The sequence below is a fragment of the Pseudomonas sp. PvP028 genome (assembly GCF_017832255.1).
Classification (GTDB): Bacteria; Pseudomonadota; Gammaproteobacteria; order Pseudomonadales; family Pseudomonadaceae; genus Aquipseudomonas; species Aquipseudomonas syringae.
This window is the reverse complement of record NZ_JAFIBL010000001.1, coordinates 1,988,412-2,030,000: the sequence shown is the minus strand read 5'-3', so window position 1 is coordinate 2,030,000 and position 41,589 is coordinate 1,988,412. Positions and strand designations below refer to the sequence as shown.

Sequence of the window (41,589 nt, the reverse complement as noted above, 5' to 3'; positions counted from 1 at the left end):
GTCTCAACCGAGGCGCGCATTCTACAGCGTCCTCTGTATCTGTCAAGCGGTTATTTTAAGAAGCTTTCAAAGTTTCCTTTGCAACTTCAACCACTTGCGCTGCGATCAACTCTTGAGTTGCTCATCAGCGGGAGGCGAATTCTACAGCGTTACAACCGCGTGTCAAACTCTTTTTTCTCACCGCTGTCGATCAATCCAGACCCGACCTCCTTCCTCGCTGACTCTTCACTCTAAAACCTTGCAAACTATTGATCTACAAGGCTTTTTCGTTTCCGTCTGCGCCGGAAGTGGGGCGAATTATAGACACCTGACAGAGGGCGTCAACCGTTAATTTGAACTTTCTTCGGAAACCAGCGTAACGCGCCCAAAAGCCTTCTTGCCAGCCTGGCAAACATGGGTGGCACCCAGCTTGAATACAAAGCCGCGATCCACGACCTCACCATCTATACGCACACCGCCCGAAGCCAGTAGATCACGAGCGACTGCTGCGTTCTTTACCAGGCCTGCTTTATTAAGGACCGCAGAGATCGGCATGTCCTCGGCAGCAGCCACCGATATCTCCGGCAGATCATCCGGCAGCTCGCCTTCCTTCATACGGTTACCCGCAGAACGATGCGCATTGGCCGCAGCCTCCTCACCATGGAAACGAGCGACCAGCTCTTCGGCCAGCTTGATCTTGATGTCGCGAGGATTGGCACCCGCTTCGCAGTCAGCCTTCAGGCCGTCGATCTCTTCCATCGAGCGGAAGCTCAATAGCTCGAAGTAACGCCACATCAGGGAATCAGGAATCGACACCAGCTTGCTATACATAATGCCTGGCGCTTCTTGAATGCCGACGTAGTTGCCCAGCGACTTGGACATCTTCTTCACGCCATCCAGGCCTTCCAGCAACGGCATGGTCAGAATGCACTGCGGCTCCTGCCCATAAGCACGCTGAAGCTCGCGCCCCATCAGCAGATTGAATTTCTGATCGGTGCCGCCCAGCTCGACGTCGGCCTTCAAAGCCACGGAGTCATAGCCCTGCACCAGCGGGTAAAGGAATTCGTGAATGGCAATGGACTGATTGCTTTTATAGCGCTTGTCGAAATCGTCACGCTCGAGCATCCGCGCTACCGTGTACTGCGAAGACAGGCGAATGAAGTCAGCCGGACTCAGTTGGTCCATCCAGGTCGAGTTGAATGCAACTTCGGTCTTGGCCGGATCGAGAATCTTGAAGACCTGAGACTTGTAGGTTTCGGCGTAGTCGAGGACCTGCTCACGGGTGAGCGGCGGACGCGTGGCGCTTTTACCGCTCGGGTCGCCGATCATGCCGGTGAAATCACCGATCAGGAAGATGATCTGATGCCCCAGATCCTGGAACTGCCGCAGCTTGTTAATAAGCACGGTGTGCCCAAGGTGCAGATCAGGTGCAGTCGGATCGAAACCAGCTTTGATACGCAGTGGCTGGCCACGCTTCAGCTTCTCGACCAGCTCGGCCTCGACCAGGAGTTCATCTGCACCGCGCTTGATCAGCGCCAGCTGCTCTTCAACCGACTTCATTTCAGTCCCCAATTCAAAGGGAGCCAACCTTACAAGATCAGAGCCCAATTACAAGTTTTGCCCAGCGTTTGCCTGCGAATCAGTGACCGATACGCGGGAAGGGTTGCTTCGAGCAGGTTTTGGTTATATTTTATACAGTTATTTCATCTTCATCATGTCATTCATCTTTTCCATTTCACCTTTTTCAAAGTCAAATTACCTATGAAAGACACACCGCCTAAAGCGCCCCCGCTTTATCCGAAGAGTCACCTGCTCGCTGCAAGCGGCATCGCCGCATTGTTGAGCCTGGCTCTCCTGGTTTTTCCATCCAGCGAAGTCGAAGCCAAACGAACCAACATTCCGCTTGATCTGGAGGCACCGGATCAGGACGTACAAGATCAAGACGCTCAACAAGCCACTCAAGCCACACCTGAAACCACCGAATCGCCATTTGCCCAGATCGACAATGCCGACGATCAGGCCCAAGACACCGCCAGTGCACAGCCTCAGGCAGAAAAACCCGCGCCAGCCGCTGCGAAGGATCCTGCTCACAGGGAAGTCACTGTCAGCAAGGGCGACACGCTGTCGACTCTGTTTGAAAAGGTCGGGCTGCCAGCTGCTACCGTTCATGAAGTACTGGCCAGCGACAAGCAAGCCAAGCAGTTCAGCAAGCTGCAGAATGGACAGACCCTGCAGTTCGAGCTGACGCCGGATGGCCAGCTCAAGCAATTGCATACCAAGCTCAGCGAAGTCGAGTCCATCAGCCTGTCGAAGACAGCAACTGGCGGTTACGCATTCAATCGCGAGATCAGCAAGCCCAACGTGCGTAACGCCTACGTACACGGGGTGATCAACAGCTCCCTGTCGCAGTCCGCACAACGTGCCGGCCTGACTCATAGCATGACGATGGACATGGCCAATATCTTCGGCTACGACATCGACTTCGCGCAGGACATCCGCAAGGGTGACGAATTCGATGTCGTATACGAGCAGAAAGTGGTCAACGGCAAGAGCGTAGGCACAGGAAATATCCTGTCCGCCCGCTTCACTAACCGGGGCAAGACCTACACCGCCGTTCGCTACACCAACAAGCAGGGCAATACCAATTACTACACGGCTGACGGCAACAGCATGCGCAAGGCGTTCATCCGCACCCCGGTAGACTTCGCCCGCATCAGCTCGATGTTCTCGATGGACCGCAAGCACCCGATTCTCAACAAGATCCGCGCCCACAAAGGCGTCGACTACGCAGCGCCACGTGGTACGCCGATCAAGGCAACCGGCGATGGCAAGGTCCTGCTCGCCGGCCGCCGTGGCGGATACGGCAATACCGTCATCATTCAGCACGGCGACACTTACCGTACGCTGTATGGCCACATGCAAGGCTTCGCCAAAGGCATACAGACCGGCGGCACTGTCAAGCAAGGTCAGGTTATCGGCTATATTGGAACTACCGGCCTGTCCACAGGCCCGCACTTGCACTACGAGTTTCAGGTCAATGGCGTTCACGTAGACCCACTGGGCCAGAAGCTTCCGATGGCGGACCCGATCGCCAAATCCGAAAAACAGCGGTTCATGCAGCAAAGCCAGCCGTTAATGGCGCGCATGGATCAGGAAAAAGCCACTACGCTGGCCTCGAATAAAAGGTAATCCATGGACTTCTTCTATATAGGTGTGATGTCTGGCAGCAGTCTCGATGGGATTGATATCGCCCTTTTGAAGCAGGATGACCGATCAAGGCTTCTGGCCACTCACTACATCCCCATGCCCGAAGACCTGTATGCCGAGCTGCTGGGGCTTTGCTCCAGCGGCGCGGATGAGCTTGCGCGTGCGGCCATTGCGGAGCAAAAGTGGTGCAGGCTGGTCGCACAGGGCGTTCAGACCTTGCTGGAAGATCAAAACATGGTGCCCGCTCAGATTCGCGCCATCGGCAGCCACGGCCAGACTATTCGCCATGAGCCTGCGCGCGGATACAGCATTCAGATCGGCAACCCTGCGCTGCTGGCAGAGCTGACTGAAATTACCGTGGTCAGCGACTTCCGCCGCCGCGATATCGCAGCAGGCGGCCAGGGCGCACCTCTGGTACCGGCTTTCCACGAAGCGCTGTTCGACGACAACAAGGATCATCGCGCCGTATTGAACATCGGCGGGTTCAGCAACTTGAGCCTGATCGAGTCCGATCGCCCGGTGGAAGGCTTCGACTGCGGACCCGGTAACGTCCTGCTCGATGCATGGATACAGTCACAGCGCCACGAGAGCTACGACAAGGATGGCGCGTGGTCGGCGAGCGGCAAGGTTGATTCTGCGTTGCTCAAGAAACTGCTCAGCGATCAGTTTTTCCTGACCAAGGGCCCCAAGAGTACAGGCCGGGAAGTATTCAACCTGGGCTGGGTTCACCACCATCTGTTCCAGTTGCCAACGCTGGCTCCAGAAGATGTACAGGCCACTCTGCTGGAACTGACAGCGTTGACGATCACCGAATCCCTGCAATCGGCCCAAGCCATTACCCGGGAGCTTCTGGTCTGTGGTGGCGGCGCGCATAACAAGGCGCTGATGAAACGTCTTGCAGAGCTGTTGCCCGGCACCGAGGTCAGCAGTACCGAGAAGTTCGGCGTAGACCCTGACTGGGTTGAAGCGATGGCGTTTGCCTGGCTGGCTCATTGCTGCCTCGAAGGGGTTCCGGCCAACCGTCCGACGGTAACCGGCGCCAAGGGCAGACGTGTTCTGGGCGCGATCTACCCCGCCTGATACCTGCTGTAATGCAAAACGCCGCTCAATGAGCGGCGTTTTTGTTTACAGCAAGCTTCGATCAGATCGAAAACGAAGAGCCGCAACCACAAGTCGTGGAGGCATTCGGGTTCTTGATCACGAATCGCGACCCTTCAAGCCCTTCCTGATAATCGACTTCTGCGCCGGCCAGGTACTGAAAGCTCATCGGATCGACAACCAGGCTTACGCCCTCGCGCTCGACGATGGTGTCATCGTCTGCCACATCGTCATCGAAAGTAAAACCGTACTGAAAACCTGAGCAACCGCCACCTGTAACGAATACACGCAGTTTGAGACGATCATTGCCCTCTTCGTCGACCAGGGTTTTCACCTTGTGCGCTGCATTTGGAGTGAACTCCAAAGCGGTAGGCGTGAAGGATTCGACACTCATGTCTGATATCTCCCGGCTTTAGCCGTCGTAATGCGTAATGACGGCATTATCCGCTTCTCCTAGAAAATCGGTCAACTATTTGATCGGGAGCAGCTACAAGCTACAAGCTACAAGCTACAAGCTACAAGCTACAAGCTACAAGCTACAAGAGCATGGCCGGCCCGCCTTTGCCTTGCAACTTGAAGCGTGCCGCTTGAAGCTCAAAGCTGCCTCCCTCAGGGCATCATGCCCGCATGAGACAACCCGGCGCGCTCATCAAGGCCAAACAGGATGTTCATGTTCTGCACCGCCTGACCGGACGCACCTTTGACCAGATTGTCGATCACCGAAAGCACGACGACCAGATCGCCGCCCTGCGGACGATGCACCGCGATGCGACACACGTTGGCGCCACGCACACTGCGGGTTTCGGGATGGCTGCCCGCTGGCATCACATCCACGAATGGCTCGTCGGCGTAGCGCTTCTCGAACAGTGCCTGCAAGTCCACAGAGCGATCAGTGACCGTTGCATAGAGCGTGGAGTGAATGCCGCGAATCATCGGCACCAGGTGTGGCACGAACGTCAGGCCGATGTCGCCACCGGCAGCGCGACGCAGCCCCTGGGTGATTTCAGGCAGGTGACGGTGACCCTTCACGGCGTAGGCCTTGAAGCTTTCATTGGCTTCCGAGTACAGCGAACCGATATTCAGACCACGGCCCGCACCGCTCACGCCAGATTTGCAGTCGGCAATCAGACGAGTGTTATCGGCAATACCGGCTTCAAGCAGCGGCAGGAAACCCAACTGGGTAGCGGTCGGATAGCAACCCGGTACGGCGATGAGTCGCGCGTTCCTGATCTGCTCGCGGTTGACTTCCGGCAGCCCGTACACCGCGTCTTCCAACAGTTGCGGAGCGCCATGAGGCTGGCCGTACCACTTGGCCCATTCGACCGGATCCTGCAGACGGAAGTCGGCAGACAGGTCGATCACTTTGGTGCCTGCCGCGAGCAATTCACCAGCCAGGGCATGAGCGACACCGTGGGGCGTGGCGAAGAACACCACATCACAGGCGCCCAGGGTTTTCACGTCAGGCACGCTGAACGCGAGGCCGTCGTAGTGCCCGCGCAGGTTCGGATACATGTCGGCGACTGGCATGCCGGCCTCCGAGCGCGAGGTAATGACCACTACTTCTGCCTGCGGATGCTGTGCCAACAGACGCAGCAACTCGACCCCGGTGTAACCCGTGCCGCCGACGATACCGACCTTGACCATAACCTGCCCTCAACGAAACAACTGGAAAGCGGTCGATAATAGGAGCCTATCGCCTCTGCGACAACCGACAACGTGACGTAGGGGCGCACAAGACACTACTATTCGGCCACCGTGAACCTGGGAATAATCAAAAATGCTCTATCTATGGATAAAGGCGCTTCATGTCATTTCAATGGTCTGCTGGTTTGCAGCCCTGTTCTATCTGCCAAGACTGTTCGTCTATCACTCTATGAGTGAGGACACGGTCAGCCGCGAGCGTTTCATCGTCATGGAGCGCAAGCTGTACCGTGGCATCATGACCCCGGCAATGATTGCAACGCTGGTCTTCGGCGGCTGGCTGATCAGCTTCGACCCCAGCGGTTATTTCAGTCAGGGCTGGATGCACGCCAAGCTCGCACTGGTTGTCCTGCTGATCGGCTATCACCACGTCTGCGGCGCACAGATGAAACGCTTTGCCCGTGGTGAAAATGGCCGTAGCCATGTGTTTTATCGCTGGTTCAATGAAATCCCGGTACTGATCCTGATCGCCATCGTCATTCTGGTTATCGTCAAACCCTTCTGATTTCAAGCTTCGCCCGGCCTCATCAGTAACGCGACAGGGCGCTCTGTCTCAGGCAGGCCCCCGGCACTGTTTTTCACTTAAAGACAAGGAAGCCCCGTATGGCCGATTCACACTTCAAGATTGTGTTTGAAGGGCAGGTGCGTGAAGGCGTCGAGCTCGACACCGCAAAGGCCAACCTGGCGGGGCTGTTCAAAAGCGAACCGTCTGCAGTGCAGAAGCTGTTCAGCGGTCAAACCGTTGCGCTCAAGCGCGGGATTACTTACCAGGATGCGGAACGCTACTTGAAGGCGCTGAACGATGCGGGCGTCGAAGCACGTATCGAACCGGACATTGAAATCAGCCTGAGTCTGGACGAAGTGGTCAGCCAGCCCTCCCCTAAACCCGCGCATCTGGAAATATCGCCCTACGCACCGCCCAAGGCACAGGTCGGCGCTGATCAGCCTGGTCATTCAACGCTGAAGGTGCTGAGTATCAATGGACGTATCGGGCGCTTGCGCTATCTGGCGTGGAGCATGGTACTGAGCGCCGCGACGCTGATGCTGGTAGGTGTGTGCCTGCTGGTCATGAACGGTTCGCTGGTCGCCGGCGGCCTGCTGATGGCAGTGGTGCTTGTCGCGTTCGCGGTCATCGGCGCGCAGATCGGCGTTCAGCGGCTGCACGATCTGGGTTGGTCGGGCTGGCTTCTGCTGCTCACCATGGTGCCATTCGTAGGCAGCGTCTTCCCGTTTCTGATGATCCTGCTGCCCGGAACAAAAGGCCCAAACGCTTTTGGCCCGCCGTCGCCACCAAATTCCAGAGGTGTTAAGACTCTGGCCGTTCTGTGGGTGTTACTCATCCCCATAGTCGTGATCGGGCTCACCGCTGGCGGCGGAGGCATGCTGCGCGATGAGTTGGAATTGCAGACCGATGAATACGAGCAATCCCTCCCCTATGACGACGAAGAAAGCCGTGACAGTGCCTTGACCGCGCCAGCGGATGTCAACATAGAGTCCGAAGAACAAAGCGACAAGTAATAGACTGCTCACGGTTCGGCAGACTGCCGGTCGCAACACGCTCAATGGAGAACTGCATGACCCGTTACGCCCTGATCACCGGCGCGTCCAGCGGCATAGGCCTGGCGATGGCCGAAGCGCTGGCACGTCGCGGTCGCAACCTGATCCTGGTCGCCCGCCAGCGCGATCTGCTGGAAACAATTGCACTGGAGTTGACTCAGCGTTTTGGCGTGGAAGTGCTGTTTCGAGCCTGCGATCTGGGCGAGCCACTGAGGCTCTCGGGCTTTCTGCTGGAGCTGGAAGACGGTGCACACCAGATCGATCTGCTGGTCAACGCTGCGGGCATCGGCACCTGCGGACCTTTTCTGGCTCAGGACTGGAGCGCCGAGCAGGACCTGATCGATCTGAACATTCTGGCCCTCACGCGCCTGTGCCACACGGTCGGCAATCTGATGGCCATTCAGGGCGGCGGCCAGATACTCAACATTGCCTCGGTGGCGGCGTTCCAACCCGGCCCATGGATGAGCACTTATTACGCAAGCAAGGCGTATGTGCTGCATTTTTCCGAGGGGCTGCGCGAGGAAGTGAAGAAGGCCGGGGTGAAGGTCTCGGTGCTGTGCCCCGGCCCGACCAGGACGGCTTTTTTCCGCACCGCGCAGTTGCAGGTCAATGTGGATAGCCTGATGAGCCCTGAAGAAGTGGCGCTGTATACCGTTCGCGCACTGGCAAAAAACCGCGCAGTGATCACACCCGGTTTCAGTAACCGGTTGTGGACGCTCAGCCCGCGCCTGGTTTCACGCTGGCTGGCTCGTCAGATCAGCGGCTACATCAACAAGAAATACTGCCCACGCTGACCGACAAACGGCTGGGCGAACCGCGTCTCGCTCAGTACACTCGGACGCGCTGAAGCACAGCGATACCCTGTGACGACCATCAACCGACAAGGAGCAAACGGCTGTGGACACTTTGTTTACCAAGATCATCAATCGGGAAATCCCGGCGAAGATCATCTATGAAGATGATCAGGTCCTGGCCTTTCACGACATCGCCCCACAGGCACCCGTGCATTTTCTGGTTATCCCGAAAAAGCCTATCCGCACCCTGAACGATCTGACCGAGGAAGACAAAGGCCTGGCCGGACATATCCTGTTCACGGCGCAGCGTCTGGCCCTCGAACTGGGCTGCGAAGAAGGCTTCCGCGTGGTGATGAACTGCAATGAGCTGGGCGGGCAGACCGTCTACCACATTCACATGCACGTACTCGGTCAGCGTCAGATGAACTGGCCACCGGGCTGAGCCAGCGTTTTCGGGCTTCCCGGCCGACCAGCGCGTGTGATCGGCGCTGGTCGGATGACACAAGCCCTGCCCGCTCCGGCCGATTGGGGTAAACTGCCCGCATGATCTTCCGGAGGTGCCCATGGCTACCGAACGTCAATACTCCCCCCTCGACCGTCTGTTACTGCAAGCCGACAGCGCGATGCGCACCTTGCTGCCATCCAGCGCGCACTCGCAGCGCCCTTCCCCCGCGGTTGTTCAGCCCGAACACAAGATGAGCGAAGTCGACACGCGCCACGTCGCGGGTCTGATGCGCATCAACCATACCGGCGAAGTCTGCGCCCAGGCGCTTTATCAGGGCCAGGCGCTGACGGCAAAGCTGCCCAAGGTGCGCAAGGCGATGGAGCATGCGGCTGAAGAAGAAGTCGATCATCTGGTCTGGTGCGAACAGCGCATCCATCAGCTTGGCAGTCATACCAGTGTGCTGAACCCGCTGTTCTACAGCCTGTCCTTCGGGATGGGCGCGATAGCCGGCGTCATCAGCGACCGGGTCAGCCTGGGTTTCGTCGCGGCGACCGAAGATCAGGTCTGCAAGCACCTGGCTGAACATCTGGAGCAACTGCCTACCGAAGACGGTAAGTCCCGGGCCATCCTGCAACAGATGCTCAGCGATGAAGAACACCACGCTGAGTCCGCACTGGAGGCAGGCGGTTTTCGCTTTCCGGCACCGGTCAAGTTCGGCATGGGTGTGCTGGCCAAGGTCATGACCAAGTCGACTTATCGCATCTGACGATGCGTATACAACGCCCATAAAAAAGGCGCCTGCATCAGGCGCCTTTTTAATGTCCGGAATCCGGGTTTATACGGCTACGTTGCGGCCGTAGAAGATTTCCAGCATTTCGTGTTTGACCTTGGCGGTCACTTGCTCGCGCTGCTCGGGAGACAAGTTGCTGGTGGCGTCGCCAAACAGGTAGTTGTCCAGTTCGAACTGCTTGAGCAGCATCTTGGTGTGGAACAGGTTTTCCTGATACACGTTCACGTCGGTCATCTGGTAACCGTTGCGCGTGTCTTCGGACAGGTAGTTCTGGATCGAGTTGATCTCGTGGTCGATGAAGTGCTTCTTGCCTTCCACGTCACGGGTAAAGCCGCGCACGCGATAATCGACGGTCACGATATCCGACTCGAACTTATGGATCAGGTAGTTCAACGCCTTGAGCGGTGAAATAACGCCACAGGTCGACACATCGATATCCACGCGGAACGTGGCAATACCGTCAACCGGATGAATTTCCGGGTAGGTGTGGACCGTGATATGGCTCTTGTCCAGGTGCGCCAGGATGGTTTCCGGCAGTGGACCTGGCGACTCTTCGATCTGGCTTTCGGTAGGCGTCACCGGCTGCTCCGAGATCAGAATGGTCACACTGGCACCTTGTGGATCGTAATCCTGACGCGCAATGTTCAGGATGTTGGCACCAATGATATCGACAACATCAGTCAGAATCCGCGTCAAGCGTTCTGCGTCGTACACACTGTTGATGTACTCGACGTACGCCTGCTGGTCCTGCGGGGTTTCCGCATAGCAGATGTCATAAATGTTGAAGCTCAAGGTCTTTGTCAGGTTATTGAACCCGTGGAGCTTGAGTTTGCTTTTCACCGTTAAAAACTCTCTATATGGGTGCGGCGCCAGCCGCGTGATCAAGCATGCCCGTCAGGTGAGCCCGGCTCATCTGCGTAGGACGGTTAACACCTCTTCGCGTTGGCGATTTTGGTTGTCTGTTCGGACCGGCAGCAGAAAACCAATACATGCTGCGCCCGTAAAAAGTGGCGCATTATGCAGACGTCCGAAGCCGTCTGCCAGAGTGTGCGCCGTTTTTATGATCGTTGGATGTCTGGCGTTCAGCCCAGTTCGACAATTTCATAATCGTGAGTGATCTTCACACCCGCGTTGCCGAGCATGATCGAGGCCGAGCAATATTTCTCTGCAGACAGTTCGATCGCTCGCTTGACCTGCGCTTCTTTCAATCCTCGTCCTTTGACGACGAAGTGCAGATGGATTTTGGTAAACACTTTCGGGTCTTCATCGGCACGTTCGGCATCGAGAAATGCCTCGCAGCTTTCAACAGGTTGGCGCGACTTTTTCAAAATGCTCACAACGTCAAAGTTGCTGCAGCCACCCAGACCGATCAAGACCATTTCCATCGGGCGTACGCCCAGATTGCGACCACCGCTTTCCGGCGGACCATCCATTACCACCACATGACCGCTGCCGGATTCGCCTAGGAACATGGCTTCGCCAGCCCATTGGATGCGTGCCTTCATCGCCAAGACTCCACTGTAAAAAAAGGGGTCGCCAGCTTAGCACAGGGCCAAAAGCTGCCCGGAAGAAATGCCTTTTGTAGGAAATGCGTAGGAATGTTCGCAAATAGCTTCCTACACGTCTGGAAAAGCTGGCGAGAATAAAGGCGCAGCCGATACCTATAGGTATGCCATTTGGCCATACACCTTATTTCGGAAGTCTCGCATGGTCGCAATAACCTTTACGCCCAAAGCAAACAGTCTGGACAAGCTGCTGCCCCATGCAGAACGCCGCCGCCTCCCCGCGAAAACCAACATCATCAATGCCGGTGACCGCTCCGCATCGTTGTTTCTGATCCTCAAGGGTTCAGTCACTGTCCTGATCGAGGATGACGAGCGCCGGGAGATGATCGTCGCCTACCTCAACAGCGGGGATTTCTTCGGCGAACTGGGCCTGTTCGAGCAACCGGGCAAGGAGTCGGTACGCAGCGCCTGGGTGCGGGCCAAGACCGAATGCGAAGTGGCCGAGATTTCATATGACACGTTCCGCGAGCTGACCAGGCAAGAGCCGGAAATCCTGTATGCGCTCTGCAGCCAGATGGCTGAGCGTCTGCGCAACACAACGCGCAAGGTCGGTGATCTGGCGTTCCTTGACGTCACCGGGCGAGTGGCTCGCACGTTGCTCGAGCTGTGCAAGCAGCCGGATGCAATGACTCACCCGGACGGCATGCAGATCAAGATTACCCGCCAGGAAATCGGGCGCATCGTCGGCTGCTCGAGGGAAATGGTTGGACGTGTGCTCAAGGCCCTTGAAGAACAGAGCCTGGTCAACGTCAAAGGAAAGACCATGGTGGTCTACGGGACACGCTGAGCCCTTGGTATTCAGAGCGCAGCGAGCAGCTTCCGGTAAGTCTGCGCCAGACGCTCCAGGACATCAGCGCCAGGAAACGCTTCATACAGGGCAATGTGGCTTTCGGCCTGAACACGCGGCTCAAGCTCGCACAGCTCATTAAAGCGATTTACCGCAATCGCCATCTGAACGCGCTCGTTTTCCAGCAGCAAGGCACCGTGTGCCAGCACTACAGGACGCGTTCCGCCCTGACTCTGACGCCAGCGCTGAGCCGTTCCAACCATCTTGCGACCATCGAGATTGACGTTGAAGCGGCCGTCGCAGAATGCGCCAGCCACCTCACCCAGCGAAGCCTGCCCGCCCAACTCGGTCAACAGATCGAGAATCGGCTGACACAATCGCAGGTAGGCGGTTTCTATACGGTCACGATCAACGTCAGTGGGCGATTGCGCGTAGACCAGCGCGATATTCAGCGTGGCAGAGGACTGCGGCACTGGCTCGCCGCCGGTTTCACGCAAGAGAACAGGCCATGCATTGTCCGACAGGGTCTCGCTGGCCTCGGCAAAACCCGGTAACCGGCTCATCCGCCGAGGCATCACCAGCGCGCGATCATTGGGCCGCCAGAACAACAGCCCATGATCCGCCGCACCGGAGCAGACCGACGCCAGAAGATCCTGCTCGGCCTGCAGGCCTTGTTCGACACAAATGTCGATGATCGAGTCTTGCACGTCGGACCTCGTAAGGGTGTTCAGCTCAATGCGCTCAGTCGCTGGACGAAGTGCTTACCGCTATCTTGCGCTCAGGGAAGAACAACCGCTGCAGCTCGGCGCCAGGGTGCTCGGCACGCATGAAGGCCTCACCCACCAGAAACGAATAGACATCGCTGATTTCCATCAGCTCGACATCCGCACGATTGAGAATGCCGCTTTCGGTGACGACCAGGCGATCACGCGGGATACGCGGCAGCAAATCCAGCGTGGTTTCCAGGCTCACTTCAAAGGTATGAAGGTTACGATTGTTGATGCCCACCAGCGGTGTATCGAGCGTCTTGAGTGCACGCTCCAGCTCGTCGCCATCGTGCACCTCGACCAGCACATCCAGCTTCAGGCCCTTGGCAACGGCAGCCAGTTCAGCCAGTTGCACGTCATCCAGTGCCGACACGATCAGCAGAATGCAGTCAGCGCCCAGAACACGTGCTTCGACCACCTGATAAGGGTCGATCATGAAATCCTTGCGGATCACCGGCAGGTTGCACGCCGCACGGGCCTCCTGCAGATAGGCATCGGCGCCCTGAAAGAAGTCCACGTCGGTCAGCACCGACAGGCAGGTCGCGCCACCGGCCTGATAACTTCTGGCGATCTCGCCCGGCAGGAAGTGTTCGCGGATGACGCCCTTGCTCGGCGAAGCCTTCTTGATTTCCGCAATGACGGCGGGCTGTTTAGCCTTGGCCTGAGTGATCAATGCGTTGGCAAAGCCACGTGGCGCGTCCGCCCGGGCTGCCTGTTGTTCAAGCTCGGTCAGGCTCACAATCGCACGACGAGCCGCGACTTCCTCGGCCTTTCGGGCAAGGATCTTTTCCAGTACGGTTGGCACACTCATGCTTCGTTCTCCTGCTTGAATACCGCCGTGAAGGCACCCAGCTCTTCCAGTTTTTCCCGCGCCAGGCCCGTGTGCAACGCATCGTGCGCCAGGGCCACGCCCTCTTTCAGGCTGGTGGCGTGATCTGCAGCATAAAGCGCGGCGCCGGCATTGAGCACGATCATTTCCGCAGCTTTCTGACCGTTCTCGGTCTTGCGGCGTCCCAGTGCATCGCGGATCAGCTCCAGCGAAGCCGCCGGGCTTTCCACGGCAAGGCCGTACAGGCTCTGGCTTTTGATGCCTAGGTCTTCGGGCTGTACCCAGTATTCAGTGACTTCGCCGTTTTTCAGCTCGGCCACGAAGGTCGGTGCGGCCAGACTGAATTCATCCAGGCCGTCCTGCGAATGGACCACCAGCACATGCTTGCTGCCCAGACGCAGCAGCACCTCGGCCAGCGGGCGGCAAAGCGCCTGGTTGAACACGCCGACGATCTGATGACGAACGCCGGCCGGATTGGTCAGCGGGCCAAGCATATTGAACAGTGTGCGCAGACCCAGCTCGCGACGCGGCCCGGCTGTGTGCTTCATGGCCGTGTGATGAGACTGGGCGAACATAAAACCGATGCCCACGCTGTCGATGCAACGCGCCACCTGAACAGGCGTGAGGTTCAGGTAAACCCCGGCGGCCTCGAGCAGATCAGCACTGCCGCTTTTGCCCGAGACAGCACGATTACCGTGCTTGGCCACCGTGCAACCTGCGGCGGCAATGACGAAAGCAGACGCCGTGGACACGTTGAAGATATTCGCGCCGTCGCCGCCCGTACCCACGATGTCGACCACACCATCCAGGGTTTTCAGTTCGACCTTGCCGGCCAGCTCGCGCATCACCGACACCGCACCGACGATTTCATCGATGGTTTCGCTCTTCATGCGCATGCCCATCAGAAACGCACCGATCTGCGCTTCAGTGCATTGGCCAGTCATGATTTCGCGCATCACATCGCTCATCTCTTCAGTGGTCAGGTCCAGCTGGTTGACCACGCGATTGAGCGCGCTTTTGATATCCATGGGGGTACTCATAAAAAATCCTTAGCCCTGACGATGGCCGCCGCTCTGCTTGAGAAAATTGGCGAACAGCTCGTGGCCCTGCTCGGTCAGGATCGACTCGGGGTGAAACTGCACCCCTTCGACGTTCAGTGTCTTGTGGCGCAGGCCCATGATCTCATCGACCGAACCGTCTTCCAGCGCAGTCCAGGCCGTCACTTCCAGGCAGTCGGGCAGCGTATCCTGTTTGACCACCAACGAGTGGTAGCGGGTGACCACCAACGGATGATTCAAGCCATCGAACACCCCGCCGTCTTGGTGAATGACCGGGCTGGTTTTGCCATGCATGACCTGACGCGCACGAACCACGTCGCCGCCAAAGGCCTGACCGATGGACTGATGCCCCAGGCACACCCCCAGAATCGGCAGTTTGCCCGCGAAGTGGTTGATCACGTCAAGCGAGACACCGGCTTCATTAGGCGTGCACGGGCCAGGCGAGACCACGATGTGCTCAGGGTTCAGGGCTTCGATCTCGGCGATGCTCAGTTCGTCATTGCGAATGACTTTGACGTCCGCCCCCAGCTCACCGAGGTACTGCACGACGTTGTAGGTAAACGAATCGTAGTTATCGATCATCAGCAGCATTTTGCTATCAACCTTTTGATTTACTGACTTGATTCAGGCCTTCCGGATTCTGCTTCACTCATGCATCCCCACGTCAGCCACAAGGCCGGGGGACGGAGAAAAGCATCAAAAAATCGAAGGCATACAGGTACGGGTCCGGCAGGGCCGGCAAGGAAATAGTCAGGCGCGCCAACGCCAACGGGCGTGAGCCTTGATAACGCGCATCAAAAGCTTGCTGACTGTCGTCACGGAAGGGGTCTCATCGGTACGTTTCAGGACATTAGCGTACCGAATCGGCCGGTGCAATATGAATGTACCGGGCCGCGCCGATTGAAAAGCAGTTAAAGGCTGAAAAGAGGGCCGCGCCTCCTTGCGGAGGCGGGATTGAGGCAGGGGCACGATGGCCTAAGGGGTGGGGAGCCGAGAGGAACATCAGTGCGCAATCTCGCGCACGTAGGCTTGGCAGGCCTTCAAAGCGATCAATCCCTGATCGCCGTAGTCGGTGATGGCGACAATTCGTCCAGCAGCCGCTGGGTCAAGTTCGCCTCGCGAGCTTCCATGAACCACGCCGCCGGTGTCGGTGCCGGCTGGCACGCCATCACGGTTGGCGGGGCTGTTGGCGAGGAGGACTGACAAGCGCAAATCAGCGGTAGCCAGGCGATCACGCAAACGAGCCTGAGCAGTCTGTGCATCGCTCAATTCCTTGTGGATGGTTGAATCGTTGGTGTGCAAACGGACTTCCAGCGCCCGTCGTTGTGCCTGCTCGGCGTTCTGCCAGTCGACGACCGCGAGCGCCGCCTGCTCGCGCTCGCGCTGCCACGTCAGTGCTTGCGTGGACAGTTGCAGGCCATAGCGGGCCGCCTGCCATTTCCAGGCGGCCCATGTACCCAGCCCTGACCCCAGCACGAATGCGAGGATCAGGCATCGCATATCCAGCACTTTCACGGCAGCACCTCCAATGCCCGCTGGTAAAGCGCCTGCCGATCCGCCAGGCCGTTGGTGCCGCCGTTGATGCGGCGGGTGATCATCAGAAAATCACCCTGGTCTGCCAGCGCGTTGAGGTTGGCCCGGTCCCAGAACCATGCCGCCGACATGGCCGCGTGGTCGGGTTGTTCGAGCAGTTGCGGCTGGGCAAGCAAGTCCAGCCCGAGCGCCTCCCCGCACGCCTCGTAGTTGGTCCGCCCCGTCACCTGAATCAGCCCACGGCCCCGATACAGCTGGCCATCGCCATCTGCCTCTGGCGTGTTGCCCAGACGCAGCGCCAATTGCCCCGTGTCGTACTTCGCCAGGTAGCTGTCACTGCCCAGCTCGCGCACATAACGAAGCTGCCCGGACTCATGCCCTATCTGAGCGATGAACGCGGCGATACGCAGGCGGGTGTCGATGGCGTAACGGGCCATGGCGATGTTGAGAGCAGGAACGAAAACGCCGGCTTTAGGGCCGGCGTTGGGGAGGATTTGTAATAGTTGTTGCTGGTTGATAGGCATACGCATATCTCCCGACATTATGGATGGGTGTAAACGGGAAACACTTGCTGGCGTCAGAGCGCCTCACTGTTTCGCTTGAATTGCAGGTAACGCTCGTCGGTATCCTCGACCAGTGCTTGATTGGGATACTCGGCCTCATCCTGAACGCAGGCGAACACCGCAATGATGGTTTTACCGTCTTTGGAAAGCTGTACGTGGATCATGGATCACCTCAGAATCTGTAACCGGAAATGTTGATTGAACCTTCTTTGTACGTGCCAGACTGCAAACCCGTTGACCAGAAGATCGTTTGGGGAATTATCACTTTCAGGTTCGAAAACGATCCCGTTGAGATATTTTGAATCGTCTCTGCCATGCTGTTCCCGGCCACTTGCTGCACACCAATACTTGAAACAGAGGAGGAAACCGTTATCGAGGCGTTGACTGTGTTAACACCAGCTATCGCCAACCATCCCGTTACCGACTTTGTCGATGGAGGGATAACGGAGGCGAGGCTCAACGATTTGACGGCAATCGGTACTGTCGTCGCAGCCACCTTTTCATTGACAAAACTCACCTCTCGTCCGTCCATAAAACCGATCTGAAACAGCGAGTTCTTGGTTCTCCATACACTCACTAATGCGGAGGCTGTAAAACCGCCGGGCATATTTCCTCCGGTATACACTTCACTCGCTGTCGTCGAGGCAACATCAGTGCCCAGCAAGGCAGAAACACCCGTCAAGGAGTTGTAAATCGCATAAATAGCAACGAAACCGTTAGCCGGTGCTGCGCCTGTGTCCATGCCTCCAATCCCAACTGCGGCCAGATTGATCGCCTTGTTAAATCCTCCGAGCCGATATCCCATCCCACCCAAGCCGGTCTCGACAACCAGTTCATCCGCAGTGATCGTTGCGGACGCGGAAGCGCTGACGACACTCATGGTCAAATTGCGGGCACTGCCTACAACGGTGGTGGGCACCAGGCCAGGAGAATCAATTCCCGCCACTTCGGTGATTTTGCCGCGCTTGGTGATGTAGATCGCATCAGGGTTAAAAACAAGCTCAACCCACTCCGCCGCATTGAGCTTCAACGTATTGCTGCCGGCACCGTATAGGGAGATCACCTCAGCACCATTGGCCTTGATAGTTGCCGCTGCTGGCGATGCGTTATGAAAAGTTATCGACTTACCTACCACTACGTTCGCCTTGGGAGGCAAGGTCAGCGTGATGCCCCCAAGGTTGATTCTGTGCCAATGCCCCGCCGCTCCGGGTAAAAGAGTTTCGGAAGCGGTGTAACCAAATCCTGCGCCTTTATAGGCCTGCCTGACCTGCAAACCTATTTGCGTGATAGCCGACGCGAGCTGGTCTGTTCTGGTTTCATCAGGCTGCTCACCACCGGCTGCCATCGCATTCAAGATCTCCTGCGTGATCGAGTTACCCCACTGCGCAGGAATAAGCGAACCGGGCATGCCGGTCGCCGGGTTTTCATCTACAAACTTGCCGCTTGCCAAGCCTACGCCCGGCACACTCTTGGGATAATCCACATTGTGTTCCTCAGTTGAAGTTTACGAATTCGACGCTGTGCGCCGGTGCTGCTCGACGGATCAAACATTCGATTGCGAGCCCGGGATTCACCCCGAACCGCTCGCCCCAGTAGCTGGCCCCGAAGCGTCGGCCCAGGCGCTGGCGCCCGCCGGTGTTCAGGGTCCACATGAATTGCGCGCTCCAGGTGCCGAAGTGCGCCTGGCCAAAACGCGAACGCCCCATACGGGGCGCTCGGTGTTCGGTCACGGTGGCATCGGGGTAGCCCTGGCTGATGGCAATGTCGATGTAGAACGCCGCGTTCTGCCCTCCTGTCGCCACGAGCCGCTGGCGCACCGACAGGCGCCGGTCTGCGAACAAGGGTTTGAGCCCCAGGCACGGATCAGGCAGGTTCATCACCCGCTCCCAGTCCGGGACCAGTTCGCTGACGGTGGCGGGGTCCATCTCGTTGAGCAGGTCGAACGCGCGGCCATCGATGCGTGCGAACTCGCGGGACAGGCCGGTAATCACCTGCTGCAATTCCGGCACCCGCTCCGGATCCCATGCGGGACCGGGTGGCAACAGCGCCTGCAGTTGTCCGGCGTAGTGTTCGGCGGTTCTTATGACGACCATTGAATACCCCCGAACGTGAGCAACTGGTTGGCCGCAGCAGTAACGTTGGCCACGGGTGAAACCAGCACATGATCGGTTTCGCCCGTCGCGCGGCTGATGGCCTCGGCGATGTGCGTGAGCAACAGGGTTTCGCCCAGTCCGCCCTCACGGTTGTGCAGGTCAAGCAACTGCGCCTCGACCGCCGCCCGCACGGCGGAGGTATCCGGGGTGAGCCGGATGGTGTAGACCACCGGTTTCTGCACCGGTGCCAGCACATACACATCAGCCGTGACCGGACGCAGCGGCTCGATATACGCCGCGACCGCAGCGAGCTGCTCGGCGTCAGGAATGGGATCGGCCTGGTCGTCACGCATGAAGAACACCGCCACAGTCCCTGGCCCCATGAACCGGCGCACACACCAGGCGCGCGTCACGCCCGGCACTTCCAGCGCCCAGGTCACGTAATCATCCTGATTGCCGCCATGCGGGATGACCCGGTAGGAACGCACGACACGTGCACGCAACGACTCGATACTTTCCTGCGAGATGCCGCCGGAAAGTCCGTCGGCAATGACGGTGAAGGTGCTGTCGATACCTTCGACGGGTTGCACGGCAGTCATCACCAGACCGGCATCCGCATTACCCAGAACACCGGCATCCACCGCTTCGACCGTGGTCGTGTTATTGCCCGCAACCGTGGTGACGCCTTTGGTGACGCGGTAGAAGCGTCCGTCACTGAACTGCAGCACAGTGTCCGCATCCAGCACCGCACCGACTGCTGCGCTGAAGCGCACCGTGCCGGTGGCGGCCTGTGCCACCTTGCGCGGCTGCCTCAGGCGCAGGATGGCTTGCCGCTCGAGGGTTTCCTCGTCGGCGGTGTCCGGCAGAATCTGGTCGGCGATCCAGTCCTGATAGCCGTACAGCCCGTAGGCCGCGCCGCTGTGCGCGCGGGACAATACCCGAGCATCGGACTGACGCAGCGCTTCGTCGGCGAGGTCGACCTGGGTTCGGTTGATCAGCGCCGGTAACGTAGGTGTTTCAAACGGCATAAATCACCTGCCACTGTTCAGAAGGGTTGAAACGCACGAGCTGACCGTCCGAGACGACCAGCTCGACGCCCAGGTTCAGGCGGTTGCTCTGAACCTGTTCGGTAAGGATGTTGATGTGCTTGACCTGGCCATCTTCGATCAGCCAGTCGAGCGCTTCCCGGGCATAGAACTCGGCATCGCGCTGGGTCTGGGCAGTCAGCCTGACCCGGCGCAGCAGCCACAGCCTGGAACCGATGCGGTCATTGGCCTGTGCCGGGTAGGTGTCGCCCCACCAGCCATAGCGCTCGGCATCGTCGAACGGGTCGTCCGCTTCGGCACGCCGCCAGGTGAACAGGCTGATGACCACCGAGCGCAGCAAGGACGCCTGCAGAGAACCTTCAATGATCATCCGGCACCTCCAACGGGCGGCCCGCTCTGGCCATTACCGCCCTGCACATTGCCGTGCAGATGGCTGATCTGGCTGATGCCCGCGGCAAGCTGGTCGCCCTGGGAGACGATCTTTCCGGTCTGGGTGATCTGTGGAGTGTCGAAGTTCACGGCCACCGTAGCCTTGATGTTCAAGGTGTCGGTTTCGATGTCGATGACCTTGCCGCGCTTGAGGTGAATCTTGTCGCCCTCGTCGGTATAGATCGCCACTTCGCCGGACTCCAGACCCTTGAGGCGATAGCGCCGGTCGGCCACCACCAGCAGCAGACCGTGCGACCGGTCGCCACCAATGAAGGCGGCAATGCCCTCGGCGCCGGCCAGCGGGTTGCTGGTGAAGCCGTAGGGTTCGAAGTGCTCCATGTCGTCCTTGACCTCTCCGGCGGTGAGGCGCATTTGCAGCGCCTGCATTTTGCTGCTGGCCCTGGCGAGCACCACCGTGCCGCGCACCAGCATGCGATTGAGTAAGCTCATGAGGTTGTTTCCTCGTCGATGGGCAGCAGCCAGGAGTAAGCATCCTGATTGACCTGGACCTTGCTGCGCTTGTTGGGGTCACCTGGCTCGGCCTGGAAACCTTCAGGCGGACCGACCACCAGTGTGGTGATCGTGCCTTGGTCGCTCAGCGAGTAGGTCACGGCTGAAATCAGCATGTTGCGGCTCGTGAAACCGATGACCGGATCGATCACCCGGACCATGGTGTTGTGCCGCCAGAGCGCCCCGTTGGACTGCCGCCAACCCTGGACCTTGTAGGTGGTGAGCAGCGCCTTGCCGGCCCGCTGACCGCGCTCCCAATTGGCGCGACTCAGGGCGAGCTTGGGTGTGATCGGCGCATCCTCATGAACGACCAGTACGCGAAGACGCTTTTTATGCGCGGGGTCGTCATGCCGGTCATCCGTGACTTCTGCCGAGACCTCCGACGACTCCTTGCCGAACGTCTGGTCATTACCAGTCTGTTGACCGATGACCCGGTACTCGGAAAAAAGCCCGGAAAAGTCCCGCGCGATGACGGCGCTCAACACATTCTTGCCGAGTTCGAGCGCGTCTGCGCTCTGCCCGCGACTACCCGGCCTGGCCAGCACCACATTGCCATATTCGTCATCGGTGGAAAAAATCCGGAACAGGGTCAGCAACCGGTCAATGGACTTGAACACGGTTTCGGCAGGCTCGATGGTGTGATCGGCCATCTTCGAGGTTTCCGGTATTTCGCTGATCACCGACAAACCATAAGGAGCAGCCAGCGCTTCAACGATCTTCAGCACCCCCACCTCCTTCCACTGACTCGGTTTGTTGATGGCCGAGCAGTCGATGAGGTCGGCGGTTTTCGAGCGTCCGGAAATCTTTAGCGTGACTTGCTTGCCGTCATAGCTGATCGGCGCGGCAAACACCCAACCGGTCAGAATCAACTCGCCGCCGATACGCACCTCGCACGCTGCGCCGGGCGTGATCGGATGCGAGATTTCAGTGCCCGGCCACTGCCAGGTAATGCTCACTTCAAAGCTGCGCGCCTGACGCTCGATCCCGGCAGAGATTTCCACCGACTTCCAGCCGGCATAGTCGTGCTGGTCAACGGTCAGGGTGACAATGTTAGGGTCAATCATGGGTCACTCCTGAGCAATCTTCAGCATGCCGGGCGGCACGAACCCCGGGTGGGCCAGCCGATTGCGCTGCACCATTTCCTGCGCCCGGCTGGCGTCACCGAATCGGCGATAGGCCAGCACCAGCGCGGGCAAAGGCTCGGAGACCTTCATGTCCACCAGACGTACGCCGGAAGCCGCCACCGCGTTGAGGTGCCTGATCAAGGCCTGACGCAACGTGTTGAGCGCCAGGTAATGTTCGGGATCGGCTTTCAACGACGCTTCCCAGATCGCCGAACTCAGCGTGTCACGTAGCTCGATGACGTCATCGGCAACCGGCACATCGACGCGTTGCAGCGCTTGCGTCACTTGCTGATCCAGCGATGGCACCACCGTGAGCGGCGTGACGGTCGTCGCAACCGGCATGCTCGCGACGATTTTCGCCACCTTGACCAACAAAGCATCCTGAACCAGATTGGCCGCGGCCTGAGCCGTCACGCCGGTGTCCAGCCCGCTGCTCTGACTGACCAGATTGATGCCGGACACCGCTTCCGCCTGTTGCGTGGCCTCGGAAATCACCGACCGGTAATCGACCGTTTCAACAGATGACACGCCGCCATTGCTGCCGGACCTTGCTGCCGCGCTGCTCGCAGCGGTGCCGTTACTGCCACTCGCGGAACCGCTGCCTGAGCCGCCCCCTGTCGAGCTGCCGGAACCTGACCCGGCATTCGTTCCAGTACTCGCCCCGCCAATACTGCTGGTGCCGTTCGCTCTTCTGGCTCGACGGCTGTCGCCGTCGAAACTGGCGAAGAACGTGGTAAACAGCGTGCTGACCGTCAACGGCGCATTGACCAGCGAATGCACCAGCGCGGTGACATCCGAATAGATCGTCATGAACGGTGTGAACTGCCGCTGAATGGTCGCGAACACACCCGACAGGGCGCTGCGCAGCGCCTGAATATTGATACGCACCGCGTCCACTGTGGCCATCACCGAGCGGTAGCGCCTGAGCGCCGAGTCCAGCAGGCTCTCGGACGCGCCCAGCAACTGCCGTCGCGTATTGAGGGTCGACACGGGGAACTTGAGCGGGTTGGCCGGATAGAATTTCAGGTCCAGCCGGACGAGCCCGCCTTCGCTCAGGTTGTGTGTGACTCCACATTCGCCGACCTGGACCTGCACGCGACCCAGCCAGGGATGCACCAGCTCGCCGGCACCTTCCTGCTCCAGTGCCTGCAGCAGTCTGTCTCGCTGTTCGAAACAGTCGGGACCGACAATGAACCCCGTCAGCGTATGCACTTTCGACTGTTTGCCCAGCGACTCGAAATAAGGCTCGTCGCGTTGTGGAAACTCATGCAACTGCCCTTTGCGGCCTGCCGGGACGACGGCTTTTTCAATGAAAAAACCGACGCCCCGGAAAGACGCTGGCAGCAGGCTGTCACGCCATGTACTCATGATCCGGCTCCTGCGCCGAGGGTTCGATAACCGACGTTTGGCGATATCGTCAAACCCGGCTGGTTGGTTTGCACTTGCCCGGCACGCATGCCCGGTGGCGCGTTTTCAAAGCGAATGTTGAGCTCGCCCTCAAGTCGCGGGCCGGCACCGGCTGCGCCCTGTTGCAACAACAGGCTGCCGGGCGCCAACGGCGTGGGTACGCCAAGCAATTGGCTGGTCGAGGGCACGCCAGTGGCCTGATTGAGCAACTGCTGATTCGTGCGAACGTTCTCGACGGCACCGGCCGCCAGAAACGCCCCGGTCCCGCCGCCTGGCCCTGCGTTACGTATCCGCTGTTCTTCCGCGAACTGATTGGCCTTCTCGGTCGCCCGCTGCAGGACGGTCTTATTCGTGTCGCCACCAAACCAGCTCATGATCGGCTCGATGAATGGCTTGATGTCCGCCCACAGACCTGCGAACCAGGTTTTGATCGGCTGCCAGTTCTCGATGACCATGCCCAGCGGCGAAAAACTGAACAGCGTTGCCAGCACATCGGTAAACGGCTGCGCCTCGGCCTTGATGGTTTCCCACAGGCCGGCCAGGTACTCGGACAACGGCTGCCAGTTGACCACGACCATGCCCAGCGGCGACCACGCAAATAGCGTTTGCAGAAAATCGAAAACCGGCGTGGCCAGCGCCCTGATCACGTCCCACAGCGCAGCAAAGAATTCGGTCAGTGGCTGCCAGTTGGCTGCGATCATGCCCAGCGGCGTCCAGGCGAAGACCGCCTTGAGCACGTCCCACAGCGCCATCACCGGTCCGCGAATCGCCTCCCAGACCGCCTGGAAATAAGGTGCGACGGTCGACCAGTTGGCGATCAGAAAAACTGCCGCCAGCGCGAGGCCGCGCACGATCAAGGCCAGCGGTGACAGGCCCATCACCGCGCTAAGTACGCTCATGGCGGTCGTCGCGGTCATGACCGCAACTTGCAATACACCGAACGCAATCGCGGCGCCCACGACGCCCTTGATCACCTCTGGATGTTCGGCCGCCAGCGCGGCGACCTGAGAAATCATCGGCCCGATCACGGCCATTGCGTCGTTCATCGCCGGCAGGAACATACTGCCGATATTGATGCCCAGACGATCCACACGGTTGGTCATCTCTTTGATGGCAGTGGCCGTGGTCTGGGAGTTGTCTGCGAACTCCTTCTCGATGGAGCCGCTGTTTTGCACGCCCTCCCCGACCTTGGCCAGGTTGGACCTGAGCACATCGAGGTGGGCCAGCAGCGGCGTGATCGCGCCCAGCGATTCGGCACCGAACAGCTGCGTGATGACGTCAGACTGTTTGCCGGGATCAACACTGGAAACCGCCGTCAGAACCTTTTCAATGGTCCCGGACGGGTCGCTCTGCATGCCTTGGGTCAGTTGATTGACGTCGAGCTGCAACGCCTCGAACGCCCCGGCTTTCGCCGCGCCCCCTTCGGTCAACGACTGCATGAAACGCTTCATGCCGCTGGCGGCCACATCGGCCGGCACATCGACGCTGGCCAGGGTCGCGCCCATGGCCGCCAGTTGCCCGGAGGCCATCCCCGCAACCGGCCCGAGCGGGCCCATTGCAGTCACCATGGTGGCGATTTTCTTTTCCAGATTGTTGCCGCCGAGCACGTTGATCTTCTCGGACAACGCCGCGACCTGCGGCTGAGTCATCTGAAACGATGATCGCCAAGAAGCCATCATGTCGCCCGACTCGGCCGCTGTCTGATCGAATGCGACGCCCATTTTCACGGCGTCGCTGGCAAACCCGGTCAGTTCTTCGCGCGGTACATTGGCCTTGGCACCCGCGGCGACAATCGCAGCGATACCGTTGGCGCTTTCCGGCAGTCGTTCACTGAGGTCCAGAATGTCGGAACTCATCTGCTGGAACTGTTGCGGTGTTTCAAAGGTGACCGATCGTTTCACGCCGGCCATGCTTGTCTCAAAACCGATCGCTGCCTTTACCCCGGCAATCAAGGGCTCTGCCAAAGCATTGCCCTTGATCATCTCGCCCACTTCGACGTTCCCAAGACCAGAGCCTTCAAGCCTGGTCTCGAAGCCTTCAACGTTGTTGCGGATGGTTGCCAGCGTTGGAGACAGCTTGTCGACGCCAGTAATCAGCGTCTTGATAGTGTCTGCCATCACTCCCCCTGCAGGATCTGGTTGATGCGTTGCGTCTGCAAGATCGACTCGGTGATGACGTCCAGCTCCCTGGACATCACCAGTTCGGGATCGGTCTTCCAGAAGTACGCGAGGTCGTAAACGACGGCGATCAGTCCTTCGAGGTTGCTGATGCCGCTGCCATGAAAAAACTCGCAACCTTCCAGCTCAACGTATTGATGTCGCACAGGTCCATCTGATTGACCGACGAGGGCGGGATGCCGGCGCAGACGGCGATGTATTTCGCCGCCACGTCCAGATCCAGAGAAACTTCCTCGTTCTTGTCGATCCTGTACGGCAGGGCCTTGATGGCCCGCGCTTCCTGCGCAGTAGGACGCCGGAATGTCAGTTGCGAAAGGGTTTCGCCGTGCGCTTCGATCGGGCTGGCCAGGTCGATGACTTCACTCATTGCCAGCTCCCCTGATTGCCGTCGAATTGCAGTTCGATGGTGCCGTCGTCAGCCTTGCTGCTCGGCTCATCGACCAGGTAGGCGCCGGACAGGACGTAGGTCTTGCCGTTCTTGAACTCACAGGTGATGGTCATATCCACACCGGTAGTGAGCAGCTTGAGCGGCAGATCCGCGGTATGCACGGCGGTGAATTTCAACCAGGCGGCCTTTTCGGTTTCCTTGTAGTAACCAGGCACGACCGTCTCGCGCTTGATGTTCATCAGAGGCGCTTCGCCGCCGCCGCTGATGGTCAATTGGGTGCCATCCACTTTGATGTAGCAGGTACCCGCAACTTTCTGACCCATGTTGTATATCTCCAGAATGAAAAAACCCGCACGAGGCGGGCTTGAAAGGGTTGGTTAGGCTTATGCCGCTTCGTCGTACTGCAAGCGGAACTGGTTGAGCAGCGCGAACACGCGCAGGCCGTTGATGTAGTCAGGTGGGAACATCACGTTCACGCGGCTTGGGTCATTGCCGTCACGCTCGACGATCAGGTGCTGGGCGAACGTTTCGGCGTTCTCCACATGACCCTCTTCTTCAAGACGTGCGTACTGCGCAATCAACTCGCCACGGATGGTGCTCGGCGTGATGATCGGCTGGCCGGCACCGAAGCGCGTGCCATCGTTGGCCAGCTTGTGGCGGCCGTACTTGCTGGTGATGATGCCTTGCAGACGACGGATGATGAACGCCGACTGGTGCATGGTTTCGCTGTCCAGGTACGAGTTGTCAGCCTGGCCGTAAGCGTTCTTCTGGTAAGTGGTGATCGAACGCTGAATGCGCACGTAACCGCCTTCGTAGTACGCCGTGGCGATGCCGTAACGCAGCAGCGACTCACGCTCGGTCAGGGTGAAACGCTGACTGGCCGGCGCCGGATCGATACCGGGCATGGTGCCGCTCTGAGTCGGACGGCTGGCGTCGGCAGAAATGAACACCGCCGTGCGCGCAGCCAGTGCAGCGGCCTGCAGCCAGACCGGTTGCGGAACACCGTTTTCGACACCCTGCAGGGTGATGTGCTGATCGTTGCGCAGTTGACCTGCGGCCACCAGCGTACCGACCGTGCCGCGCTTGGCGCTGTAAACGTGACCGTACAGCTGACGCGCCCAGCTCCAGCGACCAGTGCTGTCGTCCATTGCCGCCTTCCAGGCATCCAGCGTAGAAGTGTCGGTCCAAGGCATGCAGATGAACTCGAACGGCTCATCGCCCAGCGCAGCCAGTGCCTTGAGCTGATCAGGCGTACCCACGCCACCAGTCATGGCGGTGACTGCAGCCGTCAGGCCGGCAGGAATGACTTCGCCATTAGTCTTGCCCTGGCGATTGAATTCCAGCTGGATGTCATTACCGCTTGCCCCGCTCCATTTGCAGGAAAGGGTCAGCACACCCGCTTCGACAGCCGCGGTGATCGGCAGGTCAGGCGTGGCATTGATCTTCACCGACAGGGCCGTGGCCGCCTGGGCAGCGGTTGCACCATTAACGACAGTGGCCTGCACTCGCATGCCGCCGACATACAGGTTCAGCAGACCGGCTTCGGTCGCCGCCCCGGTGAGGGTGACTTTCGCGCCGGCCTTGGCGCCTTCGGTATTGAGCAGCGGCAGGCACCAGACTTCGCCGGTGGGGTCCGCCTTGCGCCAGGTTTCATACATGGCGGCCAGCATGGAGCCCTGACCGCCGATGTTTTTCGCCAGCGCCACGCTTGGCACCAGCACCAGAGAACCCAGTTCGGGGCCGGACACATCGTCGTTGACCTGCGCAACGATCAGTCGACGCATGCTGGCCGACGCGCTGTTGGCGGCCGAGTTGTCCATCTCCGCATAAAACAGCGGAACGCGAACATCGGATGGAATGTTGTTAAAGCTGATAGCCATTGTTTGGCTTCCTCTTGGTTAAGCCGTGAAGGCTTGATGGGTGGTGGTGGATTGCTCGGTTTTAATGGTGATGTCGCCGTCGTTCTGACGACGCTGCCACCAGGCGTTGAAGGTCACCTGCCGGCCTTCGACGGGCAGCAAATCGCCCGCCTCCGGATCCGGCACAGTGCGGCCCTCGGCCGGTACTACAGTGATGCGTTGAGTCATGGGGTTACCTCTGCTGTGAACTTCGCTTCGATACGGCCATCAGGGCCGGGGGACTTCAGGTTCGGATCTGCGGGGTCAACGCAGTCCATCTCAATGGTGGCGCCGGTAAACCCGGGCAAACCATCCAGATACGCTTCGTGCCAGGTCTCGGCAGGCTGATCGGAGGTGTTGCGGCCCAGTTGAAACTGCGCTGCAAAGCCGAATCGATACGTCACCCGGTCGCCGCTGATCTGCACCAGCGCGCCACCGGTGTACTGCATCGCGTCGTAATCGTGATCCGGGTTCCAGCCCACCAGTGCACGCCACAGTTCGGCGCGCAGGGCATGCAGTTGCTCGCTGGCTTCCTGCCCGCGCTTGTCACCGCCATCGAGCACCACCACGACATCGATCGTGTCGGTGATGCTCTGGCGGATAACGTTCTGCAAATCGTTGGCGGTGGACTGATCGCCAGTGGCAATCACGTACGCCGACGGGTGAGCGAGCTGATCGCCGAGGGCGACCGCAGCCCAGTCGATACCGGCACTGATTCGCCCGGCAAAGCTGGGGCAGGTCGCCTGCAAATGGGCAACTATCGGGGTTATCTTCATGAGGGGTTCCGCGTGTGTTGAAGGTTGATTGCGGCGTGGGAAACGCCTACTGGTTAGCCTTGCACAACGCCTCATCAGCCTTGTCTGCAGCACGGCTGGCCGCGTGAGCGGCCTGATTGGCAATCGATGCAGCACTCTCGACCCTGTCCGCCACCTGGGTAGTGGTTTCGGCCAGCCTGTCCAGGCGCCGGTCGCGCTTGCCCAGTGCTGCGTCGTAGGCATTGCGAACCTCGGCCAGCTGCTGCGTATGCTCGGCATTCGCCGACCACTGCCCGGCCTGAAAACCGAGCATCAGGCAGCCAGCGATCAGCAGCATGGAAATCAGCCAGATTTCCAGGCGCCGCCACCAATGGCGAGCGATGAAATCAATTGCGCATCTGTGCATCGTTTGCACCTCCGAGTTGAGATCGAAGCCGGGCGATTTCGGCGCTTTGCGTGGTGACCTTGTCGGTGAGCTGGACGATGTGGCTGGTGAGGGCTTCAATCTTGCCTTCCATCCGGCCAACCGCGGCAGCGAGCTCGTTGCGCTCTTTGGCGAACTGGTCAGCCCGCGCTTCAGCTTCCTTGCGCGCCTGGCGCTCGGAGTCGAGCAGCTCATTGAGACGGCGAACCGTGCCGATGTCCGCGTTGTCCATCGCCCGGTCTGTTGCATCTCTGGAAAGAAACTTGCGCAGCCATAAAAAGCCGCCAAGCAGAATTGTGCCCGTGCCGCCCAGCCAGGTAGCTGTGCCTGGGCCTAGGTCGGTTGGGTCCATGGGTACTCCGGAAATAAAAAAGACCGCACTGAGGCGGCCGGGCTGAACACATTTAACAATGCTGCGTCGGGCAGGCTTGCGCAGGCACCTGATCTGGACGTTGACCGGATCTTAAAAAACAAACCCCGCCGAGGCGGGGTTTGAGGTGGGTCGCGAGTGACCGGTTGTGGCTGTTGATCAGCCTGTTTCCGGCTGCTGCCCTGAGGCGCAAATCGCATATCGTGGGACCTTTTTACCCCCCTCCGGAAAGCCTGGGAAGGGGCAGTTTCGGGGTGGGTCGAGTTTGACCGGAGTTCAACACGAGTTCGGCCACAGCTGTGCAATCGACCCGGATAAACGGCGTGACACCGTGTCTTCATTCACCCTTGTGCAGCTTTGTCGGCGACGGCGTTGTTGCTTCTGGAAGCGCTGCGCTCAGCGAGAATCGCCAGCACTTGCTGGTGAAGCTTGTTGATCCAGTTGCGATAGGTGCGATCTGCGCCTTCATTAATGCCTACCAGGCGCATCTGCTCGCGCACTGGCAACGACTCGACATAACGCAATGTCGCCAGCTGGGCCAGTTCAGGCCCGCGGCTCTTTGCCGGGCTGCGTGACAGCTGCGCAATGGCCGCTTCCACTTCGCTGCTTATATAGTCCAGACCGCTGCCATTGCCCACCAGCGCGCGCGAGCCGGGTGTGCGACGCGGAATGTACGCGCCCCATTCCATGATCCCCGCCATCGGGCTGCTCAGTCCGCCGCCCAGGCCGATGCGCATGCGCTGTTCACCCCAGTGCTGCATCACGGCTTCTATTTTCTCGATCATCGTGTCTCTCCTGTAGGACCTTTCCGAAACGCTGCGCAGCGTCTTTCGCTGCACAGAACCAAGGCCTTACAATACATTCTGTATTTTTATGACACAACGAAGCATTACATTATGTATATTGCTCAACACCCTACAGCCTGTATGATTCGACGCATGAACAGAAAATGGTATGAAGTCGCAAGACAGGTCATGGAAACCCAAGAAATCAGCCAGGAAGAGATGGCTGAGCGGATGGGCGTAACGCCCGGCGCGGTAGGGCATTGGCTGAATGGCAAGCGTGAGCCGAAGATCGAGGTCATCAATCGATTTCTGACCGAGCTGGGCCTGCCGATTCTCACCACCTCCATCCCGACCAGCGAACCCGGCATGCACAACGTGGAGCACACGGTGCAGCCTTCGCGTTTCTATCGCTACCCGGTCATCAGCTGGGTCGAGGCCGGTGGCTGGAGTGAAGCCGTCGAGCCCTACCCTGCCGGCTATTCGGACACCTTCGAGATCAGCGACTATAAAGCCAAGGGCAGAGCCTTCTGGCTGGTGGTCCGTGGCGATTCGATGACCGCGCCCGCAGGCCAGAGCATTCCAGAAGGCATGTTGATTCTGGTCGACACCGGAATCGAGCCCACTGCCGGCAAGCTGGTCATCGCCAAACTGCCGGAAAGCAACGAGGCCACGTTCAAAAAACTCGTCGAAGACGCCGGACGCTACTTTCTCAAGCCACTGAACCCCGCCTACCCGACCCTTGCGGTGACCGAGGAGTGCAAACTGATCGGTGTCATCAGGCAGATGACGATGCGTCTCTGACCCCCGGCACGCACCGCCCAAGCCCCGATAATCGGGGCTTTTTCATGCGCCTTGTTTCAGCCCGGGCATGTGTCCATGTAGGAAACATTTGTAGCTTGCGTGAGAAACACCCCTCAATTACTGTATGCACATACAGTAAAAAGGAGTTCACTCATGCTCAAGCAGTTCCCCGACACCTCGCAACATGACGCTTACTTGGCCTTGGCACAGCGTATTCAGGACGCTATCACCAGTGACAAGGCCCAGATCGAGCATCAGGTCCTGCTGATCAGGGAGCCTGGCGAGTCGGTGGCTCACTGGGAGCGCATCATGGATCAGATAAGCGAGGCCGAAGGCATCAGCGTGACCCGCAACCCGGAAAACGGCACGGCTCGTGTGTCCTGGTACATCGATTCCCTGTGAGAAGGACGATACAAATTGTATTTAAAATACAAACTGTATTGTCACGAAGCGCTACATATCGTATTGTTTGTCTGCACCCCATCTCGGGAGTACTCACATGCAAACCACAGGGAGTCATGGAATGAACGAAATACTGGATCAACTTCGCAAAGAATTCGCCACGCCGTGCCCTTCGCTGAGCGCCGTCAGAGAGCGTTATTTTTCGCACCTGTCGAACGACAGGAATCTGCTGCGCAAGATCAACGCAGGGCGCATCGACTTGAAGGTCAGCCGTACAGGCGGCAGTCGTCAGGGCCACCCCTTCGTGTATCTGCACGACCTGGCCAACTACCTGAGCGCCATCGTGACCAACAGGGCCGCCTGAGGTCAAAAAAGCACCGCCGCAGCGCGATAATGTTCATCGAACTTTGCAGTCATGAAAAATCTTGCTACGTTTCCGGTACAAAATAAAAACAATCGGGATCCTTTCATGACCAAGACATCGAGGCGCTGGCCCTTCGCGGCCTGCCTGTTATCGCTTGCCTGCGGCACCGCTGCCGCTGCGCCCTATTCAACCATGGTGGTGTTCGGTGACAGCCTGGCCGATGCCGGGCAGTTTCCCGACACCGCAGGGCCCAGGGGCTCCACGCTCAGGTTCACCAATCGTGTCGGCCCCACTTATCAGGACGGCAGCGGCGAAGCGTTCAACCTGAACTCGTCGACGCTGATCGGCAGGATGCTCGGTGTGCCGGCAGGAGATCTGGCGGCCTCGACGTCGCCGGTCAATGCTGCGCTGGGCACACCCGATGGCAACAACTGGGCAGTCGGCGGCTATCGGACCGACCAGATTCTTGACTCGATCAACTCGCAATCCACCGTCGTCGACCCGAACACGGGCACGCTACTGCGCAGCCGGACCGGTTATCTGCCGGCCAACAGTTTTCGCGCCGACCCCAACGCTCTTTATTACCTGACCGGAGGCGGCAACGACTTCCTGCAGGGTCGTGTGTTGAGTGCCGGCAGCGCCGCGCAAGCTGCCAATCAGTTGGCTGACAGCGCGCAAGCCCTGCAACAGGCCGGTGCGCGCTACATCATGGTCTGGTTACTGCCGGATATCGGTAAAACGCCAGCCTTGAGCGGTTCGCCGCTGGCTTCGGCAACCTCCGCACTCAGCGCGGGCTTCAATCAGCAACTGGTCAGCCGACTGGCACAGATCAATGCCCAGATCATTCCGCTCAATGTTCCGTTGCTGATCAATGAAATCCTCGCTCAACCGGCACGCTTCGGGTTCGATCCCAACGAGAATCTGGTCAGTACCTGTTTCAGCGGCGACAGCTGCCGGGAAAGCACCACCAACGGCAGGTCCAGTGCGACGCCGAATCCGAGCCGGCTGTTCTTCAACGATCGCGTGCACCCGACCGAAGCCGGACAGAGGTTGCTGGCCGACTACGCCTACTCGCTGCTTTCGGCACCCTGGGAAATCTCCCTGCTGCCGGAAATGGCCAATGGCACGCTGCGCATGCATCAGGACGAAATCCGCGCCCAGTGGCTCAGCGACTGGGGCAACTGGCAAGGCGTCGGGCAGTGGCAGAGCATGCTTTCGGCAGGCGGTCAGAAAATGGACTTCGACGCGCAGGACAGCTCGGCTGACGCTGACGGAAGAGGCTATAACCTGACCATCGGCGGCAGCTATCGATTTGCCGAAAACTGGCGCACAGGGGTTGTCGCCGGGGCATATCGCCAGAGTCTTGAGGCAGGGCCACGGGACTCGGACTACAAACTCAATAGCTACATCGCCACTGCGTTCCTGCAGTATCAGGCCAACCACTGGTGGGGTGATCTGTCGGTGTCGGGCGGCAAGCTGGACTACGAAAATGCCGAGCGCAAATTCGCGCTGGGCGTCAGCGAAGGTCAGGAAAAAGGCGATACCGACGGCGAAATGTGGGCTGTCAGTGGCCGAGTCGGTTTCGACATCGCGGGCCCGACCAGCCGCTGGCATCTGTCGCCTTTCGTCAGCGCCGATTACGCGCACATCGATGTCGACGGCTACTCGGAAAAAGGCGACCGCTCGACCGCGCTGACCTTCAGTGACCAGACGCGCAAATCGCGGCGTGCAGGCGTGGGTGTGCAGGGCAAATTCCAGGTGACACCGAGCACACAGGTATGGGGCGAAGTGGCCCATGAAAGGGAGTTCGAGACCGATCAGCAGGAGGTGACCATGGCGCTCAACAGCGTCCAGTCCGTCGGCTTCACGCTGCAAGGCTACACGCCGCAACGCGACCTGAACCGGGCCACGCTGGGTGTCAGCCAGAAGCTGACTCAGGACCTGACACTGCGCGGCAATTACAACTGGCGCAAAAACGACGACGTGACCCAGCAAGGGGTGAATGTTGCGTTGAGTCTGAGTTTCTAGACAGGCTGCTGGACAGCCTCACTATCGTGCGATGCTCTGCGTCCGCTTGAGGACGCAGAGCAGCAGCCTGCTCAGTCCTCGGCAGTTTGCGAGGCCAGGGCTACGGCGCGGAACATGGCGCGGCGTTTGTTCAGGGTTTCTTCCCATTCCAGCACTGGCACGGAGTCGGCGACAATGCCGCCACCGGCCTGTACATGCAACTCACCGTCCTTGATCACCGCCGTGCGGATCGCAATCGCGGTGTCCATGTTGCCGTTCCACGCCATATACCCCACCGCGCCGCCGTAGACGCCACGTTTGACGGGTTCCAGTTCGTCGATGATTTCCATGGCGCGGATCTTCGGCGCACCGGACAAAGTGCCCGCCGGCAGAATTGCGCGCAGCGCGTCCATCGCCGTCAACCCGCTTTTCAACTGGCCTGTAACGTTGGACACAATGTGCATCACGTTGGAATAACGCTCGATGACCATTTTCTCGGTCAGTTTGACCGTGCCAATCTCCGACACCCGACCGGTGTCGTTGCGGCCAAGGTCGATGAGCATCAGGTGTTCGGCGATTTCCTTGTGATCGGAGAGCAGGTCTTCTTCCAGCGCGCGATCCGCCTCTTCGGTGGCGCCGCGAGGACGAGTACCGGCGATCGGACGCACAGTGATCAGATTGTCCTCGACCCGCACCAGCACTTCCGGCGAACTGCCCACCACGTGGAAGTCGCCGAAGTTGAAGAAATACATATAAGGCGTCGGGTTGAAGCAGCGCAGCGCCCGATACAGATCGATGGGCGCGGCGCTGAAATCGATGGACATGCGTTGCGACGGTACAACCTGCATCACGTCGCCGGCGAGGATGTACTGCTTGATCGTATCGACTGCCGCCTCGTAATCGTCCTGGGTAAAGCTGGAACGAAACACCGGGTCGGCCGCCGGCGGCCGGTCCAGATCAAGGCCACGGCGCGGCGTGATCGGCTGACGCAGCTTGTGCATCAGCTCATCGAGCTGCGCAACGCCACTCGCGTAGGCGTCCTGTTGCGCTGGATCGATCAGCACGATGGCGTGCATCTTGCCCGCCAGGTTGTCGAACACCACGACCGCGTCAGACACCATCAACAGGATATCCGGCACGCCCAGCGGGTCAGGGTTCGGGCAGTTGGCCAGACGCTTCTCGACATAGCGCACACAGTCATAGCCAAAGTAGCCCACCAGCCCGCCGTTGAAACGTGGCAGCCCGGCAATGGTCGGCACGTTGTAGCGCGCCTTGAAGGTCTCGACGAAGTCCAGTGGGTCTTCGACATCCAGGCTTTCGATCTCGACGCCATCATGGGTCACGCTGACGTGATGGCCATGCACGCGCATCACGGTGCGGCATGGCAGGCCGATGATCGAATAACGCCCCCACTTCTCGCCGCCCTGAACCGACTCCAGCAGGTAGGAGTTGGGCTGATCGGCAAGCTTGAGGTAGATCGACAGCGGCGTGTCGAAGTCGGCCAGGGTTTCGCGGGCAAGCGGGATGCGGTTGTAGCCTTCGGCAGCCAAACGCAGGAATTCTTCACGGTTCATGAGCAACCTCGTGGTTTGAGGACAAAACGGTCAGGTAGGCAAACGTGCCGGCAGGCCGGCCAGAATCAGGTCAGGCGCGCCAACGCCAGCGGGCCAGGGCCTTGATGACTTTCATCCAGAGTTTGCGAGTGACCACCACGATGGATTCTCTTGAGGAGGGACGTTTGATGTCGGGCAACAGTATCTCAGCGTCCATGTCCAGGCAACCGGGAATCAGTCTGCGCAGATCATCAATCACCATCGCCGGGTTTTCCTCGGCAATCGGCCGCCCATGGTTGTAGCCATAGCTCAGCGCGACGCAGGCCACACCGGCAGCCTTGGCCGCCTGCACGTCAGTGCGCGAGTCGCCGACGAACAGCGATTGCGAGGCTGGCGCACCGGCCATTTTCATCACGAAAAACAGTGCGGCAGGATCGGGCTTTTTCTGCGGCATGGTGTCACCGCCGATGATCCAGCGAAAGAAACGCCCCAGCTTCATCTCGTCCAGCAGCGGCGCGACGAAGCGCTCCGGCTTGTTGGTGATGAGGGCCATTTCGACACCCATTTTCTGCAGCCACTTGAGGGTTTCACGCACGCCGGGATAGACCACGGTGAACTCATGCTTTTGCGCATAAGCGCGCATGAAGATTTCCAGGCCCTGCTCGGCCAGCGCGTCATCGACCCCGCTGTGGTCGAGGTCGTTGGCCAGCGCGCGGCGTACCAGCACCGGAGCACCGTTGCCCACCCAGGACCGCACCGATTCCAGCCCGGCGATCGGACGCCCCAGCTCGGCGAGCATGGTGTCCACCGCCACGGCCAGATCGGGCACCGAGTCCACCAGAGTGCCGTCCAGGTCGAACATGATCAGCTTGGGAAGTTTGCCTGCAAACAGCCGCTCGAAGCCGCTCATGCGCGGGATGACGCCAGTTCTGTGCGCATCTTGTCGATCACTTCGCGGTAGTCCGGCGCATTGAAAATGGCTGAACCGGCAACGAAGGTATCAGCACCTGCCGCTGCGATTTCGCGGATATTATTGACGTTCACGCCGCCGTCGATTTCCAGGCGGATGTCGCGTCCGGAAGCATCGATCAGGGCGCGCGCTTCACGCAGCTTGTTGAGCGTACCGGGGATGAACTTCTGCCCGCCAAAACCTGGGTTGACGCTCATGAGCAGGATCATGTCGACCTTGTCCATGACGTATTCGAGCAGGTTCAACGGCGTGGCCGGGTTGAACACCAGGCCCGCCTTGCACCCGCCCTCGCGGATCAACTGCAGCGAACGGTCGATGTGCTGGGTCGCTTCCGGGTGAAAGGTGATGTAGGTGGCACCGGCCTCGATGAAGTCGCCGATGATGCGATCCACCGGGCTGACCATCAGGTGCACGTCAATCGGCGCAGTGACGCCATATTTGCGCAGCGCGCTGCACACCATCGGACCAATGGTCAGGTTCGGGACGTAGTGATTGTCCATGACATCGAAGTGGACAAAGTCGGCGCCGCTGGACAGCACGTTGTCGACTTCCTCACCCAGACGGGCGAAGTCAGCGGAAAGAATCGATGGGGCAATAACGAAGGGCTGCATGACGCACCTGTTTGAGCAGAATCACGGTGCGCGGATTGTACGCCAAGCTTCGCCCGGAGCGGTAAGCTTCGAGCCTCAAGCCTCAAGCTTCAAGCTTCAAGCTTCAAGCTTCAAGCTTCAAGCTTCAAGCATTTTGATTTGCTTCTGCTTTTAGCTTGTAGCTTGTAGCTTGTAGCTTGTAGCTTGCAGCTTGCAGCTTGCAGCTTGTAGCTTGCAGTCACTGCGCCGTTCTGAGTTTTTCGCTGCGCCCCCTCAGCCACTCCAGCACCAGCAGCAAGACCACCGAAAAGCCGATCAGCAGGGTCGCAGCGGCGGCGATGGTCGGGCTGAGGTTTTCGCGGATACCGCTGAACATCTGCCGAGGCAAGGTCGCCTGTTCCGGTCCGGCGAGGAACAGCGTGACCACCACTTCGTCGAACGAGGTCGCGAAGGCGAACAGCGCGCCGGAAATCACCCCTGGCGCAATCAGTGGCAGGGTCACGCGCCGGAACGCGGTCAGTGGCGATGCGCCGAGGCTGGCGGCCGCACGCACCAGGTTGTGATTGAAGCCCTGCAACGTCGCCGACACGGTGATGATCACGAACGGCACGCCCAGCACCGCATGGACCAGAATCAGCGAGGTGTAACTATTGCCCAGTCCCAGCGGCGCGAAGAACAGGTAGCTGGCGACACCGACGATCACCACCGGCACCACCATCGGCGAAATCACCAGGGCCATGACCAGCGCCTTGCCGGGGAAGTTGCCGCGGGTCAGGCCGATCGCTGCCAGCGTGCCGAAACCCATCGCCAGCAGGGTCGCGGCCGGGGCGACGATCATGCTGTTCTTCAGCGCGCGCATCCACTCGGCGGAGTTGAAGAAGTCCTGATACCACTGCAACGAGAAGCCTTGCAGCGGATAGACCAGAAAGCTGCCGGAGTTGAATGACAGCGGCACGATGACCAGTACCGGGAGCACGAGAAACAGCAGCACCAGGGTGCAGATGATGCGCAAGGCGTAATACCAGAGGCGCTCGATCGGCGATGTGTAAGGGTTCAGCATGGTCACGCTCCTCAGCTCAGACGCAGGCGGCTGGCGCCGACCAGCCAGCTATAAATCAGGTACAGCACGATGGTCGCCAACAGCAGCAGCCCGCCGAGCGCGGTGGCCATGCCCCAGTTGATACTGGTGTTGGTGTAGAACGCGACGAAATAGCTGACCATCTGGTCGTTCGGGCTGCCCAGCAACGCCGGGGTGATGTAGTAGCCGATCGACAGAATGAACACCAGCAGACAGCCTGCCCCGATCCCGGCATAAGTCTGCGGGAAGTACACGCGCCAGAAGCTCGCAAACGGGTGGCAGCCCAGCGAAATCGCAGCGCGCATGTAGGTTGGGGAAATGTTCTTCATCACGCTGTAGATCGGCAGGATCATGAACGGCAGCATGATGTGCACCATCGAGATGTACACGCCGACGCGGTTGAAGACCAGTTCCAGCGGCTTGTCGATGATGCCCATCGCCAGCAACGCACTGTTGATCAGCCCGCTGGACTGCAACAACACGATCCAGGCAGCCACGCGCACCAGAATCGAGGTCCAGAACGGCAGCAACACCAGAATCATCAGCAGGTTGCTCTGCCGCGCAGGCAGGCTGGCCAGCAGGTAGGCCAGCGGATAAGCCAGCACCAGACAGATCGCGGTAATCACCAGGCCCATCCAGAACGTGCGGGCGAAGATGTCCAGATAGATCGCCTGGTCCGGGGTCGCCGGGGCGATTTCGCCGAGGTCGTCGATGCGATGGTCGACCGCCGCCAGCAGGTAATACGGGGTGATGCTGCTGGTATTGCGACGCACCGCCTGCCAATAGGCCGGGTCGCCCCAACGCTCGTCCAGCGCTTCGAGCGCTTCTTTATAAGAGGCAGGCTCGGTCTTGAACGGCAGCGCGCGTGCTGTTTTGCTCAGCAGACTGCGGTATCCGGCCAGTTCGATGTTCAGACGCTTGGACAGATCGCCCAGCGTGGAATTCTTGCGCGTTTCGGCCAGGTCCAGGCTCATTGCCTTGTAGACCGACTCGGGCGGCAGCCCTTTACCATCCCACTTCTGCACTTCGACCACGGTGGTTGGCAGCGCAGTCACGACTTCGGGGTTGCCGACGCTCTTGTACAGCAGCGCAGCGATGGGCACCAGAAACACCAACAGCAGGAAAATCACCAACGGAGCGATCAATGCCTGGGCCTTCCAGCGGTTGACCCGCTCGGCGCGAGCGAGACGTTGCTTCAAGTTGGGGCTGGCGCCTTCAGTCAAGGGCACGGCGATGACCATAGCGAACTCCGGAATCTTTTAACGAGGGGGCGCTCCCCGCTTCAGGGAGCGCCCGGTTCTGACTCAACGCAAACGGATTACTTGGCAGCCCAGGCAGTGAAACGCTGCTCGAGGGATTCGCCGTTGTCGGTCCAGAACGCCACGTCCATCTGCACCTGATCCTTGATGTTCTCAGGCGTGGTCGGCATGTTCTGCAGGGTTTCCTTGTCCAGCAGCTTGACCGCCTGGGTGTTGGCCGGGCCGTAGGCGATATTCTGCGAGTAGGTCTTCTGCTGCTCGGGGCTCAGCATGTAGGCGATGAACTTCTTCGCGGCATCGGCGTTTTTCGAACCCTTCGGGATGGCCCAGGCATCGAAGTCATACACGCCACCGGTCCAGACGACCTTGAGGTTGCTTTCCTTCTGCACGGCGGCGATCCGGCCGTTGTAGGCCGAGCTCATCACCACGTCACCGGACGCGAGGTACTGCGGCGGCTGAGCGCCGGCTTCCCACCACTGAATGTTCGGCTTGAGCTCATCCAGCTTTTTGAACGCGCGGTCCTGGCCGTCTTTGCTGGCCAATACCTTGTAGACGTCTTTCGGCGCAACGCCGTCGGCCATCAGGGCGAATTCCAGGGTGTACTTGGCGCCTTTGCGCAGGCCGCGCTTGCCCGGGAATTTCTTGGTGTCCCAGAAATCGGCCCAGCCGCTGGGTGCAGTGCTGACCTTGTCAGCGTTGTACGCCAGCACGGTGGACCAGACGAAGAAACCGGCACCGCAGGTGGTGATGGCGCCAGGCACGAAGTCAGCGGCATTGCCCAGCTGTTTCGGGTCCAGCTCTTCGAACATATCTTCGTCGCAACCACGCGCCAGTTCCGGCGATTCGACTTCTACCAAGTCCCAGGAAACGCTCTTGGTGTCGACCATGGTTTTGACCTTGGCCATTTCCCCGTTGTACTCACCGGCGATGATCTTGCCGTTGCCAGCCTTTTCCCAAGGCGCGTAGAAGGCTTTTTCCTGAGCGGCCTTGTTGGCACCGCCAAAGGAGATGACGGTCAGGTCGGTGGCTGCCATGGCTTGCGCCGCGCACATCATGCCCAACGTGATGGCGGTGAACTTCAAAGATTTCAACATGTGTTCTTTTCTCCACGAGCAGTGTTGGTAAGCGATTGGGATGGGCGATCAGGTCGCCTCTGTTATTGCTTTTGTCGGTAGATCAATGCACTTGCTGCATGGGGTCGAGCGCCCGGACGTGCTCGACTTGCCAGCCGATGGGCACCACGTCGCCCACGCTCAGGCCGGGGTCCAGTTCGGCAATCGGCTGTTTGACGAAGAAGTCGTTCTTGCCGGCCACTTCCAGACGCACGCGAACGTGGTCGCCCAGATAGATGAACTCGGCCACACGACCGGAAAAACGGTTGGCGCAGCTCTCGCTGCGGCCATTGAGGTTGATGCGTTCGGGACGGATGGACAGGGTCACCGGACCGCCAGGCTGGCCGACGTTGATCGCCAGCGCGTGGACTTTCTCGCCACGCTCGAGTTCGACCACACAGCGATCGCCGTCCTGACTGACCAGACGTCCATTGAGGCGGTTGTTCTCGCCGATGAAGTTGGCGACGAAGGTGTTCTTCGGCTCTTCGTACAGGCTGCGGGGCGGTGCGATCTGCTGGATTTCACCCTGATGGAAGACGGCAACCCGGTCGGACATGGTCAGGGCTTCGCCCTGGTCGTGGGTCACATAGACCACGGTTACGCCCAGGCGCTGGTGCAGGTGCTTGATCTCCATCTGCATGTGTTCGCGCAGCTGCTTGTCGAGGGCGCCGAGCGGCTCATCCATCAACACCAGTTGGGGTTCGAAGACCAGCGCGCGTGCCAGCGCCACGCGCTGCTGCTGGCCACCGGACAGCTGCGCCGGGTAGCGATGCGCAAAGGTGTCGAGCTGAACCATGCCCAGTGCCTTTTTGACCTTCTCGCCGACGTCGGTCTTGCTCATGCCACGCACCGATAACGGGAACGCCAGGTTCTCGGCCACGGTCATGTGCGGAAACAAGGCGTAGTTCTGGAACACCATGCCGATGTCGCGTTTGTGCGGCGGCACGTTATTGATGGCGCGGCCACCGAGGAGGATTTCACCGGCCGTCGGGGTCTCGAAACCGGCCAGCATCATCAGGCTGGTGGTCTTGCCAGAGCCGGAAGGACCGAGCAGGGTCAGGAACTCGCCCTTGCGAATGTCCAGGTTGAGGTCTTTGACGATCAGTGCTTCGCCGTCGTAGCTCTTCTGCACACCACGAAAGCTGACCAGAACATCATTTGCTCCAGCGCTTGTATCGACGTCGCTCATTACCCACACCCTTGTTTTGTCTGCGTGGGCTCAAGCCTAGAGCAGCCCGAAGCCCCCGCAAATCGGGGGCCGGGAGAGAATCGCCTAGGCCGGCTGGAAGGCCAGGGGTAGGGATTGCCCTACAGAGATGGCGCGATTGGATATGTCGGTTCAGGCATCCTTCTCGACGGCGCACTCACGTGGAG

The 41,589-nt window shown here is 59.5% G+C and carries 47 protein-coding genes; 12 read left to right on the top strand and 35 right to left on the bottom strand.

Going from position 1 to position 41,589, the window contains the following annotated elements; genetic code table 11:
• Positions 1–327 precede the first annotated feature (327 nt).
• Positions 328–1,539, bottom strand: coding sequence for a tyrosine--tRNA ligase (tyrS, locus tag JOE34_RS09035; protein ID WP_003316314.1), 1,212 nt, complete (start codon positions 1,537–1,539; stop codon positions 328–330).
• Positions 1,540–1,740: 201 nt separating this feature from the next.
• Here tyrS and JOE34_RS09030 point away from each other — a divergent pair, with 201 nt between their 5' ends.
• Positions 1,741–3,168, top strand: coding sequence for a peptidoglycan DD-metalloendopeptidase family protein (locus JOE34_RS09030; protein ID WP_096113909.1), 1,428 nt, complete (start codon positions 1,741–1,743; stop codon positions 3,166–3,168).
• A gap of 3 nt (positions 3,169–3,171) precedes the next feature.
• The gene (locus JOE34_RS09025) at positions 3,172–4,266 is read left to right on the top strand and encodes an anhydro-N-acetylmuramic acid kinase (protein WP_003316311.1); all 1,095 of its coding nucleotides are present in this window, start codon (positions 3,172–3,174) and stop codon (positions 4,264–4,266) included.
• Positions 4,267–4,327: 61 nt separating this feature from the next.
• On the opposite strand, the gene erpA is transcribed toward JOE34_RS09025, so the two are convergent.
• Together erpA and argC are read right to left on the bottom strand one after the other, a co-directional pair.
• Positions 4,328–4,678 carry an iron-sulfur cluster insertion protein ErpA gene (gene erpA, locus JOE34_RS09020; protein ID WP_010419658.1) on the bottom strand — a complete coding sequence of 117 codons (351 nt, stop codon included), beginning with the start codon at positions 4,676–4,678 and terminating at the stop codon, positions 4,328–4,330.
• A 215-nt stretch (positions 4,679–4,893) separates the two neighbouring features.
• The gene (argC, locus tag JOE34_RS09015; RefSeq protein ID WP_003411695.1) at positions 4,894–5,928 is read right to left on the bottom strand and encodes an N-acetyl-gamma-glutamyl-phosphate reductase; all 1,035 of its coding nucleotides are present in this window, start codon (positions 5,926–5,928) and stop codon (positions 4,894–4,896) included.
• 133 nt (positions 5,929–6,061) lie between these two features.
• On the opposite strand from argC, the gene hemJ reads away from it, so the two are divergent.
• From hemJ to coq7, 5 genes are all read left to right on the top strand, one after another.
• Positions 6,062–6,490 carry a protoporphyrinogen oxidase HemJ gene (hemJ, locus tag JOE34_RS09010; protein ID WP_003316309.1) on the top strand — a complete coding sequence of 143 codons (429 nt, stop codon included), beginning with the start codon at positions 6,062–6,064 and terminating at the stop codon, positions 6,488–6,490.
• Between the two features lie 98 nt (positions 6,491–6,588).
• Complete coding sequence (locus JOE34_RS09005; protein WP_017279832.1) at positions 6,589–7,503, top strand: DUF805 domain-containing protein; 915 nt, start codon at positions 6,589–6,591, stop codon at positions 7,501–7,503.
• Between the two features lie 56 nt (positions 7,504–7,559).
• Entirely contained in the window at positions 7,560–8,336 is a 777-nt protein-coding gene (locus JOE34_RS09000; protein WP_003341077.1) for an SDR family oxidoreductase, read from the top strand.
• 103 nt (positions 8,337–8,439) lie between these two features.
• Positions 8,440–8,778, top strand: a complete 339-nt coding sequence (locus tag JOE34_RS08995; RefSeq protein WP_003316306.1) for a histidine triad nucleotide-binding protein — start codon at positions 8,440–8,442, stop codon at positions 8,776–8,778.
• Positions 8,779–8,899: 121 nt separating this feature from the next.
• Positions 8,900–9,547: a 2-polyprenyl-3-methyl-6-methoxy-1,4-benzoquinone monooxygenase gene (coq7, locus tag JOE34_RS08990; protein ID WP_010419639.1), complete on the top strand. Its 648-nt coding sequence runs from the start codon at positions 8,900–8,902 to the stop codon at positions 9,545–9,547.
• Positions 9,548–9,616: 69 nt separating this feature from the next.
• Here coq7 and speD read toward each other — a convergent pair whose 3' ends face one another.
• Together speD and JOE34_RS08980 are read right to left on the bottom strand one after the other, a co-directional pair.
• Positions 9,617–10,411, bottom strand: a complete 795-nt coding sequence (gene speD, locus JOE34_RS08985; RefSeq protein ID WP_003316303.1) for an adenosylmethionine decarboxylase — start codon at positions 10,409–10,411, stop codon at positions 9,617–9,619.
• A gap of 242 nt (positions 10,412–10,653) precedes the next feature.
• Positions 10,654–11,076 carry an OsmC family protein gene (locus tag JOE34_RS08980; RefSeq protein ID WP_003372688.1) on the bottom strand — a complete coding sequence of 141 codons (423 nt, stop codon included), beginning with the start codon at positions 11,074–11,076 and terminating at the stop codon, positions 10,654–10,656.
• Positions 11,077–11,278: 202 nt separating this feature from the next.
• On the opposite strand from JOE34_RS08980, the gene crp reads away from it, so the two are divergent.
• Positions 11,279–11,923, top strand: coding sequence for a cAMP-activated global transcriptional regulator CRP (gene crp, locus JOE34_RS08975; RefSeq protein WP_003316301.1), 645 nt, complete (start codon positions 11,279–11,281; stop codon positions 11,921–11,923).
• Between the two features lie 11 nt (positions 11,924–11,934).
• Here crp and JOE34_RS08970 read toward each other — a convergent pair whose 3' ends face one another.
• From JOE34_RS08970 to JOE34_RS08860, 23 genes are all read right to left on the bottom strand, one after another.
• Entirely contained in the window at positions 11,935–12,630 is a 696-nt protein-coding gene (locus tag JOE34_RS08970; protein WP_010419633.1) for a lipoate--protein ligase family protein, read from the bottom strand.
• 34 nt (positions 12,631–12,664) lie between these two features.
• The gene (gene trpC / locus JOE34_RS08965) at positions 12,665–13,501 is read right to left on the bottom strand and encodes an indole-3-glycerol phosphate synthase TrpC (RefSeq protein WP_010419629.1); all 837 of its coding nucleotides are present in this window, start codon (positions 13,499–13,501) and stop codon (positions 12,665–12,667) included.
• On the bottom strand, positions 13,498–14,547 hold the full coding sequence (trpD, locus tag JOE34_RS08960; protein ID WP_003316297.1) for an anthranilate phosphoribosyltransferase: 1,050 nt from the start codon (positions 14,545–14,547) through the stop codon (positions 13,498–13,500). The genes trpC and trpD overlap by 4 nt, the downstream gene beginning before the upstream one ends.
• Positions 14,548–14,568: 21 nt before the next feature.
• A complete protein-coding gene (locus JOE34_RS08955; protein WP_010419623.1) occupies positions 14,569–15,168 on the bottom strand; it encodes an aminodeoxychorismate/anthranilate synthase component II in 600 nt (199 codons plus the stop codon).
• 411 nt (positions 15,169–15,579) lie between these two features.
• A complete protein-coding gene (locus tag JOE34_RS08950; RefSeq protein ID WP_024961355.1) occupies positions 15,580–16,092 on the bottom strand; it encodes a lysis system i-spanin subunit Rz in 513 nt (170 codons plus the stop codon).
• The gene (locus JOE34_RS08945; RefSeq protein WP_024649701.1) at positions 16,089–16,634 is read right to left on the bottom strand and encodes a glycoside hydrolase family 19 protein; all 546 of its coding nucleotides are present in this window, start codon (positions 16,632–16,634) and stop codon (positions 16,089–16,091) included. Before JOE34_RS08945 ends, JOE34_RS08950 begins: the two co-directional genes overlap by 4 nt.
• A gap of 53 nt (positions 16,635–16,687) precedes the next feature.
• Positions 16,688–16,837 carry a hypothetical protein gene (locus tag JOE34_RS08940; RefSeq protein WP_010419610.1) on the bottom strand — a complete coding sequence of 50 codons (150 nt, stop codon included), beginning with the start codon at positions 16,835–16,837 and terminating at the stop codon, positions 16,688–16,690.
• 8 nt (positions 16,838–16,845) lie between these two features.
• Positions 16,846–18,156: a phage tail protein gene (locus JOE34_RS08935; protein WP_209995599.1), complete on the bottom strand. Its 1,311-nt coding sequence runs from the start codon at positions 18,154–18,156 to the stop codon at positions 16,846–16,848.
• 10 nt (positions 18,157–18,166) lie between these two features.
• The gene (locus JOE34_RS08930; RefSeq protein WP_003394883.1) at positions 18,167–18,766 is read right to left on the bottom strand and encodes a putative phage tail protein; all 600 of its coding nucleotides are present in this window, start codon (positions 18,764–18,766) and stop codon (positions 18,167–18,169) included.
• On the bottom strand, positions 18,754–19,794 hold the full coding sequence (locus JOE34_RS08925; protein ID WP_032662869.1) for a baseplate J/gp47 family protein: 1,041 nt from the start codon (positions 19,792–19,794) through the stop codon (positions 18,754–18,756). Before JOE34_RS08925 ends, JOE34_RS08930 begins: the two co-directional genes overlap by 13 nt.
• On the bottom strand, positions 19,784–20,182 hold the full coding sequence (locus JOE34_RS08920; RefSeq protein ID WP_003394886.1) for a phage GP46 family protein: 399 nt from the start codon (positions 20,180–20,182) through the stop codon (positions 19,784–19,786). Before JOE34_RS08920 ends, JOE34_RS08925 begins: the two co-directional genes overlap by 11 nt.
• Entirely contained in the window at positions 20,179–20,691 is a 513-nt protein-coding gene (locus JOE34_RS08915) for a phage baseplate assembly protein V (RefSeq protein WP_003372720.1), read from the bottom strand. The genes JOE34_RS08920 and JOE34_RS08915 overlap by 4 nt, the downstream gene beginning before the upstream one ends.
• Positions 20,688–21,815, bottom strand: coding sequence for a phage baseplate assembly protein (locus tag JOE34_RS08910; protein ID WP_103363451.1), 1,128 nt, complete (start codon positions 21,813–21,815; stop codon positions 20,688–20,690). Before JOE34_RS08910 ends, JOE34_RS08915 begins: the two co-directional genes overlap by 4 nt.
• Positions 21,816–21,818: 3 nt before the next feature.
• On the bottom strand, positions 21,819–23,243 hold the full coding sequence (locus JOE34_RS08905; RefSeq protein WP_024665297.1) for a DNA circularization N-terminal domain-containing protein: 1,425 nt from the start codon (positions 23,241–23,243) through the stop codon (positions 21,819–21,821).
• On the bottom strand, positions 23,240–25,399 hold the full coding sequence (locus JOE34_RS08900; protein WP_209995597.1) for a phage tail tape measure protein: 2,160 nt from the start codon (positions 25,397–25,399) through the stop codon (positions 23,240–23,242). The genes JOE34_RS08905 and JOE34_RS08900 overlap by 4 nt, the downstream gene beginning before the upstream one ends.
• 130 nt (positions 25,400–25,529) lie before the next feature.
• Positions 25,530–25,826 (bottom strand): phage tail assembly protein, encoded by a 297-nt coding sequence (locus JOE34_RS08895; protein WP_003316280.1) that lies wholly within the window; start codon positions 25,824–25,826, stop codon positions 25,530–25,532.
• Positions 25,823–26,170, bottom strand: a complete 348-nt coding sequence (locus JOE34_RS08890) for a phage tail tube protein (RefSeq protein ID WP_003316279.1) — start codon at positions 26,168–26,170, stop codon at positions 25,823–25,825. The genes JOE34_RS08895 and JOE34_RS08890 overlap by 4 nt, the downstream gene beginning before the upstream one ends.
• A gap of 60 nt (positions 26,171–26,230) precedes the next feature.
• Complete coding sequence (locus tag JOE34_RS08885; RefSeq protein ID WP_003394897.1) at positions 26,231–27,727, bottom strand: phage tail sheath subtilisin-like domain-containing protein; 1,497 nt, start codon at positions 27,725–27,727, stop codon at positions 26,231–26,233.
• Positions 27,728–27,745: 18 nt separating this feature from the next.
• Entirely contained in the window at positions 27,746–27,934 is a 189-nt protein-coding gene (locus tag JOE34_RS08880) for a DUF2635 domain-containing protein (RefSeq protein WP_003394899.1), read from the bottom strand.
• Complete coding sequence (locus tag JOE34_RS08875) at positions 27,931–28,521, bottom strand: hypothetical protein (RefSeq protein ID WP_003316276.1); 591 nt, start codon at positions 28,519–28,521, stop codon at positions 27,931–27,933. The genes JOE34_RS08880 and JOE34_RS08875 overlap by 4 nt, the downstream gene beginning before the upstream one ends.
• Positions 28,522–28,567: 46 nt before the next feature.
• Positions 28,568–28,906: a hypothetical protein gene (locus JOE34_RS08870; RefSeq protein ID WP_003394900.1), complete on the bottom strand. Its 339-nt coding sequence runs from the start codon at positions 28,904–28,906 to the stop codon at positions 28,568–28,570.
• A complete protein-coding gene (locus JOE34_RS08865) occupies positions 28,887–29,276 on the bottom strand; it encodes a hypothetical protein (RefSeq protein WP_003411734.1) in 390 nt (129 codons plus the stop codon). The genes JOE34_RS08870 and JOE34_RS08865 overlap by 20 nt, the downstream gene beginning before the upstream one ends.
• A 359-nt stretch (positions 29,277–29,635) precedes the next feature.
• Complete coding sequence (locus JOE34_RS08860) at positions 29,636–30,079, bottom strand: hypothetical protein (RefSeq protein ID WP_003422750.1); 444 nt, start codon at positions 30,077–30,079, stop codon at positions 29,636–29,638.
• Between the two features lie 189 nt (positions 30,080–30,268).
• Here JOE34_RS08860 and JOE34_RS08855 point away from each other — a divergent pair, with 189 nt between their 5' ends.
• From JOE34_RS08855 to estP, 4 genes are all read left to right on the top strand, one after another.
• Positions 30,269–30,880, top strand: a complete 612-nt coding sequence (locus JOE34_RS08855; protein WP_010419550.1) for a LexA family transcriptional regulator — start codon at positions 30,269–30,271, stop codon at positions 30,878–30,880.
• 153 nt (positions 30,881–31,033) lie between these two features.
• Positions 31,034–31,282 carry a DUF1654 domain-containing protein gene (locus JOE34_RS08850; RefSeq protein ID WP_002551908.1) on the top strand — a complete coding sequence of 83 codons (249 nt, stop codon included), beginning with the start codon at positions 31,034–31,036 and terminating at the stop codon, positions 31,280–31,282.
• Between the two features lie 121 nt (positions 31,283–31,403).
• Positions 31,404–31,646, top strand: coding sequence for a pyocin activator PrtN family protein (locus JOE34_RS08845; RefSeq protein ID WP_003316268.1), 243 nt, complete (start codon positions 31,404–31,406; stop codon positions 31,644–31,646).
• Positions 31,647–31,751: 105 nt separating this feature from the next.
• Positions 31,752–33,674, top strand: a complete 1,923-nt coding sequence (gene estP / locus JOE34_RS08840) for an esterase EstP (protein WP_209995595.1) — start codon at positions 31,752–31,754, stop codon at positions 33,672–33,674.
• A 71-nt stretch (positions 33,675–33,745) separates the two neighbouring features.
• Here estP and trpE read toward each other — a convergent pair whose 3' ends face one another.
• The 7 genes from trpE to JOE34_RS08805 all read right to left on the bottom strand — a co-directional run bounded on the left by trpE (position 33,746) and on the right by JOE34_RS08805 (position 41,404).
• Positions 33,746–35,227 (bottom strand): anthranilate synthase component I, encoded by a 1,482-nt coding sequence (gene trpE, locus JOE34_RS08835; protein ID WP_003422740.1) that lies wholly within the window; start codon positions 35,225–35,227, stop codon positions 33,746–33,748.
• Between the two features lie 70 nt (positions 35,228–35,297).
• Positions 35,298–36,116 carry a phosphoglycolate phosphatase gene (locus JOE34_RS08830; RefSeq protein WP_209995593.1) on the bottom strand — a complete coding sequence of 273 codons (819 nt, stop codon included), beginning with the start codon at positions 36,114–36,116 and terminating at the stop codon, positions 35,298–35,300.
• Entirely contained in the window at positions 36,113–36,787 is a 675-nt protein-coding gene (gene rpe, locus JOE34_RS08825; protein ID WP_003394912.1) for a ribulose-phosphate 3-epimerase, read from the bottom strand. Before rpe ends, JOE34_RS08830 begins: the two co-directional genes overlap by 4 nt.
• A gap of 217 nt (positions 36,788–37,004) precedes the next feature.
• A complete protein-coding gene (locus tag JOE34_RS08820; protein WP_003394916.1) occupies positions 37,005–37,826 on the bottom strand; it encodes an ABC transporter permease in 822 nt (273 codons plus the stop codon).
• An 11-nt stretch (positions 37,827–37,837) separates the two neighbouring features.
• Positions 37,838–39,085: an ABC transporter permease gene (locus JOE34_RS08815; protein ID WP_024683310.1), complete on the bottom strand. Its 1,248-nt coding sequence runs from the start codon at positions 39,083–39,085 to the stop codon at positions 37,838–37,840.
• Positions 39,086–39,162: 77 nt separating this feature from the next.
• Complete coding sequence (locus JOE34_RS08810) at positions 39,163–40,197, bottom strand: ABC transporter substrate-binding protein (RefSeq protein ID WP_003394920.1); 1,035 nt, start codon at positions 40,195–40,197, stop codon at positions 39,163–39,165.
• Between the two features lie 82 nt (positions 40,198–40,279).
• The gene (locus JOE34_RS08805; RefSeq protein WP_003394921.1) at positions 40,280–41,404 is read right to left on the bottom strand and encodes an ABC transporter ATP-binding protein; all 1,125 of its coding nucleotides are present in this window, start codon (positions 41,402–41,404) and stop codon (positions 40,280–40,282) included.
• Positions 41,405–41,589 lie beyond the last annotated feature (185 nt).

What these genes read in the sequence shown, in the direction of transcription:
- JOE34_RS08820 (WP_003394916.1), bottom strand. Translation starts at nt 37,826, where the DNA reads ATGCTGAACCCTTACACATCGCCGATCGAGCGCCTCTGGTATTACGCC.
- JOE34_RS09030 (WP_096113909.1), top strand. Translation starts at nt 1,741, where the DNA reads ATGAAAGACACACCGCCTAAAGCGCCCCCGCTTTATCCGAAGAGTCAC.
- JOE34_RS08940 (WP_010419610.1), bottom strand. Translation starts at nt 16,837, where the DNA reads ATGATCCACGTACAGCTTTCCAAAGACGGTAAAACCATCATTGCGGTG.
- tyrS (WP_003316314.1), bottom strand. Translation starts at nt 1,539, where the DNA reads ATGAAGTCGGTTGAAGAGCAGCTGGCGCTGATCAAGCGCGGTGCAGAT.
- JOE34_RS09005 (WP_017279832.1), top strand. Translation starts at nt 6,589, where the DNA reads ATGGCCGATTCACACTTCAAGATTGTGTTTGAAGGGCAGGTGCGTGAA.
- hemJ (WP_003316309.1), top strand. Translation starts at nt 6,062, where the DNA reads ATGCTCTATCTATGGATAAAGGCGCTTCATGTCATTTCAATGGTCTGC.
- erpA (WP_010419658.1), bottom strand. Translation starts at nt 4,678, where the DNA reads ATGAGTGTCGAATCCTTCACGCCTACCGCTTTGGAGTTCACTCCAAAT.
- trpD (WP_003316297.1), bottom strand. Translation starts at nt 14,547, where the DNA reads ATGGATATCAAAAGCGCGCTCAATCGCGTGGTCAACCAGCTGGACCTG.
- JOE34_RS08860 (WP_003422750.1), bottom strand. Translation starts at nt 30,079, where the DNA reads ATGATCGAGAAAATAGAAGCCGTGATGCAGCACTGGGGTGAACAGCGC.
- JOE34_RS08805 (WP_003394921.1), bottom strand. Translation starts at nt 41,404, where the DNA reads ATGAGCGACGTCGATACAAGCGCTGGAGCAAATGATGTTCTGGTCAGC.
- JOE34_RS08810 (WP_003394920.1), bottom strand. Translation starts at nt 40,197, where the DNA reads ATGTTGAAATCTTTGAAGTTCACCGCCATCACGTTGGGCATGATGTGC.
- estP (WP_209995595.1), top strand. Translation starts at nt 31,752, where the DNA reads ATGACCAAGACATCGAGGCGCTGGCCCTTCGCGGCCTGCCTGTTATCG.
- JOE34_RS08945 (WP_024649701.1), bottom strand. Translation starts at nt 16,634, where the DNA reads ATGCCTATCAACCAGCAACAACTATTACAAATCCTCCCCAACGCCGGC.
- JOE34_RS08830 (WP_209995593.1), bottom strand. Translation starts at nt 36,116, where the DNA reads ATGAGCGGCTTCGAGCGGCTGTTTGCAGGCAAACTTCCCAAGCTGATC.
- JOE34_RS08900 (WP_209995597.1), bottom strand. Translation starts at nt 25,399, where the DNA reads ATGGCAGACACTATCAAGACGCTGATTACTGGCGTCGACAAGCTGTCT.
- rpe (WP_003394912.1), bottom strand. Translation starts at nt 36,787, where the DNA reads ATGCAGCCCTTCGTTATTGCCCCATCGATTCTTTCCGCTGACTTCGCC.
- JOE34_RS09025 (WP_003316311.1), top strand. Translation starts at nt 3,172, where the DNA reads ATGGACTTCTTCTATATAGGTGTGATGTCTGGCAGCAGTCTCGATGGG.
- JOE34_RS08845 (WP_003316268.1), top strand. Translation starts at nt 31,404, where the DNA reads ATGAACGAAATACTGGATCAACTTCGCAAAGAATTCGCCACGCCGTGC.
- JOE34_RS08930 (WP_003394883.1), bottom strand. Translation starts at nt 18,766, where the DNA reads ATGGTCGTCATAAGAACCGCCGAACACTACGCCGGACAACTGCAGGCG.
- JOE34_RS08895 (WP_003316280.1), bottom strand. Translation starts at nt 25,826, where the DNA reads ATGAGTGAAGTCATCGACCTGGCCAGCCCGATCGAAGCGCACGGCGAA.
- JOE34_RS08850 (WP_002551908.1), top strand. Translation starts at nt 31,034, where the DNA reads ATGCTCAAGCAGTTCCCCGACACCTCGCAACATGACGCTTACTTGGCC.
- JOE34_RS09000 (WP_003341077.1), top strand. Translation starts at nt 7,560, where the DNA reads ATGACCCGTTACGCCCTGATCACCGGCGCGTCCAGCGGCATAGGCCTG.
- JOE34_RS08815 (WP_024683310.1), bottom strand. Translation starts at nt 39,085, where the DNA reads ATGGTCATCGCCGTGCCCTTGACTGAAGGCGCCAGCCCCAACTTGAAG.
- JOE34_RS08920 (WP_003394886.1), bottom strand. Translation starts at nt 20,182, where the DNA reads ATGATCATTGAAGGTTCTCTGCAGGCGTCCTTGCTGCGCTCGGTGGTC.
- JOE34_RS08955 (WP_010419623.1), bottom strand. Translation starts at nt 15,168, where the DNA reads ATGCTGCTGATGATCGATAACTACGATTCGTTTACCTACAACGTCGTG.
- JOE34_RS08910 (WP_103363451.1), bottom strand. Translation starts at nt 21,815, where the DNA reads ATGATTGACCCTAACATTGTCACCCTGACCGTTGACCAGCACGACTAT.
- JOE34_RS08855 (WP_010419550.1), top strand. Translation starts at nt 30,269, where the DNA reads ATGGAAACCCAAGAAATCAGCCAGGAAGAGATGGCTGAGCGGATGGGC.
- trpE (WP_003422740.1), bottom strand. Translation starts at nt 35,227, where the DNA reads ATGAACCGTGAAGAATTCCTGCGTTTGGCTGCCGAAGGCTACAACCGC.
- JOE34_RS08905 (WP_024665297.1), bottom strand. Translation starts at nt 23,243, where the DNA reads ATGAGTACATGGCGTGACAGCCTGCTGCCAGCGTCTTTCCGGGGCGTC.
- JOE34_RS08865 (WP_003411734.1), bottom strand. Translation starts at nt 29,276, where the DNA reads ATGGACCCAACCGACCTAGGCCCAGGCACAGCTACCTGGCTGGGCGGC.
- coq7 (WP_010419639.1), top strand. Translation starts at nt 8,900, where the DNA reads ATGGCTACCGAACGTCAATACTCCCCCCTCGACCGTCTGTTACTGCAA.
- JOE34_RS08875 (WP_003316276.1), bottom strand. Translation starts at nt 28,521, where the DNA reads ATGAAGATAACCCCGATAGTTGCCCATTTGCAGGCGACCTGCCCCAGC.
- trpC (WP_010419629.1), bottom strand. Translation starts at nt 13,501, where the DNA reads ATGAGTGTGCCAACCGTACTGGAAAAGATCCTTGCCCGAAAGGCCGAG.
- JOE34_RS08980 (WP_003372688.1), bottom strand. Translation starts at nt 11,076, where the DNA reads ATGAAGGCACGCATCCAATGGGCTGGCGAAGCCATGTTCCTAGGCGAA.
- JOE34_RS08915 (WP_003372720.1), bottom strand. Translation starts at nt 20,691, where the DNA reads ATGAGCTTACTCAATCGCATGCTGGTGCGCGGCACGGTGGTGCTCGCC.
- argC (WP_003411695.1), bottom strand. Translation starts at nt 5,928, where the DNA reads ATGGTCAAGGTCGGTATCGTCGGCGGCACGGGTTACACCGGGGTCGAG.
- JOE34_RS08880 (WP_003394899.1), bottom strand. Translation starts at nt 27,934, where the DNA reads ATGACTCAACGCATCACTGTAGTACCGGCCGAGGGCCGCACTGTGCCG.
- JOE34_RS08925 (WP_032662869.1), bottom strand. Translation starts at nt 19,794, where the DNA reads ATGCCGTTTGAAACACCTACGTTACCGGCGCTGATCAACCGAACCCAG.
- crp (WP_003316301.1), top strand. Translation starts at nt 11,279, where the DNA reads ATGGTCGCAATAACCTTTACGCCCAAAGCAAACAGTCTGGACAAGCTG.
- JOE34_RS08870 (WP_003394900.1), bottom strand. Translation starts at nt 28,906, where the DNA reads ATGCACAGATGCGCAATTGATTTCATCGCTCGCCATTGGTGGCGGCGC.
- JOE34_RS08885 (WP_003394897.1), bottom strand. Translation starts at nt 27,727, where the DNA reads ATGGCTATCAGCTTTAACAACATTCCATCCGATGTTCGCGTTCCGCTG.
- JOE34_RS08890 (WP_003316279.1), bottom strand. Translation starts at nt 26,170, where the DNA reads ATGGGTCAGAAAGTTGCGGGTACCTGCTACATCAAAGTGGATGGCACC.